We start from the raw sequence: 56,952 nt of genomic DNA, 5'->3' as shown, positions 1-56,952 counted from the left end.
CCTTGCGAGTCGGGCGCGGAGAAGCCGGCAAAGCCGGCGCTGACGCCGCACACCAGCGTGCCACGGCTCTTTACCGTATCGAGCGTCGCGGCGGATGCGACAACCGTCGATGCAGCGAACACGCTCGCTGCGATAACCACTTTCCTCATCATGCTACTCCCCTCAGTGATTGACACTACGCAATACGTTATCGACGGCCGTGCCGAGCTTGTCGACGATCAGGTCGATCTCCTCTGCGGAGGCGATATAGGGCGGCGCCAGCAACACGTGGTCGCCGCGCACGCCATCCACGGTGCCGCCGCCGGGATAGCAGCCGAGCCCATTGGCGAAGGCCTCCGCCTTGATCTTCTGATTGAGCTTGAGCGCGGGATCGAACGAGGCGCGGCTGGCGCGATCGGCGACGAGCTCGATCGCCCAGAACAGGCCACGGCCCCTGATATCGCCGACATGGCGGTGATTGCCGAAGCGCTCGGTTAGGCGCTGTTCGAGCTGCTTGCCGCGCTCCTTGACGCGCTCGAGCAGGCCGTCCTCGCGGATCACCTCTTGCACTGCCAGTGCGGCTGCGCAGGCGAGGGGATGTGCCAGATAAGTGTGGCCGTGCTGAAAGGCACCTGAGCCCGCGCGGATGGTGTCGATGATCCTGCCGCTAGCGAGCATCGCCCCAATCGGCTGGTAGCCGCCGCCGAGGCCCTTGGCGATCGCCTGGATGTCGGGCGCGATGCCTTCCTGCTCCCAGGCGTGCGTGGTGCCGGTGCGGCCCATGCCGCACATGACCTCGTCGAGGATGAGCAGTGCACCGTGGCGGTCGCAGATCTCACGCACCGCCCTGAAGTAGCCGTCCGGTGCGGTCACCGCGCCGGCGGTGGCGCCGACGACCGGTTCGGCGAGGAACGCCGCGACCGTGTTGGGACCGAGCCGCTGAAATTCCGCTTCGAGCTCCGCCGCCAGCCGCGCCAAGAACTGCGCATGGGATTCACCCTCGCGTTTCTCGTGATAGGCAAACGCCGGCGTCACATGGCTGAAGGCGGCCGAGAGCAGCGGCGCATAGGGCGCGCGCCGCCAGGCGTTGCCGCCGGCGGCGAGGGCGCCCAAGGTATTGCCGTGGTAGCTCTGCCGCCGCGCGATGAAATGTTGCCGCTGCGACTCGCCGCGCTCGATGAAATATTGCCGCGCGAGCTTGATGCTCGCTTCGATCGCCTCGGATCCGCCGCTGACGAAGTAGGCATAAGCGAGGCCGCCGGGCTCGTGGCCGACCAGCGTGTCGGCGAGGGCCTCGGCCGGCTCGGACGAGAAGAAAGCAGTATGCGCATAGGCCAGCGTGGAGGCCTGCTTTGCCATCGCCGCGATCACGCGTGGATGTTGATGGCCGAGACACGAGACGGCCGCGCCGCCGGAGGCATCGATGATGCGCCGTCCGTCCTCGGCAAAGAGATAGACGCCTTCGCCGCCGATCGCCTTGGGCGGCGTCTCGCGGAGCGAGCGGTGCAGCACGCGGCTGGTGCGAGCGGCCATGGGTCAACCTTTCTCTGAGACGTAGATGGAGGCAGCAGTGAGCCGCGTCTCGGTATTCTCCAGGCGCTTCTTCGCGGCCACGCCGCCGAGCGAGAACGTCACCGCAGCGAGCGACTGCGCGATCGCGATGGCGCCGGTGAGACTCGGGAAGAAGCCGGGAGAGGAGGCCGCCTCGAACAGCAGCAAATGGTCGGCGCCCTCGGCCATCGGCGCAGAGAGGCTGTCCGCGATGGCAATCAGCGTTGCGCCGCTGCGGTGGGCAGCTTGCGCGACGCGGACACTCGCGTGCGTGTACGGCAGGAAGCCGATGACGATGACGGCCTCGCCGGGGCGGAAGGCGCCGAGATCGAGATCGTCGGGGCCGGACACGCCGACGAGCTGCACCTGTTCGGGGCGGAACAGCCGCAGCTCGTAGTTCAGCAACTCAGCGACACTGCGGCAGCTGCGATAGCCTGCGATCCAGATCCGCTTGGCCTCATGCAGGGAGCGTGCGGCCTCCGCAATCGGCTGGGCCGGGATGCGCGGAAGGCCGGCGGCCTCGGCCTCGAGCTTGTCGGTGACGAGCGCGACATCGGCATTCGGGCCGGGCCGGCGGCTTCTGGCGCGGCCAGAGAAGGGCGAGGTCTGCGACGGACGCCGCGCCTCGGTCAGCGCCGCGCGCAATTCGTCCCAGCCCGAATAGCCGATCGCCTTGGCGAGGCGCGTGAACGCGGCGGGATCGGCGCCGGCTTCCGCCGCGAGGTCGCGCATCGAACGGGTGGTGGCGTCGTAATCGTTGGCGGCGACGAAGCGCCCGACTTCCTGCAGCCGCATCGGCAGCGATGGCAATGCAATGCGCAGTTCGCTCAGCGGCGAGGATTTCGCGGGCTCGGCCATGAAACATTTGTTGCACGAAATATAGATTGGTGCAACAGTTGACGTGCGTCGCCGGAAATCGCTGCCTCTCGAGAAGGGTTTTTGTGCCGTGACATCGGACACGCCGAGACCGCCACCGCGCCGCCGCCTGTTCGGGGCATGGGGACGCCGCGAGCTGCAGGGCCTGTTCTGGCAGGTGCTGGTGGTCGGGATCGCGGTCGCGGTCATCGCGTTTCTCTGGTCGAACACCGTCACCAACCTCTCGGCGCGCCGCATTACGACCGGCTTTGCCTTCCTCGGCCGCGAGGCCGGCATGCCCATCGCCGACAGCCTGCTCGCCTATAATCCGAGAGACACCTATCTCTGGGCCTTCGTCGTCGGCGTCGGCAACACCCTGCGCGTCGCCGTGATCGGCATCGTGCTCGCGACCATCCTGGGCACGCTGATCGGCATCTCGCGACTGTCGGCCAACTGGCTGCTGTCACGACTTGCCGCCGTCTATGTCGAAACGCTCCGCGACATCCCGCTGCTGCTTCAGCTCCTGTTCTGGTACGTGTTGATGCAGGCGTTGCCCGCCGCGCGCGCGGCATGGCGGCCGGTCGAGGGCGTGTTCCTGTCCAACCGCGGCCTGATCCTGCCGGCCATTCCGCTTGGCCCGCCCCAGCTTTGGGTGCTCGGCACGGCGGTGTTCGGCCTTGCCGTGGTCTATCTCATCCGGCGATGGCTGATCGTGCAGCAGATGCGCGACGGCAAACCGCGGCCGGTATGGCCCTTTGCGGTGAGCTTCATCCTCGCGTTGCCCGTGCTGGTGTCCGTACTGCTTCGCGTGTCCTGGAAGATCGAGTGGCCGGAGCTGCGCGGCTTCAACTTCGTCGGCGGGCTGACGCTTGCCCCGGAATATTTCGCACTGCTGATCGCACTCGTGACCTACACCTCGGCCTTCATTGCCGAAATCGTGCGCAGCGGCATCCAGTCGGTGCCACGCGGACAGTGGGATGCCGCCAACGCGCTCGGCCTGCGCCGCAGCTTCATGCTGCGACAGATCATCCTGCCGCAGGCGCTGCGCGTCATCGTGCCGCCGATGACGAGCCAGTATCTCAACCTCACCAAGAATTCCTCGCTCGCGGTCGCGATCGGCTACCAGGACGTGGTCTCGATCGCCAACACCACGCTGAACCAGACCGGGCAGGCGATCGAGGCGATCGCGCTGATCATGGCGGTGTTCCTGACCATCAGCCTTTCCATCAGCTTCTTCATGAACTGGTACAATTCGCGCATTGCGCTGGTGGAGCGCTGAGCATGACCGCGATCGCCGACATGCCGGAAGTGCCGCGCGCCGCCCGCCGCCCGCAGACGGGAAATCCGGCGCTGCGCTGGCTGCGCGCCAATCTGTTCTCGTCGATCCCGAACGGCATCCTCACCGTCGTGCTGCTGGGGATCCTCGCCAAAGGCATCTTCAGTTTCGTGCAGTGGGGCATCGCCAATGCCGTGTGGCTGACCCCGGCGAACGATTCCAGCGCCTGCCGCGCGGTGCGTGGCCTCGGCGCCTGCTGGGCGATCATTCCCGAAAAGTACCGCTTCATCCTGTTCGGCACCTATCCGTTCGACGAGCAGTGGCGGCCGGCACTGTCGGTCGTACTGTTCATCGCGCTGTACTTTCTCTCGACCCGCCGCGCCTTCTGGCGGCGCGAACTCATCTATCTCTGGATCAGCACGCTCGCGCTGATCAGCGTGCTGATGTGGGGCGGCGTGCTCGGGCTTTCCTTCGTCTCGCAGGATCGCTGGGGTGGTCTGCCGGTGACGCTGATACTGGCGACGTTTGGATTGGCCTTCGGCTTCCCGCTCGGCATCCTCGTCGCGCTCGGCCGGCGCTCAAAGCTGCCGGCGATCCGCTCGCTCAGCGTGCTCTATGTCGAGCTGATCCGCGGCGTGCCGCTGGTGAGCCTGCTGTTCATGGCGAGCGTGATGTTTCCGCTGTTCATGCCCAGTGGGTTCAACATCGACAAGCTCTTGCGCGCCCAGATCGCGATCATCCTGTTCGCGGGCGCCTATCTGGCCGAGGTCATCCGCGGCGGCCTTCAGGCCGTGCCGCGCGGGCAATACGAGGCTGCCGATGCGCTGGGGCTGTCCTATTGGCGCAAGAACCGGCTGATCGTCCTGCCGCAGGCGATCCGCCACGTCATCCCGCCGCTGGTCAACACCTTCATCGCGTTCTTCAAGGACACCAGCCTGGTGCTGATCATCGGCATCTTCGATCTGCTGACGACGGCAAAGACCGCGATCATCGATCCGGCCTGGCAGCAATTCTCGGTCGAAGTCTACATCTTCGTCGCAGCGATCTATTTCGTCTTCTGCTTCGCGATGTCGCGGTACAGCCGCAGCCTGGAAGCGACGAGCGGGAGGTAGGTGGCTCGTGTCCCGGACAAGGCGCAGCGCGCAAGCGATGCGCCGCAGAGCCGGGACCCAGGGATGCACGGGAAGTCTCGGCGACATGGGCCCCGGCTCAGCAGCGCACCGCCGAAGAGGCGCTGCGCTGCGTCCGGGGCACGTGGGATTACTTCTTCACCTTCGGATCGATCGGCGTCGTGCCGCGCAGGCCCAAAATATCCTCCAGCACCTTTGCGCCCGCGAGCACTTGTGCGTCCGCGCGCGGCGCGCCGACGACCTGCACGCCGACCGGCAGGCCCGACGCCGTGAAGCCGCACGGCAGCGACAGCGAGGGGCAGCAGGCGAGCGTGATGGCGTAGACGATGCCGAGCCACTCGACGTAATTGTCGAACCGCTTGCCGGCGCATTCGGCGACATAGCGGTGCTCGATCGGGAAGGGCGGCACGATCGTGGTCGGCGTCAGCAACAAATCGTAGGTCTTGAAGAACTCGACCGCCCGCGCAGTCATGCCGACGCGCTGGGCCTCGGCGCGTTCGAGCTGCTCGACCGTGAGCTTGAGGCCTTCCTCGATGTTCCAGATCACCTCGGGCTTGAGCAGGTCGCGCTTGGTGCGCAGCAGATTGGCCTTGGTGATCGCGAAATCGAAGGCGCGCAGCACGTGGAAGCATTCATGCGCCTCGCGCCAGTCCGGATGCGCCTCCTCGACGATGGCGCCGGCCTCGGCAAAGCGTTCCGCAGCCTTGCGCGTGATCGCCTTCACCTCGGGGTCGACGGGCGTGATGCCGAGATCGGGCGAATAGGCGATGCGCTTCGGTTTCTTGCCGGCCTGAGCCGCCGACAGGAACGAGGTCGTGGGCGCCGGCAGCGAAAGCGGATCGTCCGCGTAGTCGCCGCTCATCGCATCCAGCAGCAGCGCGAGATCCTCGACGTTACGCGCCATCGGGCCGACCACGCCGAGATTGCGATCGATGCCGGATTTGGGGGTATGCGCGACGCGGCCGATGCTCGGGCGCATGCCGACGACGCCGCAGAAAGCCGCGGGGCTGCGCAAGCTGCCGCCCATGTCGGAGCCCTGCGCCAGCCAGGCCATACCGGTGGCCAACGCCACGGCCGCGCCGCCGGAAGAGCCCGCCGCGGATTTTGAAGTATCCCAGGGATTGAGGGTCGCGCCGAACACCTCGTTGAAGGTGTTGGCGCCGGCGCCGAATTCAGGCGTGTTGGATTTGGCGTAGACCACTGCGCCGTTGGCTTCGAGGTTCTCGACCATGAGGTCGGACTTGGCGGGGATGTTGTCCTTGAAGATTGGCGAGCCCTGCGTGTTCAACACGCCTGCAACGTCGGTCAGATCCTTGATCGGCACTGGCAGGCCCGCGAGCAGCCCCCGCGCACCGGCCGGCTTCCGCATCAGCGCCTTGGCGCTGTCCCGCGCGCGCTGCAAACACAGGATCGGCAGCGCGTTCACCTTGCCGTCGACCTCGCTGATGCGCTTCTCCACGACATCCAGCAGCTCGAGCGGCGAGACATCGCCGGACCGCAGCTTGTCGACGACGGCGCAGGCAGTTTCACGGATCAGGTCTTGAGACAATTACTTTACTCCTGTGCTTATTGTGTTCGTCATTGCGACGAGCGACGCGACGATGCAATCCAGAGTCCGTCCGCGGCAACAGTCTGGATTGCTTCGCTTCGCTCGCAATGATGCGGATAGAGTTAGCCCCAGCCAGCGCTGATGCCGCCATCCACGGTGTAGATCACGCCCGACGTATACCCGGCGCGGTCCGACGCCAGGAACGCCATGAGATCGCCGATCTCGCGCGCATGTGCTGGACGGCCGAGCGGCAGGCTCTTCTGGAATTCCTTGTACCGGCTCTCGTCGCCGAACTGGTGCTTGGCCCGCGTCTTCAGCAGGGTGACGTGGCGATCGGTGCCGACGGGGCCGGGATTGATGCCGACCACGCGGATGTTGTCAGCGAGACTTTTTCCCCCGAGCGCGCGGGTGAAGGCCATCAGCGCGGCATTGCCGGCGCTGCCGCAGATGTAGTTGGCGTCGAACTTTTCGCCGGCCGCGCCGATATCGTTGACGATGACGCCGCCACCCTTTGCCTTCATCTGCGCGTAGATCTGCCGCGTCAGGTTGATATAGCCGAACACTTTCAATTCCCAGGCGTGACGCCAGGTCGCCTCGTCGATCTTGTCGATCGAGCCGCCGGGGATGTCCCCCGCATTGTTGACGAGCACGTCGATGTCGGCCGCTTCCTTCGCGAGCCGCGCCAGATCGTCGGCCTTGCGAAGATCGACGGTGCTCGTTGCGGCATCGATCTGGTGGGCGGAACGCAGGCGCTCGGCCAGCGCCTTGAGCTGGTCGCCGTTGCGGGCGGCGAGCAGGAGGTGCGCGCCTTCCTCGGCAAACGCTTCGGCGGCGGCGGCGCCAATGCCCTTGGACGCGCCCGTGATCAGGACGCGCTTGCCACGCAGATGCAGATCCATGAGGTTACTCGCAGGATAGGAACAGGATAAAATCAGTAGGCGCTTGGCCGCGCCATGGTCAACATTGCAGTGCAGCGTTGCACTGCCGCTGCGTTTGGTCCATTGCAATGCGGTCAAAAGGCGGCGGCTGCCGGACCAACCAAGGACGTTCTCGATGAGCAAGAAACAATACCGGATCGCGGTCATTCCCGGCGACGGCATCGGCAAGGAAGTGATGCCCGAGGGCCTGCGCGTCCTGGAGGCCGCGGCGAAGAAGCACGGGGTCTCCCTGCATTTCGACCATTTCGACTTCTCGTCCTGGGACTATTACGAGAAGCACGGCCAGATGATGCCCGATGACTGGAAGGACAAGATCGCCAAGCACGACGCGATCTATTTCGGGGCGGTCGGCTGGCCGGCCAAGATTCCGGACCACGTCTCGCTGTGGGGCTCGCTGATCAAATTCCGCAGGGAGTTCGACCAGTATGTGAACCTGCGCCCGGTGCGGCTGATGCCCGGCGTGCCGTCGCCGCTGGCGGGCCGCAAGCCCGGCGATATCGATTTCTGGGTGGTGCGCGAGAACACCGAAGGTGAATATTCCTCCGTTGGTGGCCGCATGTTCCCCGACACCGACCGCGAGTTCGTCACCCAGCAGACGGTGATGACCCGCACCGGCGTCGACCGCATCCTGAAGTTCGCCTTCGAGCTCGCGCAGTCGCGGCCGAAGAAGCATTTGACCTCGGCGACCAAGTCCAACGGCATCTCCATCACCATGCCCTATTGGGACGAGCGCGTGGAGGCGATGGCGAAGAAGTTTCCGGGCGTGAAGTGGGACAAGTACCACATCGACATTCTCACCGCGAACTTCGTGCTGCATCCGGATTGGTTCGACGTCGTGGTCGGCTCCAACTTGTTCGGCGACATCCTCTCCGACCTCGGTCCGGCCTGCACCGGCACGATCGGCATCGCGCCGTCAGGCAACATCAATCCCGAGGGCGATTTCCCCTCGGTGTTCGAGCCGGTGCACGGCTCGGCGCCTGATATCGCCGGCCAAGGCATCGCCAACCCGATCGGCGCGATCTGGTCGGGCGCGATGATGCTCGAGCATCTCGGCGAGAAGCAAGCCGGCCAATCGATCGTCGAGGCGATCGAGCGCACGCTGGCCGAGCGCACGCTTCGCACCAAGGACCTCGGCGGCAACGCCGACACCACGGCCTGCGGCAAGGCGGTCGCGGATATGGTGGATTGAGGCGGGGTTAGCGAAAGCTAATTCCGCCGCCGCAACAAGCTCTCTTGTCGTCCCTGCGAAAGCAGGGACCCATAACCCCAGGGAGAGGTTGTTGCCTTAACTGGTTGCCGCGAGTCTTCGCCAAACCACGTCCTGTGGTTATGGGTCCCGGATCGGCGCTTCGCTTGTCCGGGACGACAGCTGTGTTTTTGGCCTTGGCCTCAAACATACGACTTCCGCGCGGGATCGAAGATCGGCGGATAGTCGTTGTCGTCGAGCAGGTCGAGAAACGGATCGAGCCCCTCGGACTTGATCAACGCAAGCTCCCGATCCGAGATCAGGTTCACGGTCAAAATCTCCACGGGATCGCCGGCGATCTCCAGCGCCTCGGCGAGCTCCTTGTCCGGGCCGATGATCGGCGTCAGAAACAGGAACGTCTCGAAGTCCGTTCCGGCGACCGGCGGCATCGGCAGCGCGACGCGATGACCGAAGCCGAACCAGGTCTTGTCGATGAATGGCAGATTCGCGAGCCAGCGCAGATTGGCGCAGATCTCCTCGGTCGGCTCGCGGACGTACCACATCAGCTCGGCACGCGGCTTGGCGTCGCCATGTGACCCATGCATCCGCTGCTGGCTCATGCCGTTGGTCAGAAGCACATAGCCTTCGTCAGAACCTTCCTGACATACCGGCACGAAATCGCGGCCAAAGGCGTGGATATCGATGCGGCGCTCGGCGCTGTCCGTGAAGCTGTGCTCGGGCTCGCCAAGCTCGCTCTCATAGATCGCGAGCCGTTGTTGGTAGGAGTCAGCTGCAGGCGACGGCCCGTTTGAGCCGGACACGAGCTTTGCGAGGCGGGAGAACATTTGAACCTCTGGGGCGGATGTGGACCGGGATATCCGCGTTGTCGCGAGACGACACGGGCCGGTTCAAATCCGCTCCATGAATGCGCTTTAGTCCAGACCTGGGTGCGCGATAGTGCACTCAGCCGCGGCAAGTCCGAAGGATGCGCGTCCGGTTAGCTCACGATCTTCTCGATCGCCGCCTGGTCCAGCCCGAACTTCTGGCCGGCTGCGAGAATCTCCTGCCAGGTGGTCGGATCGACCGGAATGCCTTCGGCAAGGCGCTTCTTCTTGGTCTCGCGCTCAGGCTCGCCGGCGATCTTCACCTTCTCCACACCGGGGCCGGCAGGCGAGCCGGTGTGCCAGGCGACGAAGCTTTCGACTTCGCTCGCCAGGTTCTCGCCGGTGCCGAGCTTGTTCGGGTCGATGACGATAGAGAGCATGCCGTTGAGGACGTTGTACTTGCCGTCGGACGGCCCCTTGACCACCTGCCCGCCGGAGAGCGCGCCGCCGAGGATTTCGCACACCAGCGCGAGCCCCGAACCCTTGTGCTCGCCGAACGGCAGGATGGCGCCATGCGGCGGGATCACGGTGTAGCGCGGATTGACGGTGGGCTTGCCTTCGTTGTCGATGATGGTGCCGGGCTCGAGCTCGACGCCCTTGTTGTGGGCGACGCGGGTCTTGCCCTGCGCGATCCTGCTGGTGGCGAAGTCGAGCACGATGGGGTCCTTGCCGGCGCGCGGGATGCCGACGCAGAACGGGTTGGTGCCGTGGCGTGCATCGCTGCCGCCCCACGGCGCCACGATCGGGCGGGAAATGACGTTGACGAAGTGGATCGAGACCAATCCGTGGTCGATGCACTGCTCAGCCCAGTGGCCGATGCGACCGATGTGATGCGAATTGGAGAGGCCGACGAGGCATATGCCATTGTTCTTGGCGCGCTCGGCGGCCAACTCCATCGCCTCATGGCCAATCACCTGGCCGTAGCCGGTAAGGCCGTCGAGCGTAAGAAGCGGACCGGTGTCGAGCACGACCTTCACGTGCGCGTTCACTGCGAGGCCGCCATTGGTGACGCTCTGGACGTAGCGCGGGATCATGCCGACGCCGTGGGAGTCATGGCCCTTGAGGTTGGCTTCGACCAGATTGGTGGCCACGAGCTCGGCTTCGCGGTCCGAAGACCCGCCCGCCTTGACGATGGCACGAATGGCGTTGGTGAGCGGCTCTGCCTTGATGGTGCGATAGTCGGCCATTGTTATTGCTCTTATCCCTTCACAATATGGCGGGGAGCGTAGGGTGGGTTAGCCGAAGGCGTAACCCACCACGTCTGTCTCCGCGGAAACTAAAGAGGTGGGTTACGCCTCGCCGATGAGCTTCACGCACCTGCAAGGCTAACCCACCCTACGAATTCACGATCCGGCGGCAGTGCTCCCATGCCGCGCCAATCAGGTTCTCGCTCGCCTCCGGCGTGCGGAACGCCGAATGCGCCGACAGCGTCACGTTCGGCAGTTTCGTGAGCGGATGATCGCCGGGCAGCGGCTCGATGTTGAAAACGTCGAGGCCGGCATGGCGGATGTCGCCGGACTTCAGCGCATCGATCATGGCGGCCTCGTCGACAACAGCGGCGCGGGCAGTGTTGATGAGGATGACACCACGCTTCATTTTTGCGATCTTCTCGCGCGTGATCATGCCGCGCGTCTCGTCATTGAGTAGCAGATGCAGCGACACGACGTCGCTCCTTGCCAGCACGCTGTCGAGATCGGTGAATTCCACGCCCGGATGGCTCTTCGGCGAGCGATTCCAGGCGATCACCTTCATGCCGCTGCCGGACGCAATGCGCGCGACCTCGGCGGCGATGCCGCCGAAGCCGATCAGGCCGAGCGTCTTGCCGGTGAGCTGCATGCCGTCTTCGCGCAGCCAGTTGCCGCCGCGCATCTCGCGGTCCATCATCGCGATGACGCGAGCCGAGGCCCACATCAGCGCGATTGCGGATTCGGCGACCGCGGTGTCACCATAGCCCTTGATCAGATGCACGGAGATGCCGAGTTCAGCCAGCTCCTCGGGGTTCATGTAGCTGCGCGCGCCGGTGCCGAGGAACACGACGTGCTTGAGGCCGGTGCACTTCTTCGCGACGTCGGTCGGCAGCGCGGTGTGATCGACGATGGCGATCTCGGCGCCGTCGAGGATGTCAGGATATTGCTCGGGCTTGATGTCGGGATCCCGGTGGATCCGCACCTTGGGATCCCCGGGCTTCTCCAGCCGTTCCATGATCACGGCAAGCGCTTCATTGGCGTCGACGAAAACTCCGCGCATGGCTCTCTCCGGTCAGGACGCGACGCCGGCGATCGCCAGCACGGTATGCATGAGAACGTTGGTGCCGGCGGTGCAATCCGGCTGCGTGGCATCCTCCAGCTCGTTGTGGCTGATGCCGTCCTTGCAGGGCACGAACACCATCGCCGCCGGCATGATCGTGTTGAGGTTGCAGGCATCGTGACCGGCGCCGGAGGTGATGCGGCGCGAGGAATAGCCGAGTGTCTTAGCCGCGTTCTCGACCGCCGAGATCAGCTTGGGATCGAAATGCGTCGGCGGCTTGCGCCAGACTAGGTCGATCTTGACCTCGACCTTGCGGCGCGCGGCGATCTCGGCAATGGCGGCGCGCAGATCGCGATCGAGCGCATCCATGATGGCGCCGTCCGCGCTGCGGCAATCCATGGTGAAGGCGATCTCGCCGGGAATGACGTTGCGCGAGGGGTTTGCGATCACGGCTTCGCCGATGGTGCCGACCGCGTTTGGTCCGTGCTTCTTGGCGATGGACTCCATCGCCAGCACGATCTCCGACAGCGTCGCCAGCGCGTCGCGCCGCAGCGGCATCGGCGTCGATCCGGCATGGCTCTCGAAACCGGAAATCTTGCCGTCGTACCACAGCACGCCCTGGCCGGAATCGACCACGCCGATGGTCTTGCCCTCGGCCTCCAGGATCGGGCCTTGCTCGATGTGCAATTCGACGAAGCAGCCGAGCTTCTGGAAGCCGACCGGCTTGTCGCCGCGATAGCCGATGCTGTCCAGCGCCTGGCCGACGGTCGTGCCTTCGGCGTCCTTGCGCGACAAAATGTCGTCGGTGGTGAAGTCGCCGACATAGGCGGCGGAGGCCATCATCGCGGGGGCGAACCGCGAGCCTTCCTCGTTGGTCCAGTTGACGACGCAGATCGGCGCTTCGGTCTCGATGCCGGCATCGTTCAGCGTGCGGATCACCTCCAGCGCGCCGAGCGTGCCCAGGATGCCGTCGTACTTGCCGCCGGTTGGCTGCGTATCGAGATGCGAGCCGATGCCGACGGGCAGCTTCGACATGTCGCGGCCCTTACGCAGGCCGAACTGTGAGCCGAGCGCGTCGGTATGCACTTCAAGCCCGGCGTCTTCGCATGCCTTGCGGAACCAGTCGCGCACCTGCTTGTCTTCGCTGCTCAGTGTCAGCCGCCGCACGCCGCCTTTGGCCGTCGCGCCGAATTGCGCGGTCTCGTGGATGGAGCCCCAGAGTCGGGCGGAATCGATTTGCAGATTGGTGGCGGCTCGGCTCATGCGGTTGGTCTCTCGATTGTCCGGCGCCTTTTTCAATGACGCGCCAGCGCGGGCGCGTCAACTGCGAGGCTGCTCTGCGCAATTTGCCGTGCAAGCTCGGCGACGCGCTCCACGGCGACGACGTCGGGCGAGGCGAGCCAGCTCGCGGTGAACGTCAGCGGTGCGATCGCGAGATCGGTGTCGAGCAGTTGCAGCCGCCCGTCGGCGAGCTCGTTCTCGACGATCGCGTCGGGGATCACGGCGACGCCGAGGCCTTCGACCGCCATGTGGATAACGGTCGCGAGCGATGCGGATGCGTGCAGCCGGATCGGCGGCAGTTCCGGCCGGTCGAATACCTCGCGCACGACCTCGTAAGGCTTGGTCTTGCGCGGGAAGGTGATGATCGGAAACCGCGCAAGCTCCGCCGGTGTCACCCGGCCTTTGCCGAGGCCGAGCGAAGGGCTTGCGAGGAAGCCGATCGGGTAATCGGCGAGCACGCGATTATGCACGCCGGACGCCGACAGCGGTCCGACCACGAAGGCAAGCTCGATCTCCTGCGCGAGCAGGCGCGCGGTGAGATTGGGCGTGATGTCGACCTCGATCTCGAGCGACAGGTTCGGATAGACCTGGTTCACGCTCTTCACGAGGCGCGGCAGCCAGGTGTGCACGATGGTCTCGGCGACGCCGAGCCGCATCACGCCGCGCATCGCCGAGCGGTCGCCGATCTCGGCCATCATCTGGGCGCGCAGGCCGATCAGCTTCTCCGCATAGACCATCATCTGCCGGCCGCTCGGCGTCGGCGAGGCAACGCGGTGGTCGCGGTTGAGGAGCTTGACGCCCATCTCGCGCTCGAGCTGGGCAATGCGCTGGGAGATCGCCGGCTGGGTCGTGTTGAGTCGTGCTGCGGCGCCGCGGAAGCTGCCGAGCTTTACGACCCAGAGAAAAGTCTCGATCGACCTGAAGTCCAGCATTGGAAGGATTTTCCTCGTCGATAAAATGAATTTATCGATATCGATTAGAAAGGACGATTAGACTTTATAGCACGCTTGGTGTTGGCTGTCTTTGTCGAGTTTATAGGCAGGTCGATTACATGACTGTTTTGGTGGCAGTGCAGCAAACTGAAACGCCCGACGCCCTCCCGAGCCGCAAGGCGCGGCGTGCCTACCGGCAAGGGCTGGTCGCCTCCACCGCCGGCGTCGCCCCCGGCTTCGTCCAGGGCAATCTGGCGATCCTGCCGGCGGAATATGCCAGCGCCTTTCATCGCTTCTGCCAGCTCAATCCGAAGCCGTGCCCCATTATCGGCATGTCCGATGTCGGCAGCCCTTTCATCCCATCGCTCGGCGCCGATCTCGACATCCGCACCGACGTGCCGCGCTACCGGGTCTGGCGCGACGGCGAGGTCGTCGACGAGCCGATCGATGTGACGAAGCATTGGCGCGACGATCTCGTGACCTTCGTGCTCGGCTGCTCCTTCTCGTTCGAAGAAGCCTTGCTCGACGAGGGCATGCCGATCCGGCACATCGAGCGCAATGTGCGCGTGCCGATGTATCGTACCAACATCGCCTGCGGCGAGGCCGGTCCGTTCGCCGGTCCCATGGTGGTGTCGATGCGTCCGTTCAAGCCGGCGGATGCGATCCGCGCGGTGCAGATCACCTCGCGTTATCCCGCCGTGCACGGCGCGCCCGTCCATCTCGGCCATCCGCATCTGATCGGAATCAAGGACATCGCCAAGCCGGACTACGGCGATCCGGTGCCGGTCGCAGACGACGAGATCCCGGTGTTCTGGGCCTGCGGCGTGACGCCGCAATCGGTGATCAACGCCGCCAAGCTCCCGTTCGCGATCACGCATTCGCCCGGCCTGATGCTGGTGACGGATCTCAAGAACAGGACCATGGCCGTGATTTAGTGGGCAGCGCTTGCTGCTTCTTCGGGCTTTACCGCATCCATCAATCGCTTCATTCGATCAGCCGAAATTCAGTAACAGGGGACTTTGCCATGACGATCACTCGCCGCGACGTATTGTTGGGAGCCACCGCGACTGCCGCACTGATGCCGCTGGCGGCGCGCGCACAGACTTCGGAAGTCGTGATCGGCGTCATCTATCCGTTCTCCGGCGGCAGCGCGCAGCAGGGCGTCGATGCGCAGAAGGCCTATGAGACCGCGCTCGAGGTCATCAACAAGGACACCGATTTCGACCTGCCGCTGGCGAAGGGCGAGGGCCTGCCGGGCCTCGGCGGCGCCAAGGTCCGCCTCGTGTTCGCCGATCACCAGGCCGATCCGCAGAAGGGCCGCGCCGAAGCCGAGCGCCTGATCACACAGGAGAAGGTCTCCGCCATCATCGGTACCTATCAGAGCGCGGTCGCCGTCACCGTCAGCCAGATCTGCGAGCGCTACCAGGTCCCGTTCGTCTCCGCCGACAACTCCTCGCCGAGCCTGCATCGCCGCGGCCTGAAGTATTATTTCCGCGCCGCGCCGCATGACGAGATGTATTCGGCCGCGATGTTCGACTTCTTCGACGCCATGAAGAAGAAGGGCACCAAGATCGAGACGCTGTCGCTGTTCCACGAGGACACCATTTTCGGCACAGATTCCGGCAATGCCCAGGCCAAGATCGCCGGCGAGCGCGCCTACAAGATCGTCACCGACATCAAGTATCGCGCCAATTCGCCCTCGCTCTCGGCCGAGGTGCAGCAGCTCAAGTCTGCGAATGCCGACGTGCTGATGCCCTCGAGCTACACCACCGACGGCATCCTGCTGGTCAAGACCATGGCCGAGCTCGGCTACAAGCCGAATGCGATCGTGGCGCAGGACGCCGGCTTCTCCGAGAAGGCGCTCTATGATGCCGTCGGCGACAAGCTCGAAGGCGTGATTTCGCGCGGCACCTTCTCGCTCGATCTCGCGCAGAAGCGCCCGATGGTCGGCAAGATCAACGAGATGTTCAAGACGCGGTCGGGCAAGGACTTCAACGACCTCACCTCGCGCCAATTCATGGGCCTGATCATCCTTGCCGACGCCATCAGCCGCGCCAAGTCGACCGACGGCGAGAAGATCCGCGATGCGCTGGCCGCGACCGACATCCCGGGCGAGCAGACCATCATGCCATGGAAGCGCGTCAAGTTCGACGAGATGGGCCAGAATAACGATGCCGACCCGGTGCTGCTGCAGTATATCGGCGGCAAGTTCGTCACCATCTTCCCGCCGCAGGCCGCGATCGCCGAGGCGGTCTGGCCGATGAAGTAAGACTGGGACGCGGGAGCTCAGATGCAGCTCCCGCCCTCATCCTGAGACGCGGGCGCAGCCCGCGTCTCGAAGGACGAGGGCTGGGCCATCCTTCGAGACGCGCGCCTGTGCGCGCTCCTCGGGATGAGGATCTATTTCGGGGGACAGACTTTTGACAGCCCAAGCCATTATCCAAAGTCTCGCCAGCGGTCTCCTGATGGGGCTGCTGTACGGACTGATCGCGGTCGGCCTCGCGCTGATCTTCGGCCTGATGGACGTCACGAACTTCGCCCATGGTGAGTTCCTGATGATCGCGATGTACCTGTCCTTCTTCCTGTTCGCGTTCTTCGCGATCGACCCCTTGCTGTCGGCGCCGTTGGTCGCCGCGGCGCTCTTTATCTTCGGAGCGGTGGTCTACTTGCTCATTGTACGCTTCGCCATGCGGGCCAAGGCCAACGCCGGCATGGTGCAGATCTTCACCACCTTCGGCCTTGCCATCGTGATGCGGGGTCTGGCGCAGTTCTTCTTCACGCCTGATTATCGCAGCATTCCGCAATCCTGGCTCGGCGGCAAAACCATCTCGGTCGCCGGCATCTTCCTGCCGGAGCCGCAGCTGGTTGGCGCGCTGGTCTCGATCCTCGCCTTTGCCGGCCTCTACTTCTTCATCCATCGCACGGATTTCGGCCGCGCGCTGGAAGCCACCCGCGAAGATCCCGGAGCGGTCGCGCTGGTCGGCATCGACAAGAACCGCGTGTTTGCTTTCGGCTGGGGCCTTGGTGCCGCGCTGGTCGGCCTCGCCGGCGCGATCATGGCAAGCTTCTTCTATATCTATCCCGATGTCGGCGCGTCCTTTGCGCTGATCGCCTACGTCACGGTGGCGCTCGGCGGCTTCGGCAGCGTGTTCGGCGCCTTCGCCGGCGGCATCATCGTCGGCCTGGTCGAAGCGACCACCGCGCTGGTGCTGCCGCCCTCGCTAAAATCGGTCGGCATCTACGCGGTCTATCTGCTGGTCGTCTTCATCCGGCCGCGCGGCCTGTTCGGATCGATCTGATGGACAAGGATTTTGCAGCGCGGCGCCGCCGCGACCTCATCATCGCCGCGGTGCTCGCCGTGATTGCCGCGCTGACGCCATTGTTCGTGAAGGACGTCGTCGTCCAGAACATCCTGATCCTGACGCTGATGTATGCGGGCCTGTCGCAGAGCTGGAACATCCTGTCCGGCTATTGCGGGCAGATCTCGCTCGGGCACGCGCTGTATTTCGGCCTGGGTGCCTACACCACCGAGCTGCTGTTCACGAAGTTCGGCGTGCTGCCCTGGTTCGGCATGCTGGCGGGCGGCGTGGTGTCGGCGCTGATCGCGATGGGGCTCGGTTATCCCTTCTTCCGCCTGCGCGGCCATTACTTCGTGATCGCCACCATCGTCATCGCCGAGATCGGCTTGCTTCTGTTCCACAACTGGGAATGGGCCGGCGCCGCGATGGGCATCACCATTCCAATCCGCGGCGACAGCTGGCTGAAATTCCAGTTCCTGCGCACCAAGCTGCCATACTTCTATTTCGCGCTGGCGCTGTGCTGTCTTGCCTGGTTCGTCACCTGGTGGCTGGAGAACTCCAAATGGGGATTCTGGTGGCGTGCGGTGAAGGACAATCCGGACGCGGCCGAGAGCCTCGGTGTCGACGTGTTCAATTCCAAGATGGGCGCCGCCGCCGTCTCCGCCTTCCTGGTCGCCGTGGGTGGCAGCTTCTATGCCCAGTTCGTCTCCTACATCGATCCTGAAAGCGTCATGGGCTTCCAGTTCTCGCTCTTGATGGCGCTGCCCGCCGTGCTCGGCGGCATCGGCACCCTGTGGGGGCCGGTGCTCGGCGCCGCGATTCTGATCCCGCTGACGGAGCTGACCCGCTTCAAGTTCGGCGGTTCGGGGCGCGGCGTCGACCTCATCGTCTACGGCGCACTGATCGTCCTGATCTCGCTGGCCTTGCCGCGAGGACTGCTCAGCCTGTTCTCACGCCCGAAGAAGACGGGGGCCGCACGATGACCGCGCTTCTTGAAACCCGCGGCGTCTGGCAGCGGTTCGGCGGCCTCGTCGCCAACAGCGACGTCTCGATCTCGGTCGGCCGCGGTGAGATCGTCGGCCTGATCGGCCCCAACGGCGCCGGCAAGTCGACGCTGTTCAATCTCATCGCCGGCGTTCTGCCGCCGACGCAAGGCTCGATTCTGTTCGACGGCGAGGATGTCACCCACATGCCGGCGGCCGAACGCTGCCAGCGCGGTGTCGGCCGCACCTTTCAGGTGGTCAAGAGTTTTGAGACCATGACGGTCATCGACAACGTCATCGTCGGTGCGCTCGTGCGCAACACCGTGATGCGCGAAGCCCGTCGCAAGGCGCACGAGGTGCTGGAATTCACCGGCCTTGCCGCGCGCGCCGACGTGCTTGCCAGCGACCTCGTGCCGGCCGAGAAGCGCCGTCTCGAAGTCGCCCGTGCACTCGCGACCGAGCCGAAGCTGCTGCTGCTCGACGAAGTCCTCACCGGCCTGACGCCGACCGAGGCGCAGACCGGTGTCGCGCTGGTGCGCAAGGTGCGCGATGCCGGCATCACCGTGTTGATGGTCGAGCACGTCATGGAGATCGTGATGCCGTTGGTCGACCGCGCCATCGTGCTCGATCTCGGCAAGGTGCTGGTCGAGGGCAAGCCCGCCGATGTCGTCCGCGATCCCAAGGTGATCAGCGCATATCTGGGAGATCGTCATGCTGTCGGTGCGTGAAGTCACGACCGCCTATCAGGGCCTGGTCGCGATCTCCGCGATCTCGATCGAGGTTCAGAAGGGCGAGATCGTCTGTGTTGCCGGCGCCAATGGCGCGGGCAAGTCGACGCTGCTCAAATCCATCGCCGGCGCCGAGCGTCCGCGTTCGGGTACCGTGACGTTCGACGGCAAGCGCCTCGACGGCATGGCGCAGCACCACATCACGGCGACCGGCATTGCCTATGTGCCGGAGAATCGCCGCCTGTTCCCGCGCCTGTCGGTGCGCGACAATCTGCGTCTCGGCAGCTATCTCTACCGCGGTGAGGCGAACCGCGAGGGACCGCTCGATCTCGTCTTCCAGCTGTTTCCACGCCTGGCTGAACGCCTGGAGCAGCGCGCCGAAACGCTAAGCGGCGGCGAGCAGCAGATGCTGGCGATCGGCCGCGCGCTGATGACGCGCCCGCGTCTGTTGATGCTGGACGAGCCCTCGCAGGGCATCATGCCAAAGCTTGTCGACGAGATTTTTCAGGCCGTGAAGCGCATCCGCGACGCCGGCATGACCGTGCTGATCGTCGAGCAGCGCATGGCCGAGTGCCTGGAGATTGCCGACCGCGCCTACATCCTGCAAACCGGCCGCGTGCTGATGCAGGGGCCCGCGGCTGAGATCAGGGGCAATCCCGACGTCAGGAAGGCGTATCTCGGATTGTAGCCGCTCGCTACGATCCCTATCCTGATTGTTTCTTGTTCCGGTTCTTGCTTGCGCCGCGCAGCGTCGGCGCGGGTGCCGAGGGTTGCCCGAAGCCATTCATCTGAATGCAAGAGAGCAGGTCGACATAGCTTTCGATGCCACCGGCGGAGGCCTCGGTGTAGCATTGGATGCGAATTGTCTCCGGCGTTGTCGTCCAGATGGACCCGAGCTGTTGCTGTGCGGTCTGCTCGTCGCTCATGCAGGCCTCGTAGGACTGCGGCTCGGTCAGCGACTTGTCGATCTCCTGAGTTGCCTTGCAGTTGGCCTCGACCTTGAGATCGGGGACGCCGCCGCGCCCGGACGTCTGGGCGTTTGCGGAAAGTGACAAGACAATAAAGCAGGCGGCAGAGAGGAAGGCGCAGGATACTTTGAAATCCATGACAATTCTCCCAGCGATCGATGAAACAACTCCTTCAGTCAATTACAGGGGGATCATGTGCTCGCGATCCCGGCAATGCAAATCAATTCCGGTCCGCTGGTTCCCGCATATCGCTCCGCTCATGCGGGCTACTCCGTCGCCACACCCTGCGTCATTGCGAGCGTAGCAAAGCAATCCAGAGTCTTTCCGCGGAGGGATTCTTGCCTCGTTGCGCTATGACGAGGTTAGAGCGGGGCTCAATCGTCGTGCCCATGCTCCGGCAGCGTCACCCCGTACACCTTCACCAGATCCTTCACCTGCTCCGGCGACAGATAGCGAGGGTTCATCCCGCGCAGCAGCAGGTACAGCTTCGCCGTCTCCTCCAGCTCCTCCGTCGCAAACACCGCCGCTTCCAGCGTGTCGCCGGCAACGACCGGGCCGTGATTGGCGAGCAGCACCGATGAATATTTCCCCGCCAGGCCCTTGATCGCATCCGCAACCGCGGGATCGCCGGGGCGGTAATATGGCACGAGCGCGGTGGCGCCGCATTTCATCAGATAATACGCCGTCATCGGCGGCAGCGCCGCGCGCGGGTCGATCTCGGGCAGCATCGAGAGCGCGACCGAGTGTGTCGAATGCAGATGCACGATGGCGCGTGCACTGCCGCGCGTGTCATAGAGCGCGGTGTGCAGCGGAACTTCCTTGGTCGGGGCATCGCCCGACACCAGCCGGCCCTTCTCGTCGAGCCGCGACAGCCTCGCAGGATCAAGGAAACCGAGCGAGGCATTGGTCGGCGTCACCAGCCAGCCGCCGCCGTCCAGCCGAACGCTGATATTGCCGGAGGAGCCGGGCGTCAGCCCGCGCTCGAACAGGGACCGTCCGAAGCGGCAGATATCCTCGCGCAGCCTTGTCTCGTTGCTCGTTTCGGTTCTCATGGCCGTCATGCCCGCTTGTCTCACGCTTTGGCAGCGCGGCCAAGCCGTGTTATCGGTTCGCCGAGCCGCCGCAAAAGCCGGCCGCCCGGGAAACGTTCGCAAGGGTTAGTTGCATGTCCGCCTCCACGTCACAAAATCAGCGCATCGCGGTCATCGGGCTCGGCTCGATGGGGTTTGGCATGGCGACCTCGCTGAAGCGCGCCGGTCACGCCGTCACCGGTTGCGACGTTTCGGCCGAGGCGGTGGCGCGTTTCGTGAAGGATGGTGGCGCGGGTGCCAAAACGCCGGCCGAGGCGGCCAAGGGCGCGGACATCGTCGTCAGCGTCGTCGTCAATGCCGCGCAGACGGAAGCCGTCCTGTTCGGCAAGGATGGAGCCGCCGAGACCATGCCTGAAGGCAGCGTCTTCGTATCCTCCGCCACGATGGACCCTGACGTGGCGCGACGCCTTGCCAAGCAGCTGGAGGCGACCGGCCGGCATTATCTGGATGCACCGATTTCCGGCGGGGCGCAGCGCGCCGCGCAAGGCGAGCTGACGATTCTCGCCTCCGGCAGTCCCACAGCGTTTGCGAAGGCACGGCCTGCGCTCGATGCCATGGCCGCGAAGCTCTATGAGCTCGGCGATGCCGCAGGCCAAGGCGCCGCCTTCAAGATGATCAACCAGCTGCTCGCCGGCGTGCACATCGCCGCCGCCTCGGAGGCGATGGCATTTGCCGCCAAGCAGGGCCTCGACATCCGCAAGGTCTACGAGGTGATCACGGCCTCTGCCGGCAATTCCTGGATGTTCGAGAACCGCATGCCGCACGTGCTCGACGGCGATTACACGCCGCGCAGCGCGGTCGAGATTTTCGTGAAAGATCTCGGCATCATTCAGGACATGGCGCGCAGTGCCCGATTTCCCGTGCCGGTCTCCGCCGCCGCACTCCAGATGTTCCTGATGACATCAGCCGCCGGCATGGGCCGCGACGACGACGCCTCGGTGGCCCGGATGTATGCGCAGGTCACCGGCGTCAAGCTGCCCGGCGACAAATAACGAAGAGGACTCCAATGCCCCGTTTTGCCGCCAATCTCTCGATGATGTTCACCGAGGTGCCGTTCCTCGATCGCTTCGATGCCGCCGCTTCAGCCGGCTTCACCGCGGTCGAGTTTCTCTTTCCCTATGAGCATCCGGCCGAGGCGGTCGGCGAGCGCCTCAAGCGCAACGGCCTGACCCAGGCGCTGTTCAACCTGCCGCCGGGCGACTGGAACGCCGGCGAGAAGGGCTTTGCGGCGCTCCCCTCGCGCTTCTCCGATCTCAAGGCGGGCCTGGAGACGGCGCTGCCTTACGCCAAGGCGACCGGCGTCAAGCGCCTGCACCTGATGGCCGGCATTGCCAACCGTGGCGAGCGCGTCGCGATCGAGGCGTTCTACAAATCGGTGGCATGGGCTGCGGAGTTCTTCGCCCCGCACGGCATCGATATCGTGCTCGAGCCGATCAATGCGCGCAACGTGCCCGGCTACTTCCTCAACGATTTCGGCTTCGCGCGCGATCTGATCCAGGAGCTGAGGCTTCCGAACCTCAAGCTCCAGTTCGACATCTATCACTGCCAGATCATTCATGGCGACGTGACGATGCGGCTGCGCGAGATGATGCCGATCATCGGCCACATCCAGATCGCCAGCATCCCCTCGCGCAACGAGCCTGACGGCGAGGAGCTGAACTATCCGTTCCTGTTTGAAGAGCTCGACCGCCTCGGCTATGCCGGCTTCGTCGGTTGCGAGTACAATCCGCGCGGCAAGACCACGGATGGCCTTGCCTGGTTCAAGCCTTACGCTGGAGTGAAGCCGTGACACTTGCGTTGGGCTGCATCGCCGACGATTACACCGGCGCTTCCGATCTCGCCAACACGCTGACGCGCGCGGGCCTGCGCACCGTGCAGACCATCGGCGTGCCCGCGGACGATCTCGCACTGCCCGAGGTCGATGCCGTCGTGGTGTCGCTGAAGAGCCGCTCGATCGAGGCCGGCCTTGCCGTGTCGCGTTCGCGCGCGGCGGATCAGTGGCTGCGCGGCCGCGGCGCCGGCCACGTGCTGTTCAAGATCTGCTCGACCTTCGATTCCACCGTTTCAGGCAATATCGGCCCGGTGATGGACGCGCTGCGTGCCGATAGCGGCGAAGGTGCCGTGCTGGTGACGCCGGCCTTCCCGGAGACCGGCCGCACCGTCTACCAGGGCAACCTTTTCGTCGGCGCGGTGCCATTGAATGAGAGCCCGCTGAAGGACCATCCGCTCAACCCGATGCACGATTCCAACCTGGTGCGCGTGCTGGCGCGCCAGAGCAGGACGCAGATCGGTCTCGTCGACCTCGTCACCGTCACGCGCGGCGCAGATGCCGTGCGGGCACGGCTGGCCGAGCTGGCGGGCAAGGGCATCGGCGCTGCCATCATCGACGCCGTCTTCGACCGCGATCTCGAGACCATCGGCCTCGTCGCCGCCGAGCATCGGCTGTCGGTCGGCGCCTCCGGCATCGGCCTCGGGCTCGCGCGTGCGCTGGTGTCGACGGGTAAAGTCAAATCGGCCAGAGCGAACGGCGAGACCGGCATTGCCGTCGGCGGACCGGCGGCCTGCCTCGCCGGGAGCTGCTCTCAGGCGACGCTTCAGCAGATCGCCAACGCCGAACGCGTCATGCCGGTGCTTCACCTCGATCCAGACCGTATCATTACGGGTGCCGGCGAAGCACAGCGCGCGTTGGACTGGGCGAGGCCACGGCTTGCGGAAGGTCCGGTGCTGATCGCCTCGAGCGCGACGCCAGATCAGGTCGCCGCACTGCAGGCGCGCCACGGTCGCGACGCGGCCGGCCACGCGATCGAGCAGACCATGGCCGACATTGCAGAAAGCCTCGTAAAATCAGGCGTGCGGCGACTGATCGTCGCCGGCGGCGAGACGTCCGGTGCGGTGGTCGATCGGTTGAAGATTCCCGGATTTCTCGTCGGAGTGGAAATCGCAGCAGGTGTCCCGGTGCTCCACTCGGTGGGCGCGCAAGAAAACATGCTGCTCGCTCTGAAGTCCGGAAACTTCGGCGGCGCTGAATTTTTTTCCGACGCGCTTAGGCTCATGCGCTGAGCGCAGAGCATTTTTAGCGGCCTGTTCATCTCTTTCAGGCTCCGTACTCGTACGGAGTCGTAGTTAACATCTGCGCAGGTGCTCTGGTGTTGGATGTTGGTGCTGCTCCCTTTGGTTGATTCGTAATACCTCCGGACGCGCACCGCGCCAGCACAAAGAGACCCGATTATGCTCGCCACCATTTCCATCCGCGCCAAGATCATCAGTGTCGTGGCGTTCCTGCTTGTCGCAATGGCCGGCATGGGTCTCCTGGCCGTCACGAAAATGCGGTCGATGAACGCCAACACCATCGACATCACCACGAGCTGGATGCCCAGTGTGCGGGTGCTTGGCGAGCTTCGGGCGAGCGTGATCACCTATCGCAACGTGGTCCGCCAGCACATGCTTTCCGAAACGCTGGACGAGAAACTCGCCAACGAGAAGACGGCTGTGACAGTGATCGAGGCGCTCGCCAAGATCCGCGGCCGGTACGAGCCAATGATCACCTCGCCGGAGGAGCGGGCGCTCTACAACCAGTGGGCAAAACTCTGGGACGACTACAAGAAGGGCACCGAGGAGGTGATGGCGCTCTCGCGCAAGGAGGCCGGCAAGGTCCCGCACGAAGCGCAGGAGCTGAACACCAAGACGGTCAACAAGATCGGTCTTGCCTCGGATGAGGTCCTGATGAAGGACATCGAGCTCAACACCAAGGGTGGCGATCAGGCGGCTCAGGATGCGGCGGACAGTTATTCCTATGCTTTCATGCTGGTCTCGATCATTCTCGGCGCCGCCGTCATCATCGGCATCGGCGTCGGCTTCTATCTCGTCCAGGACGTCTCGAAGGGCATCAACTCGATCATCGAGCCGATGCAGGCGCTGGGCAAGGGCGATCTCTCCGCCGAAGTCCCGCACCGGGGCGAGAAGACCGAGATCGGCGCCATGGCTGACGTGCTCCAGATCTTCAAGGAGGCGCTGATCGCCAAGAAGGCCGCCGACGAGGCTGCTGCCACGGACGCCGAAGCCAAGATCGAGCGCGGCCGCCGCGTCGACAACATCACCCGCGAATTCGAAACCATGATCGGCGAGATCGTCCAGACCGTGTCGTCGGCTTCGACCCAGTTAGAGGCCTCCGCATCGACGCTGACCTCGACCGCCGACCGTTCCCAGAGACTGGCGACTACCGTTGCCAGCGCTTCGGAGGAAGCTTCGACCAACGTGCAGTCGGTGGCTTCGGCCACCGAGGAGATGGCCTCGTCGGTCGGCGAGATCAGCCGTCAGGTGCAGGAATCGGCGCGGATGGCGGGCGATGCCGTCGGCCAGGCGCGCGCCACCACCGAGCGCGTCAGTGAGCTGTCGAAGGCGGCGTCCCGCATCGGCGACGTCGTCGAGCTGATCAACACCATCGCCGGTCAGACCAACCTGCTGGCGCTGAACGCCACCATCGAAGCCGCACGTGCCGGCGAAGCCGGCCGCGGCTTCGCCGTTGTGGCCTCGGAGGTGAAGGCGCTCGCCGAGCAGACCGCGAAGGCCACCGGCGAAATCGGCCAGCAGATCTCCGGCATCCAGGCGGCGACCAACGACTCGGTCGGCGCCATCAAGGAAATCTCCTCGACCATCGAGCGTCTGTCGGAGATCTCGTCGGCGATTGCAGCGGCGGTGGAAGAGCAGGGCGCGGCGACGCAGGAGATCGCCCGCAACGTGCAGCAGGCCGCGCAAGGCACCCAGCAGGTCTCCTCCAACATCACCGACGTGCAGCGCGGCGCGACCGAGACCGGCACGGCCTCCTCACAGGTGCTGTCGGCGGCGCAAATGCTGTCGAACGACTCGGGCCGGCTGAAGAATGAGGTCAGCAAGTTCCTGACCAACGTCCGCGCCGCATAAATCCTCGTGCGACCTGTTTATCGACGACGAGCGGCGCCAAAGGCGCCGCTCGTTTTGTTTGACCTGTGGCATCATCGAAATCGGCATGTTCCTGAACTCCCGCATGGGCCCGGCCGCATGGCTGCGATGTCAATTTCGCAGTGCGGTAGCAGGGAAGTGAATGCAGGATAGTGCCTGGTAATTAGCGTTTCCGGTGGTGCTCGGGTAAAGGGGAATGAGGATCCCCATGGGGGCGGATTCTGTATTCTCGCTTGACCCGGATTTGCCTGGCGCATGATTGCTCTGGTCCGTATTGCCCTGAGCCGGCCCTATACGTTCGTCGTGCTGGCACTCTTGCTGCTGATCATCGGACCGCTCGCGGCGCTGCGGACCCCGACCGACATTTTCCCCGACATCCGCATTCCCGTGATCGGCGTGGTCTGGCAGTACACCGGCCTGCCGCCGGACCAGATGTCCGGCCGCATCACCACGCCGTTCCAGCGCGCGCTGACGACCACGGTCAACGACATCGAGCACATCACCGCCAATTCCTATAACGGCTTTGGCATCATCAAGATCTTCTTCCAGCCCAACGTCGACATCCGCACCGCCAACGCGCAGGTCACGGCGATCTCGCAGACGCTGATCAAGCAGATGCCGCCGGGCGCGACGCCGCCTCTGATCCTGAATTACTCCGCCTCGACCGTGCCGATCATTCAGGTGGCGCTGTCGGGCGACGGGCTCACCGAGCAGAACCTCGCCGATATCGGCATCAATCAGCTCCGCACACCGCTGGTCACCGTGCCCGGCGCGGCGATCCCGTACCCGTTCGGCGGCAAGCAGCGCCAGGTCCAGATCGACCTCGATCCCACCGCGCTGCAGGCTCGCGGCCTGTCCGGCCAGGACGTCGCCAACGCGCTCGCCGCCCAGAATCTGATCACCCCGGTCGGCACGCAGAAGATCGGCCAGTTCGAATACAACATCCAGCTCAACAACTCGCCGCTCAGGATCGACGAGCTCGGCAACCTTCCGATCAAGACGGTCAACGGCGCGATGGTCTATGTGCGCGACGTCGCCACCGTACGCGACGGCAATCCGCCGCAGACCAACATCGTCCATGTCGACGGCAACCGCTCGGTGCTGATGATGGTGCTGAAGGCGGGCGCGACCTCGACGCTCGATATTATTGCCGGCATCAAGCAGAAGGTCATCGACGTCAAGGACCAGCTCCCCGACGCGCTCAAGATCGGCTTCATCGGCGACCAGTCGGTGTTCGTCCGCGGCGCGATTCAAGGCGTCGCCGTCGAGGGCGTGATCGCGGCGCTGCTCACCAGCGTCATGATCCTGCTGTTCCTCGGCAGCTGGCGCTCGACCATCATCATCGCGGTCTCGATCCCGCTGTCGGTGCTGGGCGCCATCATCATGCTGTCGGCGATCGGCGAGACGCTCAACATCATGACGCTCGGCGGCCTTGCGCTCGCGGTCGGTATCCTCGTCGACGACGCCACCGTCACGATCGAGAACATCAACTACCATCTGGAGCAGGGCAAGCCGGTCGAGCAGTCGATCCTCGACGGCGCCAACCAGATCGTGACGCCGGCCTTCGTGTCGCTGCTCTGCATCTGCATCGTATTCGTGCCGATGTTCTTCCTCTCGGGCGTCGCGCGCTTCCTGTTCGTGCCGATGGCGGAAGCCGTGATGTTCGCGATGATCTGGTCGTTCATCCTGTCGCGCACGCTGGTGCCGACCATGGCCAACTATTTGTTGCAGGCGCATGTCCATCATGAAGGCGGGCCGCCGAAATCGCGCAACCCTCTTGTCTGGTTCCAGCGCGGCTTCGAGGCACGGTTCGAGCGCATCCGCGGCGGCTACCATGGCTTCCTCGGGCTGGCGCTGGCACACCGCGCGGTGTTCGTGATCGGCTTCCTCTGTGTGGTCGGCGCATCCTTCGCGCTGGTGCCGTTTCTCGGTCGCAATTTCTTTCCCGCGGTCGATGCCGGCAATATCCTGATGCATGTCCGCACCCAGGTCGGCACCCGCGTCGAGGAGACTGCCAACCAGCTCGCCGACGTGCAGAAGGCGGTCCGCAAGCTGATCCCGGGCGAGATCGAGACCATGACCGACAACATCGGCATGCCGATCTCCGGCATCAACATGACCTACAACAACACCGGCGTGATCGGTCCGCAGGACGGCGACATCCAGATCAAGCTGAGGGAAGGCCACAAGCCGACCGAGGAGCATGTGCGCGTGCTGCGCGAGCAGTTGCCGCGGCTATTCCCCGGCGTCAGCTTCGCGTTCCTCCCCGCAGACATCGTCAGCCAGATCCTGAACTTTGGCGCGCCCGCGCCGATCGATTTGCAGATCCGCGGCGCCAATCTTGCCGCCAACTTCGCGTATGCCAACAATCTGCTGGCCAAGGTCCGCCGGATTCCGGGCGTTGCCGATGCTCGCATCCAGCAATCGCCGAACGCTCCGACCTTCAACATCGATGTCGACCGCACCCGCGCGCAATATGTCGGCCTGACCGAGCGCGACGTTACCAACAGTCTCGTGGTCAATCTCGCCGGCTCCTCGCAGGTGGCGCCGACCTACTATCTCAACCCCGACAACGGCGTGTCCTACTCGATCGTGATGCAGACGCCGCAATACCAGATCGATTCGCTGAGCGCGCTGCAGACGCTGCCGATCACCGCGGCCGGCAATGCGCAGTCGCCGATCCTCGGCGGCATCGCAGACATCAAGCGCTCGGCCTCGAGCGCGGTTGTCTCGCAATACGACATCCAGTCGATGGTGCAGATTTTTGCGACCACCTCGGGCCGCGATCTCGGCGCGGTCTCCGCCGATATCCGCAAAGTGATCGCCGATACCGCCAAGGAGGTGCCGAAGGGCTCTTCCGTGGTGCTGCTCGGACAGGTGCAGACCATGAACAGCGCCTTCACCGGCCTGTTGTTCGGCCTGCTCGGTGCCGTCGTGCTGATCTACTTCCTGATCGTCGTGAACTTCCAGTCCTGGTCCGATCCGTTCGTGATCATCACGGCGCTGCCGGCGGCGCTTGCGGGCATCGTCTGGATGCTGTTCGCGACCGGGACCACGCTGTCGGTCCCCGCGCTCACCGGCGCCATCATGTGCATGGGCGTCGCGACCGCCAACAGCGTGCTCGTGATCTCCTTCGCGCGCGAACGCTACGAGGAGCTCGGCGATCCCGTCGCCGCGGCGCTGGAAGCCGGCTTCGTCCGGTTCCGTCCGGTGCTGATGACCGCGCTCGCCATGATCATCGGCATGGCGCCGATGGCGCTGGGGCTGGGCGAGGGCGGCGAGCAGAATGCGCCGCTCGGCCGCGCCGTGATCGGCGGCCTGATCTTTGCAACCTTCGCCACGCTGATGTTTGTTCCCGTGGTGTTCAGCATGGTACACAAGAAGCAAGGCGCCAAAGCCGCCGCCCCATTGGAGACCCCGCATGTCGCCCACTGAACCCCGCTCCCCGGTCTCGCACCGGAAACTGGGCATCTTCGGCGTGGTGGCGCTGATCGCGGCCGGCCTCGTCGTCGGCACCGGCATTCGCGCGCGCGAGGAGCAGGGCTCCAGGCTGAAGGAATGGACTGACGATCAGGCTGTTCCCAACGTCGCGGTGACCCAACCCAGCGCCAAGGCGCTCAACGCCACCATCGATCTGCCGGGCCGGCTGGAGGCTTATTATCGCGCCCCGATCTTCGCGCGCGTGTCGGGCTATCTCAAAAGCTGGAGCGCCGACATCGGCGCCCGCGTCAAGGCCGGGCAGGTGATCGCCGAGATCGAGGCGCCGGACCTCGATCAGCAACTGCTTCAGGCGAGAGCCGACCTCGCCAGCCAGCAGGCCAGTGCCCGGTTGTCGGAAGCAACGCTGAACCGGCGCAAGACGCTGGTCGCCTCCAACTTCGTCTCCGCGCAGGAGATCGACGAGCGCACCGCAGATCTCTCCAACAAGAATGCCGCCGTCAATTCGGGCAAAGCCAATGTCGAGCGGCTGGAAGCGCTGGCCGGCTACAAGAAGATCACGGCGCCGTTCGATGGCGTAGTGACTGCACGCGACACCGACGTCGGTGCGCTGATCAATGCCGGCGGCGGGTCGGGTCCGGCGATGTTCGTGATCTCCGACATCACCAAGCTGCGCGTCTATGTCAACGTGCCCCAGAACTACGTGCCGGCGATCAAGATCGGCGCCAAGGCCACCATCGCGCTGCCGGAGTACCCGAACCGGACTTTCCAGGCGACGGTGGAGGCCTCCTCACAGGCCGTCGACGTCGCCTCCGGCACCACGCGCATGCAGCTCGGGCTCGACAATTCCTCAGGCGAGCTGATGCCCGGCGGCTATGCCAGCGTGAAGCTCAACCTCCAGCGCGATTCCGCGCCGCTCAGCATCCCCGCCAGCGCGCTGATCTTCAACAGCGGCGGCCTGCGCGTTGCCACCGTCGGTGCGGACGACAAGGTTCTGTTCAAGCCCGTGACCATCGCCCGCGACCTCGGCCGCGAGATCGAGCTCGCCTCGGGCATAACAGCGGACGACCGCATCATCACCGCGCCGCCGGACGGTCTCTCGGATGGCGATGCGGTGCGCGTGGTCGGCACCAAGGCCAAGCCGGCGACGGCGTCGGAGAAGCAGGCGCCGAAGGGGTAGGGTGGTCTCGTGGGGTGGGTTAGCCGAAGGCGTAACCCACCACTGTTCGTCTCCTCGGAAGCCAAAGAGGTGGGTTACGCTTCGCTAACCCACCCTACGAGATCTTCGCACCGCGCCGCGTCCGGGACACGAGAGCTACGCCACCCGCCACTCCGGCACGCCATCCGCCGCCATCTTGATCTCGCCGAGCGATTCCACCGGCGTGCGTTCCATATCGAGCAGATGCGCCAACGTCGCGCTATCGCTCGCCGGCACCCGCGCCAGCGTGCGCCTATCATCTTCCGTCCGCAGCATCACCACACCGTGCTCGACGTCGCCGCCGCGGCCATAGAGCACCGTAAAGCTCTCGACCTTGCCCTTGCCCGACGCCTCCGCGACGAACTCCGGCACCGCGCGCTTGTTACGATCGGCTTCTCCTTGCACGCTCGTCTCCTGCGCCAGCGCCTCACGCGGCGGCGCCTTCGCCACGACCAGTGCGTGATGCTTGGTGACGAAGCCGCCTTGGCCGTAGAGCAGGCCGAGTTTTGCGCCGTCGCGCAGGCGCCGCACCATCGCGCAGGCGGCATGCGTCATGTAGGTGTTGAGCGGCGCGCCGAAGAAGGTGAGGCCGCCGGTCACGGTCGGCTGCACGTCGGCGCCGAGACCCAGCGTTCGCCGCGCCATCTTGGGCACGCAGGGGAAGCAGCTATAGAGCTCGATCGCGTCGAAGTGTTTGCCGTCGCCGCCGGCAAGATCCATCACCGCTTTCAGCACCGCGTTCTGCGGATGGCTCTCGTAGAACTGGTCGCGCAGCAGATAGTCGCGTGGCTCCTCCGCCGAGGCGCCGCCGAGCGGATAGGCCAATTTGTCCTCCGCGATGCCCGCCGCACGCGCCTTGGCGAGGCTGGTGAGCAGTAGCGCACCGCCCATGTTGACGCTGGGGTTGGCGACCATCAGCTTGTTATAGGGCCAGGCGATCAGCCGATTGTCCGCGGTCGGCGTCGTGATCTCGTCGGGCGCATAACGCCGCTTCAGCCAGGCATTGGGATTTTGCGCGGCGGCTTCCGAATAGCGCGACCACAGCGTTCCTGACTCCGCCATCGCCTCGCGCGGCGTCTGGCCCCAATGCGCGGAGAAGGCGGCCTCGTAGAACGGATAGACCGTGACGGGGCGGAACACGCCGAGCTTCACCGCCAGCGGCTTCTGGAACGCCGCGCCGCGCTTGGGCTCCTCGACATCATGGGCGAACGGCGTCCACGGCAATTTGGCGCCAGCGCGCTCCGCCTTGGTTGCAGTCGACTGCGCCTCGGCACCGCAGACCGCGGCTACGGTGCATTCGCCGCGTGCGATGCGCTTGGCGGCTTCGTGGATGTAGCGGATCGGGCTCTCGCCGCCGACCGGGCCGTAATAGCAATGCGGAGGCGTGATGCCGAGGCGCTGCGCCAACAGCTTCTCCGGATCGCGGTAGCGCCAGCTCAGGAAGTTGACGACGTCGAGCGACTGCACCTCGCTGAGCAGCTTTGCGCCAGCGTCCTGCTCGGCGCGCCGCAGCGCCTGCTCGAGCAGGTCGAGCGGCTCGAGGCCGTCGGTGATCTCCTTGGGACGGTCAACGATCTCGCCGATGCCGACGATGACGGGGATGCGGTCTTCGGGTAGGGCTGTCTTGTCGGTCATGGCCTCAATTCACCGTATCAAATGGCTTCGTCATTGCGAGGAGCGAAGCGACGAAGCAATCCAGAACATTTCCGCGGCGGCAGCCTGGATTGCTTCGCTGCGCTCGCAATGACGATGTGGATGCTACTCCGCCACCAGCGCATTCATGTGCTCGACGGCTTCGGCGAAATCTTCCTTGAACTCCTGCACCACCGCGCCCGCCGATTTCACGCTGTCGATGAGCCCGACGCCCTGGCCGACGAAATAGCTGACGAGGTCGCGCGCCTTGGCGTTACCGCCAGCCGCCGCGCGGTCGATCGAGTTGAAGGCATCGCGGCTGATGACGCTTTGCAGCGGCATCGGCAGTGCGCCAGGGCTGTCCGGCGCGCGGTCCCAGGCATCGGTCCAGACCGAGCGGAGCTGCCGCGCCGGCTTGCCGGTGCGGCCCTTGGAACGCACCGCGTCGCGCGAGGACGCGGCGATCATCTTCTCGCGAAAGATCTCGGTGGTCTCGGCTTCCACCGTCGCAAGCCACACCGAGCCGGTCCAGGCGCCGGCCGCGCCCATCGCCATGCACGCCGCCATCTGCCGTCCCGTCATGATGCCGCCGGCCGCCAGCACCGGCACGTCGCGGATGGGCTTGATCGCCTTGATCACCTCGGGCACCAGCACCATCGTCGAGACCTCGCCGCAATGGCCGCCGGCTTCGGTGCCCTGCACCACGAGAATGTCGACACCAGCCGCGACCTGGCGTAGCGCGTGCTCCTTGGCGCCGACCAGCGCTGCGACAGGCACGCCGTGCTTCTTGCCCATCTCGATCATCGCCTTCGGCGGCACGCCCAGCGCATTGGCGATCAGGCGGATCGGATGATTGAAGGACACCTCGAGCAATTGCAGTGCTGTCTTTCCGTCGAACGGCTGCGGCTGATCGGCTGCGACCTCCGTGGTCGTCAGCTCGATGTCGTACTTCTTCAGGAGCTCGCGCGTGTAGGTGCGGTGCTCCTGCGGCACGCGCGCTTCCAGGCTCTTCCAGGTGACGTCCTTCTCGCCCGCGGTCGAGATGTTTTCGGGGATCAGCACGTCGATGCCGTAGGGCTTGCCGTCGACGTGATCGTCGATCCATTTCAGCTCGCGTTCGAGCGTATCGGGCGTGTGGACGGTGGCGCCGAGCACACCGAAGCCGCCGGCGCGGCTGACGGCGGCGACGACATCGCGGCAATGGCTGAAGGCCAGCAGCGGGAATTCTATGCCCAGCATGTCGCAGATCGGCGATTTCATGGCTCTCTCTCCCGGCGGCAACCTTCGCGTTCTCGTTGCCTCGGCTCGCGAAGCAAGGTGACGCTAGCCGATCGTCACTCACGATGACATGCCGGATTCGGCAAGGCATCTTGTGTGTAGACGTCGCGCTCTACTCGCAGGCCGCGGCGTCCCAGGTGACGCCGTCATTCCTGGCTCGCCCTGCGGGCGCCCCGCAATGACGGGGAGGGAGCTTGCCATGACGAAACGGTGAGACGCCCCGCCCGGCAATGCATCTCAGAGGGCTTGCCATCGGCCAATCGGGGTCTAATTAATGCAGGCGCATCTTTCCGCCGGAGCCCCCGCATGACCGATACCCCCGCCTACGTGCCGCCCAAGGTCTGGACCTGGAACAAGGAGAATGGCGGGCAGTTCGCCAGCATCAACCGCCCGATCGCCGGCCCGACCCACGACAAGGAGCTCCCGGTCGGCAAGCATCCCTTCCAGCTCTATTCGCTGGCGACGCCGAACGGGGTGAAGGTCACGGTGATGCTGGAGGAACTTCTGGCGCTCGGTCACAAGGGGGCCGAATACGACGCCTGGCTGATCAGGATTGGCAACGGCGACCAGTTCGGCAGCGGCTTCGTCGACATCAACCCGAACTCGAAGATACCCGCGCTGATGGATCGCTCCGGTCCGGAGCCGATCCGGGTGTTCGAGTCCGGCTCGATCCTGCTTTATCTCGCGGAAAAGTTCGGTGCCTTCCTGCCGAAGGACATCAAGAGTCGCACCGAGGCGATGTCCTGGCTGTTCTGGCAGATGGGCAGCGCGCCCTATCTCGGTGGCGGCTTTGGCCATTTCTACGCCTATGCGCCGTTCAAGATCGAATACGCCATCGACCGTTTCGCGATGGAGACCAAGCGCCAGCTCGACGTGCTCGACCGGCGTCTTGCCGACAACGAATATCTCGCGGGCAAGGAATACACGATCGCCGACATGGCGGTGTGGCCCTGGTACGGCGCGCTCGCCAAGGGGCTGGTCTATGGCGCCGGCGAATTCCTCTCGGTGCAGGACTACAAGAACGTGCAGCGCTGGACCGACCAGATCGCGCAGCGCCCCGCGGTGAAGCGCGGCCGCATGGTCAACCGCGTCTCCGGCGATCCCGCCAGCCAGCTCCACGAGCGGCATGATGCGAGCGATTTCGAGACGAAGACGCAGGACAAGGTCGAGGCGGCGACGTAGGTCTCGTAGGGCGGATTAGCCGAAGGCGTAATCCGCCATCTCGCAAGAAAGACGGCGGATTACGCTTCGCTAATCCGCCCTACGATCTTCGTAGGGTGGGCAAAGCGAAGCGTGCCCACCACCTCTCGAGTAGGCCGCAATGGTGGGCACGGCGCGCGAAGAGCGCGCCTTTGCCCACCCTACGGCACCTCGCTTACGCCATGCTCAGCTCGTGGCGACCGACCACCATCCAGTGCACCTCGTCCGGGCCATCCGCAAAGCGCAGATGACGCACGTCCTGGTACATCTCGGCGAGCGGGGTCCAGTGCGAGATGCCGGTGGCTCCGTGCATTTGGATCGCCTGGTCGATGATCTTGCAGGCGCGCTCCGGCACCATGGCCTTGACCATGGAGACCCAGACGCGGGCCTCCTTGTTGCCGAGCACGTCCATCGCCTTGGCCGCCTTCAGCACCATCAGCCGCATCGCCTCGATCTCGCAGCGCGCCTGGGCGATGATCTGCATGTTGCCGCCGAGATGGGCGATCTTCTTGCCGAAGGCTTCGCGGGTGAGGCCACGCTGCACCATCAGATCGAGCGCCTTCTCGGCCTTGCCGATGGTGCGCATGCAGTGATGGATGCGGCCCGGCCCGAGGCGGAGCTGCGAGATCTCGAAGCCGCGGCCTTCGCCGAGCAGCATGTTCTCCTTCGGCACCCGCACATTGTTGAAGCGCATGTGCATATGGCCGCGCGGCGCATGGTCCTGCCCGAACACATACATGGGCCCGAGCACCTCGACGCCGGGCGTGTCGCGCGGCACCAGGATCTGCGACTGCTGCTTGCTCGGCGCCGCGTCCGGATTGGTCTTCACCATCACGATCAGGATCTTGCAGCGGGGATCGCCGACGCCGGAGATGTAATATTTCTCGCCGTTGATCACCCATTCGTCGCCGACGAGCTTGGCCGTCGTCGAGATGTTCTTGGCGTCGGAGGAAGCGACGTTCGGCTCGGTCATGACGTAGGCCGAGCGGATCTCGCCGTTCATCAGCGGCTTCAGCCACTTCTCCTTCTGCTCCTTGGTGCCGACGCGCTCCAGCACCTCCATGTTGCCGGTGTCCGGCGCCGAGCAGTTCATGCTCTCGGACGCCAGCGGGCTCTTGCCGAGCTCGGAGGCGATATAGGCGTAGTCGAGATTCTTCAGGCCCTGGCCGGTCTCGTCATCCGGCAGAAAGAAGTTCCAGAGGCCTTCCTGCTTGGCCTTGTTCTTGGCCTTTTCCAGCACCTCGAGCTGCTTCGGCGTGAAGCTCCAGCGATCCTCCTTGCCTTCGCCTGCCTTGGCGAACTCGATCGACATCGGCTCGACGGTGTCGCGGATGAATTTCTTGACGTGATCGTAGAGCGGCCGGACCTGGTCCGACATGCGCAAGTCGTTGAGCTCGTCGCCGGGATTGAGGGTGTAGTTGGTGGTGCGGGGAATATAGGTGTGTTTTGTCATTGTTCCTCCCGGGGACGCTGAGATCGTTCTGGGCGCAAGAATAGTCGCAGCGCCGCCAAAGCGCGAGCGCGTATTTTTCACGCGGAGCCATGCCACGCGATGGAATATCGCGAGGGCGTTTGAAATGTTGTTTGAATGGGGTGGAGTGAGGCGGCAGGCGCGAGCCTCACTCTCCGCCGTCATCGCCCGACTTGATCGGGCGATCCAGTATCCCAGAGGCGGCAGTGATTGAATCGAGAAGCCGCGGCGTACTGGATGCCCCGGTCAAGGCCGGGGCATGACAGTGCTGGCTGTGGTTACGTCAGCTCGGCATCCGATGCATCGCGCAGATCTTGTTGCCGTCGAGGTCGCGCAAATAGGCGAGATAGAGCTTGCCGCCCGGACCCTGGCGGATGCCCGGCGGATCCTCGATCGATTTTGCGCCGGCTGCGAGGCCGGCTGCGTGCCATTTGTCGACCTGCTCCGGCGAATTGCAGGCAAAGCCGATGGTGCTGCCATTCGCGCACGTCGCCGGCTCGCCGTTGATCGGCTTCGACACCGAGAACACGCCGGTCTTGGTGATGTAGAAGATGCGGTGGCCGTCGACCCTGGCCGGCCGCACTTCGAGCGTGCTCAGCAAATCGTCGTAGAACGTCTTGGCCTTGTCGAGATCGTTGGTGCCGATCATGATGTGTGAGAACATTTGCCCATTCCCTTCTGCGCTGACAAAACGAGAAGCCGTAGGGTGGGCAAAGCGCAGCGTGCCCACCACGACATTCGACAATACTAACGGTGGGCACGGCGCGAGAGCGCCTTTGCCTACCCTACGAGATTCAAAACGCCGTATAGCCGCCGTCGATCACGAAGGTGTCGGCGGTGTGATACGACGACGCCTTGCTCATCAGATACACCGCGATGCCGCCGAAATCGCTGGCCTCGCCGAAGCGCCGCACCGGAATCCGCGGCATCACGTTGGCGACGAACTTCTCGTTGGCCATGAGACCCGACGTCATGTCGCTCTTGATCCAGCCCGGGAGGATCGCATTCGCGGTCACGCCGTGGCGGGCGAGCTCGACGCCGAGCGCGCGGACCAGCGCGTTGATCGCGGCCTTGGTCGCGGCATAATGCTCGTTGCGCGCGGTGCCGAAGATCGAGGCGAGGCTCGAGGTCGCGACCAGCCGGCCGAAGGGATCGCCGGCGTTGGCGCGATCGGTCATGTGTCTCGCCGCGACCTGGAACGCGTGGAACACGCCGTCGAGATTGGTCGAAAACATCGTGCGCCATTCTTCCTCGGTGCGCTCGATGAAAGAACGCCGGCCGCCGCCGCCGATGCCGGCATTGGCGAAGCAGCCGTCGACCCGGCCGAACATGTCGAGCGTCGCCTTCATCGCGGCATTGACCGAAGCCGGATCGGTGACGTCGCAGACGCGGGCATCGACCTTGCCTGATAGCCCCGCCATGCTCGCGGCAGCCGCCTTGTTCTTGTCTGGATTGCGGCCCCAGATCGAGACGTTGCAGCCCTGGCCGGCCAGCGCCTGCGCGATGCCGAGGCCGATGCCGCCATTGCCTCCGGTGATCACGGCCACGCGGCCGGAGAGGTCGAAAATGTTCATGGCGCGTTTCCTGTTTTTGGGTATGCGGCGCATCAGCCGCTGCGCGCAAGATTGCTTGCTATGCTCTGATCACCATGGACAAGACCGCGCCAAAAATCAAATATGCGCCCCGGCAAAAGCAATTCCGGTCTGCGAAACTGACGCAGGCCGCAACTCACGAGGAAACCATGCAGTTCAAACACGTCACGCTCGATTTCGATGGCTCGGTCGCGATCCTCAGGCTCGACCATCAGGAGGTGATGAACGCGGTCTCCGTGGACATGCTGGGCGGCCTTGCCGAGGCGCTCGATACGATCGAGGAGAAGAAGGACGAGGTGCGCTGCGTGGTGCTGACCGGCGCGGGGCGGGCGTTCTGCACCGGTGCGAATCTCCAGGGCCGCAACAACCAGTCGAAGAAGACCAAGGCCGGCCTGACGCTGGAGACCGGCTTTCACCCCTTCCTGCGTCGCATTCGCAATCTGCATTGCCCGATTGTCACCGCGGTCAACGGTCCGGCGGCGGGCGCCGGCATGAGCTTCGCGCTGCTCGGCGACATGATTTTGTGCGCACGGTCCTCCTACTTCCTGCAGGCCTTCCGCCGCATCGGCCTCGTGCCGGATTGCGGCTCGACCTGGCTGTTGCCGCGCCTCGTCGGTCGGGCGCGCTCGATCGAATTGTCGTTGATGGGCGAGCGGCTGCCGGCCGAGAAGGCGTTGGAATGGGGCCTCGTCAACCGCGTCTATGATGACGGCGTGCTGATGGAGGAGGCGATGAAGCTTGCGCGCGACCTCGCCAGCGGCCCGACGGTGGCGCTGTCGCTGATCCGCAAGCTCTATTGGGACAGCCCGGAAAATTCCTTCGAGGATCAGCTCAACCTCGAATTCCAGTGCCAGCTCCGCGCCGGCGACACCCAGGATTTCCGCGAGGGCGTCGGTGCGTTCCTGGAGAAGCGGCCCGCGCAGTTCAAAGGCAAATGATCGAGGGCGAGCTTTCACGCAGTGTCCGGCGCTGGTGCAAGGGCGCGACCGGCGCGACCTCTGCGGCCAAATTGTCGGGCGGCGCCAGTCAGGAGACCTGGCGCTTCGACATCACGCATCCCGATGGTGTGATCGGCGCGATCCTGCGCCGCTCGCCGAAGGGTTATGGCGCAGCGCCCACGCGCGCGGCCGGCCTTGCCGCAGAAGCGCAGCTGATGCAGCTCGCTTATGAGGCCGGCGTGCCGTCGCCGCGCGTGATGCATGTGCTTGTGCCGGCGGATGATCTCGGCACCGGCTTCATCATGCAAAGGATCGAGGGCGAGACCATCGCGCGCAAGATTCTTCGCGATGACGAATATGCGGCGGCGCGGCCGCATCTGGCGAGGCAGATCGGCGGCATTCTCGCTGGTCTCCATCGACTGCCAAAGGACAAGCTGCCGGAGCTTCGCAGCAGGTCGGCGACCCAGGAGATTTCCGAGTTCGAGCGCGATTATCGCAGCCTGAACTGGCCCAAGCCGGTGTTCGAGCTGGCGCTGCGCTGGCTGCGCGACAACGATCCGGGTCCGTCGGCCGAGGAGACGCTGGTGCACGGCGATTTCCGCAACGGCAATCTCATCATCGGCCGCGACGGCGTGCGGGCGGTGCTCGACTGGGAGCTCGCCCATCTCGGCGATCCCATGGAGGATCTCGGCTGGGTCTGCGTCAACTCCTGGCGGTTCGGCGAAATCGACAAGCCCGTCGGCGGCTTTGGCTCGCGCGAGGAGCTGTTCGCGGGTTATGAGGCCGCGGGCCGCCAGGTCGATCCCGCGCGCGTGAAATTCTGGGAAGTCATGGGCACGCTGCGCTGGGGCATCATGTGCGGCGGCATGATGCAGCGCTTTCGCGAGGGCCCTGACCATTCCATGGAACGCGCGATGATTGGCCGCCGCGCGAGCGAGACCGAGATCGATCTGTTGCGGCTCTTGGCGCCGCGCGGGAGCTGACGCATGCAGGACGAACCGACCCCGATCGAGTTGACCAAATCGGTCGCCGATTTCTTGCGCAACGACATCACGCCGTTGATCAGCGGTCACCAGGCCTTCAAGCTGCGCGTCGCCATCAACATCCTCGACCTCGTGACGCGGCAGCTGACGCGGGAGGAGGGGGGTGATGCTGCGGAAGTGGTGCGCCTGCGCGCGCTGCTCGGCATGGACGGATCGGTGACCGAGCTCAACCACGCGCTCGCCGAGCGCATTGCCAACGGCGAGGTCGACCTCGCAACGCCGGGCCTCGCCGAGCACCTGTGGGCGACCACCATGGACAAGCTCGCCGTCGATCAGCCGAATTACGCGTCATACAAGCGGGAGCTGGGGCGAGGCGGGTAGGCAGCGCCACATTCTCCGCTGTCATCGCCCGGCTTGACCGGGCGATCCAGTATTCCAGAGACGGCAGCGATATACTGAGAGGCCGCGGCGTACTGGATGCCCCGGTCAAGCCGGGGCATGACAGCGGTTATGTTGGCGAAACCGTTGTCGTGACGGGAGGGACGGTCCTACTTCCCCACCCATTTCGGCGGCCGCTTCTCCGAGAACGCCTTCGGGCCCTCGATGTAATCCTGTGAGGCCGCCATCGCCTTCACCGCCGGATAGTCCCGCTGCTCCTCGATCGCCTGTTCCAGCGAGACGCCGAGTCCCTTCTGGATCGCCTGCTTGGAGGCCCGGATCGACATCGGCGAGTTCTTGGTGATCATCTCCGCCCAGCGCAGCGCGCCCGATAGCGCTTCGCCCTGCGGCACCACCTCGTTGACGAAGCCGAGCTCATGGCCTTCCTTGGCGCTGACATGGCGTGCGGTGAGGATCATGCCCATGGCGCGCTTCAGGCCGATCTGCCGCGGCAACCGGTGCAGGCCGCCGGCGAGCGCGGCGAGGCCCACGCGCGGCTCGGGCAGGGCGAAGGTCGCGTTCTCCGAGGCAATGATGAGGTCGCACGCCAGCGCGATCTCGAAGCCGCCGCCCATGGCGACACCGTTCACCGCCGCGATGATCGGCTTGTCGCAGTCGAAGCGCGCGGTGAGGCCGGCAAAGCCGCCCTTGTCCCAGCCGCGCTTGCCGCCGGCCGCCTGCCACTTCAGATCGTTGCCGGCGCAGAACGCCTTGTCGCCGGCGCCGGTGACGATCGCGACCCACTGCTCGGCATCTGCCGAGAAATCGTCGAACACCCTCTGCAGCTCGAAATGCGCGTCGGTGTGCAGCGCGTTGTAGACCTCGGGACGCGACAGCGTGACGATCGTGATCGGCCCCTTGCGTTCCACCTTTGAGAATTTCAGCTCCATCGCGCGCTCCCGCATTTTCTTCCGAAGGAATATTGGCGTCATACTACCGCGCGTCGGCGCTGGAGCACCATCGAATTGCGCTGGTGCGCCTTGCGCGCGTCACACGCCTCGCTTTGCTTGACTTGCGCGCGCTCTTCTCAGCTTAATCGCACGAAGCAGAAACGCGCCTAGCGCCTTAACGCAAAACGACAAAATCAATCCGGGAGAGAACCTGTGGATTTCTCATTGCCTGCCGATCTCGTCGCCTATCTCGGAGAGCTCGATCGTTTCATCGCACGCGAAATCAAGCCGCTGGAAGACGCCGACGACAACATCCGCTTCTTCGATCATCGCCGCGAATGGGCGCGCACCGATTTCGAGAATGGCGGCCTGCCGCGGCATGAATGGGAAGCGTTGCTGCGCAAGGCCAAGGATCTCGCCGACGCCGCCGGCCATCTGCGCTTTCCGGTGCCGAAGCAGTATGGCGGCAAGGATGGCTCCAACCTCTGGATGGCCGTGATCCGCGAGCACTTTGCCGCGAAGGGTCTCGGCCTGCACAACGATCTCCAGAACGAGCATTCCATCGTCGGAAATTTCCCTGTCGTCACCATGCTCGATCGCTATGGTCGCGATGACCAGAAGGCGATGATCGACGGCTCGATCAAGGGCAAGTACCGCATCACCTTCGGTCTCACCGAGCCGCATCACGGCTCGGACGCCACCCACATGGAGACGCGCGCGGTGCCGGCCACCCGCGACAACGTCAAGGGCTGGATCATCAACGGCGAGAAGATGTGGACCACCGGCATGCACGTCGCCACCCACTGCGCGCTGTTTGCGCGCACTGGCGGCAATGACGGCGATGCCCGCGGCATCACCTGCTTCCTGGTTCCGGCCAAGAGCCACGGCGTCAAGGTCGAGGAGTACATGTGGACCTTCAACATGCCGACCGACCATCCACGCGTCAGCTTCACCGACGTGTTCGTGCCGGAGGATGCGCAGTTCGGTGAGGTCGGCCGCGGCCTGTCGCTGGCGCAGTGCTTTGTCCATCAGAACCGCATCCGTCAGGCTGCGAGCTCGCTCGGCGCGGCGGTCTATTGCATCAACGAGAGTGTGAAGTACGCGCGCGAGCGAAAACCGTTCGGCCGGGCGCTGGCCGAGAACCAGGCGATCCAGTTCCCGCTGGTCGAGCTTGCGACGCAGGCCGAGATGCTGCGCCTTCTGATCCGCAAGACCGCCTGGGAGATGGACCAGCTCACCGAGGAGCAGATCGAGCGCACGCTCTCCGACCGCGTCTCGATGTGCAATTACTGGGCAAACCGCCTCGCTTGCGAATCCGCCGACCGCGCCATGCAGGTCCATGGCGGCATGGGCTATTCACGCCACAAGCCGTTCGAGCACATCTACCGCCATCACCGCCGTTATAGGATCACCGAAGGCAGTGAGGAGATCCAGATGCGCAAGGTGGCAGGATTCCTGTTCGGGTATATGGGCCCGGGGAAGCACTAACGGCCTGCACCGCTACCGTAGGGTAGGCAAAGCGAAGCGTGCCCACGACTTCGCTCGCGACTGTTGAAGAATGGTGGGCACGGCGCTTCGCGCCTTTGCCCACCCTACGGCACCGCGGGATCAATTCACCCGCCGGTCCTTCCCCGCCCAATACGGCTCCCGCAATTGCCGCCGCAATATCTTGCCGCTCGGATTCCGCGGCAGCGCCGGCAGGAACTCCACGCTCTTCGGCGTCTTGTACCCGGCGATGCGCGTCCGGGTGAAGTTGATGATGTCGGTGGCGCTCGCCTGTTTGCCGGGCTTCATCACGACAACCGCTTTCACCGCCTCGCCCCATTTGTCGTCGGGCACGCCGATCACCGCGGCTTCGGCGACGTCAGGGTGATCGCACAGCGCGCTCTCGACTTCGGCGGGGTAGATGTTCTCGCCGCCCGAGATGATCATGTCCTTGATGCGGTCGTGGATGTAGAGATAGCCGTCCTCGTCCATATAGCCGGCATCACCGGTGCGCAGCCAGCCGTCGCTGCGCAGCGTCGACGCCGTCGCCTCCGGCAAATTCCAGTAGCCCGCCATGTTGGAGCCCGAGCGCGTCGCGATCTCGCCGACCTCTCGTGGCGGCAACGGCTTGCCGTCGACGTCGAGGATTGCGATCTCGATGCCCGGCAGCGCCTTGCCGGCCGAGCGCATCCGCTCCAGCCCCTCGACGTGATCCTCCGGCGGCAGCGCGACGATGGTGCCCGTCGTTTCGGTCATCCCATACAGCTGCACGAAGCCGCATTTGAAAACCTCGATGCACTCCTTCAGCAGCGCCGCCGGTATCGGTGAGGCGCCATAGAGCATGTATTTCAATCGTGAAAAGTCCACCGTCCTGGCGCGCGGCTGCCGCACCACGAACTGCATCGCCGCCGGCACCATGAACAGTTTTGTGATGCCTGATAGCTCGAAGAAATCCAGCACCTTGGTCGGATCGAATTCGCGAGCGATCACGCCGCGGGCGCCGTGATAGAGGCCCATCACGCCCCAGCCGGAGCCGCCGATGTGGAAGACCGGCATCGCCACCAGCGAGACGTCGTCGGTCGACCACCGGTTCCACTCCGGCTTGTCCTCGGCATTGCCTGATTGCACGAGGTTGAGGAAGTTGGCGTGGCTCAGCATCGCGCCCTTCGGCTTGCCCGTGGTGCCGGACGTGTAGAGCTGGATCGCGATGTCTTTCGTGTCGATCGGCACCCCGGGATCGTCACCGCTCTGCGCATCCCGCCACGCCGCAAAATCCTGCCATTCCGGCGCGCCGCCTTCCGTGGTGATAACCGTGCGCACGCCCGGCAGCTGATCCCTGATCTGGCGGACCTGCGTGATGAACTCCGGCCCGACGAACAGCACCGCGGCTTTGCAATCTTCGACGATGAAGGCGACCTCGGGCCCCGCGAGCCGCCAGTTCACCGGCGCCGTCACGACGCCGGCCTTCATCGCGCCCATCAGCAGCTCGAAATAGAGGTCGCTGTTCTTGCCGAGATAGGCGATGCGGTCTCCCTTCTTCACGCCCATCGCGATCAGGGCGTTCGCGACCTTGTTGGTCCTCGCATCGAATTCGGCAAAGCTGGTGAGGCGGCCCTCAAACTCATAGGCGATGGCGTTGCCGCGGTTCTTGGCGCGCTCGCGCACCATCTCGGCGAGAGTTGCCAATGGCTGTGTGGACATGTTTCTCCCGTGGCGTCTTGTTCTTATGCCCGGCAGTGTGGAGTCAATTGCGGGCGAAGACAAGGTGGGAGAGAGAGGAGCGCGTTCGTGTCCCGGACGCGCTGCAGCGCAGAGCCGGGACCCAGCATGCTGCGACATGGGCCCCGGCTCAGCAGCGCACCACGCTTCGCATCGCCGGGGGCGCGCTGCGCTGCGTCCGGGGCACGAGAAAGCTTACCCCCGCTTCGCGCGATCCCTCTCATTCTGCGCCATGATGCTCTCGCGCGCGGTTTTCCAGTCGTCGTCGCTCCAGTCGCGGAGCTGGTAGAAATTGCCGCCCATAGCCAGCGCCTGCGCGCCGTCCATGGCGATGGTCTCGCCGTTGATCCAGTCGCAGCCGCCGGAGATCAGGAACACGGCGACGTTCTGCAGTTCCTCCATGGTGCCGACGCGGCCCATAGGGTTCATCGCCTTGGTGCGAGCGCCGGCCTCGTCACCGGGCTTGATGCGCTTGCTCATGCCTTCGGTCGGGATTTCGCCGGGCGCGATGGTGTTGAGGCGGATGCCATAGCGGCCCCATTCGGCCGCGAGCGACATCGTCATGGCATGGATCGCCGACTTGCTCATCGCCGACGGCACGACGTAGGGCGAGCCGTTGCGTACCCACGTCGTGGTGATCGAGACCACGTTGCCGGGCTGCCTGGCCGCGATCCAGCGCTTGCCGATCGCCTGCGTCACGTAGAACGTGCCGTGCATGACGATGTTGGCGACGGCATCGAAGCCGCGCGGCGACAGCTCCTCGCTGCGCGAGATGAAATTGCCGGCGGCGTTGTTAATGAGGTCGGTCAGCGGCGCGTCGCGGAAGATGGTCTCCACCATCTCCTCGACCGCGAGCGCGTTGCGGATGTCGACACCATGGCTGGTGACGCGGCCGCCATACTCGGCCATCAGCTCGGTCGCGGTCTCGTCGCAGACGATCTTGCGCCGGCCGCAGATATGCAACTCGGCGCCGAGCTGGAGGAAGCACGCCGCCATCGACTTGCCGAGCCCAGTACCGCCGCCGGTCACGAGAATGCGCCGTCCGGCCAGAAGATTTTCCTTGAACATGGCTGTTTCTCCCGTACGGATTGTCAGTTAATTGGTCGATTGACTAAATCCGGCCGCCGGCTTCCTGTAAAGCGGCACTGAACAAGAACAGGCAAGAACTAGGGGAGAATTCATCCATGGAAGAGCGCGTCTCGATCTCGATCTCGGAAGGTGTCGCCGACGTGCGCCTGGTGCGCGCGGACAAGATGAACGCGCTGGATCAGGCGATGTTCGAGGCCCTTGTCGCCGCAACCGACCGGCTTTCGAAGGACAAGAGCGTGCGCGTCGTCGTGCTGTCCGGCGAAGGCCGCGCCTTCTGCGCCGGTCTCGACATGGGGCGTTTTGCCGCCATGAAGGAGAAGGGCGGCAATGGAATTCCGGGTGGCGAAAATCGCGATCTCACCAAGCGGACCCACGGCCAGGCGAACTTCCCGCAACAGGCGGTGTGGGGCTGGCGCCAGCTTCCGGTTCCCGTGATTGCGGCCGTGCACGGTGTCGCCTTCGGCGGCGGCTTCCAGCTCTCGCTCGGCGCCGACATGCGCTTCCTCTCCGCGGATGCGCGGATGTCGATCATGGAGATCAAATGGGGCCTTGTGCCCGACATGGCGGGCACGCCGATCCTTGCGAGCCTCGTGCGCGACGACATTTTGCGCGATCTCACCTATACCGGCCGCATCTTCTCCGCGCAGGAGGCGATGACTTACGGCCTCGCCACGCGCATCTGCGACGACCCGCGCGCCGCGGCGCTCGAAGTCGCGCGCGAGATCGCCGGCAAGAGCCCCGATGCGATCCGCGCGGCAAAACGACTGCTCAACAATCTCTCGGTCGATCCAGGTCCGGCACTGCTGGCGGAGTCGGTCGAGCAGCAGAAGCTGATCGGCAGCGCGAACCAGACCGAGGCGGTGCGCTCCAACCTGGAGAAGCGCGCGGCGAAATATGCGGATTAGCCCGCTGTCGTTCCGGGATGGACCGAAGGACCAGACCTCAGGTGCGCGATTGCGCACCGGGGAACCTCGAGATTCTCAGGTGCGCCATAGTTCGATGCTTCGCATCGCCCCGGAATGACGGCCAGCAATGACAACAAAGAAAAACAACAATGAGCGAAACGTCTGACTTCCTCGGCATCGTCTCCGGCGACCGCCGCCGCACCCACACTGAGGTCGCAGCCCGCGCCGATCGCATCGCCTCAGGCCTCGCCAACATCGGCGTCCGCCAAGGCGATTGCGTCTGCATGCTGATGCGCAACGACATCGCCTTCCTGGAGGCCGCCTACGCCGCGATGCGCCTCGGGGCTTATGGCGTTCCCATCAACTGGCACTTCAAGCCGGAAGAGATCACCTATATCCTGAACGACACCGGCACGTCCGTGCTGATCGGACATGCCGACATGCTGCACGCCTTGCGCGATGCGATTCCTGAGGGCGTCACCGTGCTCAGCGTGCCGACGCCGTCGGAGATCCTGTCCAGCTACAAGATCGATCCCGATCATCTGAAGACGCCGGACTTCGCCATCGATTTCGAATCCTGGCTCGCGCAGCACCAGCCCTATGACGGCCCGGTTGTGCCGCAGCCGATGAACATGATCTACACCTCGGGCACCACGGGCCACCCCAAGGGCGTACGCCGCAACGCACCGACGCCGGAGCAGCAGGCGGCCGGCGAGCGCATGCGCGCGATGATCTATGGCCTCAAGCCCGGCGCCCGCGCGATCCTGCCGGGTCCGCTCTATCACTCCGCGCCGAACTCGTTCGGCATCCGCGCAGGCAAGCTCGGCGGCGCGCTGGTGCTGATGCCGCGCTTCGAGGCCGAAGAATTCCTGGAACTGATCGAGCACTACAAAATCGACACCATCTTCATGGTGCCGACCATGTTCATCCGCCTGATGAAGCTGCCGGAGGCGGTGCGGAGGAAGTACGACGTCTCCTCGCTGCGCCACGTCATTCACGCCGCCGCCCCCTGTCCGGCCGACGTCAAGCGCGCCATGATCGAATGGTGGGGGCCGGTGATCTACGAATTCTACGGCTCGACCGAATCCAGCGCGGTGACGTTCGCGATCTCCGAGGACGCGCTGAAGAAGCCCGGCACCGTCGGCAAGATCTCGCCCGGTGCGGAGCTGCGCTTCCTCGGTGAGGACGGCCGCGTGCTTGGCGTCGGCGAGATCGGCGAGATCTATTCCCGCATGGCCGCGCTTGCCGATTTCACCTACCACAACAAACCGGAGAAGCGCTTGGAGATCGACCGCGACGGCTTCATCACCTCCGGCGATGTCGGCTACATCGACGATGACGGTTACGTCTTCATCTGCGACCGCAAGCGCGACATGGTGATTTCTGGCGGCGTCAACATCTACCCGGCCGAGATCGAGTCCGTGCTGCACGCCGTATCAGGCGTGCATGATTGCGCCGTGTTCGGCATCCCCGATTCCGAGTTCGGCGAGGCGCTGATGGCGGTGGTGGAGCCGCAAGCCGGCGTCGAGCTCGACGCCGCAGGTGTTCGCGCCGCGCTGAAGGCGCATCTGGCGGATTACAAAGTGCCCAAGCACATCGAGATCCGCACCGGCCTGCCGCGCGAGGACTCCGGCAAAATCTTCAAGCGCCGCCTGCGCGATCCCTATTGGGAGCAGGCGGGGCGGAAGATCTGAGGAGGTGCCGTAGGGTGGGCAAAGCGAAGCGTGCCCACGAATACTCGTTTACGGAGACAGATCGTGGGCACGGCGCAAACGCGCCTTTGCCCACCCTACGAGACAACGGACGGGGAAACATTTGTCATGAGCGACGCCGCGAACGAAGTCCTCTACACAGTCGCCGATCACATCGCGACCATCACGCTGAACGCGCCGGAGCGGATGAACACGATCTCCGGCCCGATGCTCAACGATCTGGCGCGGATCCTGACCGAAGCCAACGAGGACAAGGACGTCCGCGTCGTGATCCTCACCGGCAAGGGCAGGGCGTTCTGCGCCGGCCTCGACTTGCGCAAGGAGCGCGACGGCAACGGCCTCAGCGCCGCGTCCTCGCCGACCACGATTAATCTGCGCAACACGCCGCCGACGGTGTTGCAGGCAATGGACAAGCCGACCATCTGCGCCGTCAACGGCGGTGCCGCCGGCTACGGCATGGACACCGTGCTCGGCTGCGACATCCGCATCATGGCGGAAACCGCAAAGCTCGCCGCCGCCTTCGTCAAGCGCGGCGTGGTGCCGGAATCCGGCGGCACCTGGCTGTTGCCGCGCATGCTCGGCTGGGCCAAGGCTTCAGAGCTGATCTTCACCGGCCGCACGCTCAGTGCGCGCGAGTGCCTGGAATGGGGCCTTGCCAACGAGGTCGTGCCGGACGCCGAGTTGATGAGCCGCGCCACGGCGGTCGCCCGCGAGATCGCCGCCAACGCGCCGCTGGCGGTGCAGGCCTCCAAGCGCATGATGCGGATGGGCCTCAATGAGAATTTCCACGACCATGTCCACCACGTCTATCTCCAGCTCCTGCCGCTGTTCAAAACCCAGGACATGGCCGAGGGCATGAAGGCCTTCATGGAAAAGCGCGAGCCGAAATTCGAGGGGCGGTAGCCGGTAGCCCGGGTGAGCGCAGCGATACCCGGGACGGTGAGAGTTAAGTCCCGGATGTCGCTTCGCTCATCCGGGCTACCTTGCCGTCTTAGCAGAGACAGATTTCGTGCCTATATAAACGGGATCATCCACCTCTGGATTGTCCCATGGCCCCCGTATCCATCCTGCTCAACCTGCTCTGGATCCTCTTCGGCGGCGCCTGGATGGCGTTCGGCTGGGTGATCGCCGCGGTCATCATGGCCATCACCATCGTCGGCCTGCCCTGGGCGCGGGCGGGGTTCAACATCGCCGTGTACACGCTGCTGCCGTTCGGCTCGCGTGCGGTCAACCGCTACGACGTCACCGGTATTGAGGACATCGGCACCGGCCCGCTCGGAGTGATCGGCAACATCATCTGGTTCGTGCTCGCCGGCTGGTGGCTGGCGCTCGGCCACCTATTGACCGCACTGGCCCTCGCGATCACCATCATCGGCATCCCCTTCGCCTGGGCCCATCTCAAGCTCGCAGGCATCGCGCTCTGGCCGATCGGCAAGGTGATCGTGCCGGCTTGAGGCCAACTCGTGGCTCGTAGGATGGGTTTCGCAAGTGCACCCCATCCTACGCGCTGGGGACATCAATGAGCATGCTCCCTCAGGGACGAACGCGAATGATCGTATTTCCCTTGCGTCGCCCGGTCGGATTTAAGGCGGCGACCGCATCGTCGAAGGTCGAGACCTTGCCGATGTTCGTCCGCAGTCGTCCATCCCGCACCCGCTGGACGATCTCACTGAGTTGGGCGCGATCCGCCTCGACGACGAAGTCGACCGCCAATCCATCGGAGGGCCGCGCCTCGGCCGGCGCGACGATGGTCACCAATGTTCCTCCGGCTCGAATGCGTTCTACTGACCGCTTCTGTATGTCACCGCCGATGACATCGAACACCAGATCGACCTTGCCGACGTCTTGCAGCGAGTCTTTGTCGAGGTCGACGAACTCGTTTGCGCCGAAGTCGAGCACCGTCTGACGGTCAGCGGCGCGTCCGGTGCCGATGACGTAGGCGCCGGCCTCTCGTGCGAGTTGCGTCACCATCGACCCGACTGCGCCGGCCGCGCCGTGTGCCAGGATGCTCTGCCCCGATTTGAGACGGCCATGCTGGAACAGCCCTTGCCATGCGGTCAGCCCCGAGATCGGCAGGCTCGCCCCCACTGTGAAGTCGACGTCGCCCGGCAGTGGCGCAAGATTGCGTGCCTCGATCGCCACATACTCGGCCAGCGTGCCGTCGCGATACCAGTCCGCTAGGCCGAACACCCGCTGTCCTAACACCAGCCCTGTCGTTCCATAGCCAAGAGCAGTGACCACTCCGGCCAGCTCGTGCCCAGGGATCGACGGTGTTCGGTCACGGTCGCGGCGATCGGTCCAGGTCGAGGGCCACGCCAGTTCAGTCGGGACGAATCCCGACGCATGAACCTGAACCACGACATCGTTTATCGCTGCCTGCGGCTCGGGCCGGTCCACCAGCTTCATCCCCGCCGTTCCCGCGGCCTGGTCCGTCACAACGATTGCCTTCATTGGATCATCTCCTCAGTCATTGTCTCTTGATGCAACGATTGCAGTCAGCGTGAGCGCGACGGCTATCCACAAACTGCCAGACAGTGTGGAAGTGTCCGCGATCTGCGTTGACCGGGGCTCCACTGAGACTGCCGATCGGGATCGCTTCGTTCGCGGTACTAGCAGTTAGATGCGTCACGCCCGGTCATGAGACCAGTACCAAGATTGCAAAATTCGGCTGTACCAAGGGCCATTGAGGCGGCGAACAGATTGAGCTCGCAGGATGGTAAAGCGCGAGCGAAACCCATCAACCCGACCGTTGACGAGGCATGATGGGTTTCGCAAGGGCTCATCCTACGCGCTGATCGGCAACATCATCTGGTTCGTGCTCGCCGGCTGGTGGCTGGCGCTCGCGCCTCGTCCTCCTCGCCAGGGAGGTTCCATATAGGAACGCGGGCAGCAACGTTTGGAAACAAAATCTTCACCAATAATGACGATAGCGCCAGTCATGGGAGGCAACCGGAAAGTGTGGGCGCTACAATTCTGGGAGAACCGCCCGAGATTGCACGTGGGCTGGAATGGGGTTTGGAATGTTCAGCGCGCCGCCTTTTGCGAGAGCAAATTGTGCTGTCAAGGAGGAGCTGCGCTTGGTCGCTCGCACCGAACGGCGGATTGCGAACAGATTACAACTGGTCAACTGGAGCCTTGTGGTTGGGTGGGCGCTGGCGCTCTGCGTCGGGCTTGCCGTAACAACCTTCACGCTGGAAGGTTTGATGACGACGGAGGTCGTCACAGCGCCGGCGCTGGCGGTTGCCGGGTTGTGGCTCATGCGGTGGGGCTGGGGCGAGCGACCGGCGTTCACCATGCTCGCATTTGCGCAGATGGGTTTTGTCGCGATCTGCGCGGCGCCGCTGTCGTATATCGGCTTGGGCGCCGCGATGCCGCTGCAGGACGCGAGATTCGCCGAGCTTGACCGATTGCTCGGCCTGGATTGGCCTGCATATTTCCATTTCGCGATGGCCCGCCCGGAATTGCTGCTGTACGCCAAGTTCTTTTACGCAATGATCCTCGTGCCGGCCTTCTGCGTTCCGGTCGTGCTGGGGCTGACGGGTCAATATATCCGTCTGCAGCAGTTCGTGATGGCGTCAACATTGGCGTTGTGCGTGGTGATTGTCGTCTCCTCCCTGCTTCCGGCGATCGGCACCTATTTCGAGTTCGGACTGCCCTCCGACACCGAGCTGTTCAAGGCGAACGGATATGGAGGACAGGCGAGCGACATACCCATGCTGCGCGATGGTACGTTGCGAGCTCTCAACATCGTGAAGCTCGGCGGCATCCTCACTTTCCCGAGCTTTCACGCTGCCACGGCGCTTCTCAGCATCTGGAGCTTATGGAGCATTTGGTGGCTGCGTCCCGCCCTGCTGGTGCTGAATGGGGGAATGCTCGTCGCGACCCCGCTGGTCGGAGGACATTACTTCGTGGATGTGATCGCGGGCGTGGCGGTGGCTGCGCTGACGATCCAGGCGTCGAAAGGCCTGACGGCGGTCGTCGTTGCAAGTCCGCTGGCGGTCTCGACGCAGCCGAACTCGGCGACCCCGGGTCGGCTGGTCGCTCTTGTCTTCGCCGCCATGTTCGTGCGGCCGTTCCGGCGGAACATGTCCCGGCATGCGATACGCCTATGAACGTGGGCTCCTGGCCCAAGGGAGACCTGCGCGGCCGTTTGTGATCACGAGCGTATCGTCGCCACATTGCGCAATGCAGACGGTCTCAGTCGCCTGCACACACAATCCCTCGCGTTGCCCGACGGGCAAAACACGCCCCATGCAGGTCAAGGGAGGGGGTCCGAAAAATATTCTGATTGACCGAATTGTCAGTTTCGGCTAAACCGCATTCCATCCCGGCCCGTCAAAGGGACGTTTCGCGATCGTCACGATACGTAGGCTGGGATGCGATGGACGCGGCAGCGCCGGCGCGTGACGGGGTGGCAGGGCGGGCTACGCCCGTGAGCCATCGTGATCCGCGGTACGACACGGCGCGGTCACAGCGTTTCTTTTCGGCGTTGGGGGCGAGCACGCGCGAGCTTCCGACTGTCCGGGGAGGGACGTCCGCGGACGGCAAAAGCGTGTGGTCCTGACGCCCGGGGTCTGTGCGTCAAGGCTTGCGGTGATGAAGCGGCCCGACCGGGCGCGCACATCAGTCATCTGCAAGACGACGGGGGCAATAGTGCATCGCTCCCCGGGGAGAGCACGCCATAAGCCGTAAAACCATTGCGCAGGGAAGGCCGGGAGCCCGGCATCACCTGTGGTCAACCCCGCGTGCGTCTTGTCGCGTGCGGACCTTCGGGTGCCAGCCGGCCTCCGGCCTTCCCTGCGCCCTTTCTCTTCGATGAGGGCGAAACGGATAGCAAAGCTCGGGCGGAATACGCCGCGAGAAGGCGAAGGCGTGTCTATAGAGATAAATGGGAGAGCTCTCGTGCCCCGGACGCAGCGCAGCGCTCTCCCGGCGATGCGAAGCATCGTCCGGTTCAGCGGTGCGCTGCAGAGCCGGGGCCCAGATTGCGGCAACGTGCTCGACGGCTGCTGGGTCCCGGCTCTGCGCAGCAACTCAAGGGCGTTGCAGCGCGTCCGGGACACGAGCGTGGCCGGCAGTTTGCACCGCCTCCAACTTCGTCTTGCACTGCGGTAGAAAAATATCGCACACTCCTCTGGGCCGAGGAGCCCAAGGAAGCTCTTCAAGGGAGCTCTTGAAGAGGAGCGAGCCATGTCCCTCCAGACCATACCATCCGACGCCACTGAGCATCGCCCCAACCGTCCCGAGGACGTTCAGGTGACGGAAGCGGAAGCCCGCCTGCGGGACGATATCCGCCTGCTCGGACGCATCCTCGGCGACACCGTGCGCGATCAGGAGGGCGCCGACGTGTTCGACCTGGTCGAGCGCATCCGGCAGACTTCGATCCGGTTCCACCGCGACGAGGACCGGCTCGCCCGCCGCGAGCTCGAGCAGATCCTCGACAGTATGTCGACGTCGGAAACCGTGCGGATCGTCCGCGCCTTCAGCTATTTCTCCCACCTCGCCAACATCGCCGAGGACCAGAACAACATCCGCCAGATGCGCGCCGGCAAAGGCGGCGGCTCCGGCGTGCTGGCGGAGACGCTGGCCCATGCCAAGGCGGCGGGCATCGGTGCCGATGCCTTGCGCAGCTTCTTCAAGTCCGCGCTGGTCAGCCCGGTCCTGACCGCGCACCCGACCGAAGTCCGCCGCAAGAGCACGATGGACCGCGAGATGGAGGTCGCCGGCCTGCTCGACCGCCGCGAGCGCGTCGCGCTCACCGCGGAGGAGGCCGATGCCAGCGACGAGCAGCTTCGCCGCGAGGTGCTGACGCTGTGGCAAACCAATCTGCTCCGCCGCACCAAGCTCACCGTGTTAGATGAGGTCGCCAACGGCCTGTCGTTCTACGATTACACCTTCCTGCGCGAGGTGCCGCGGCTGGTCAACGCGCTCGAAGACCGGCTGGAGGAGGGCGGCGAGCAGGCGGCCTCCGAGCTGGCCTCGTTCCTGCGCATGGGCAGCTGGATCGGCGGCGACCGCGACGGCAATCCCTTCGTTACCGCCGACGTGATGCGCGGCACGCTGCGGCTGCAGTCGAGCCGGGTGATGCAGTTCTATCTGAACGAGCTGCACGTGCTCGGCTCGGAATTGTCGATCGCGGCGCATCTCGCCGACGTCTCAGAAGAGCTGCGCAATTTGGCGGAACGCTCGCCGGATACCTCGCCGCACCGGAGCGGCGAGCCTTATCGTCTGGCGGTCTCCGGCATCTACGCGCGCCTGACCGCGACGGCCGAAAAGCTCGCGGTCGAGATCACGCGCCGGCCGGTCGGCAAGGGTGCGCCATATGCGAGCGTGAAGGAGCTGCAGGCCGATCTCGATGTGCTGCACCGCTCGCTGATCTCCAACAATGCCCGCGTCATCGCCCGCGGCCGGCTGCGGCTGCTCCGGCGCGCGGTGGATTGCTTCGGCTTCCATCTCGCCCGGCTCGACATCCGTCAGAACTCGGCGGTGCACGAACGCACCATCGCCGAGCTGATGGATGCCGCCAATCCCGGCATGTCCTATCTCGCGCTCGGCGAAGAGGCGCGCATCTCGCTGCTCACCAACGAGCTGCGCTCGACGCGCGCGCTGGTCTCGCCCTTCGTCAAGTACAGCGACGAGACCATGGGCGAGCTCAACGTCTTCCATGCGGCCGCGGAAGCGCATGCGATGTTCGGCTCGGACGCCATTCCCCAATGCATCATCTCGATGTGCAAGGGCATGTCCGACATGCTCGAGGTCGCGGTGCTGCTGAAGGAGGTCGGCCTCGTCCATCCCTCCGGCCGCAGCGCCATCAACATCGTGCCGCTGTTCGAGACCATTGAGGATCTGCAGGCCTCCAGCGGCATCATGGATCGCTTGCTGTCGCTGCACGATTACCGGCGTCTGGTCGACAGCCGCGGCAGCGTGCAGGAGGTCATGCTCGGCTATTCCGACAGCAACAAGGATGGCGGCTTCGTCACCTCGGGCTGGGAGCTCTACAAGGCCGAGATCGGTCTCGTCGACGTGTTCGAGCGCCATCACGTGCGGCTGCGCCTGTTCCACGGCCGCGGCGGCTCGGTCGGCCGCGGTGGCGGGCCGAGCTATGACGCCATCATCGCCCAGCCCGGCGGCGCGGTGAACGGCCAGATCCGCATCACCGAGCAGGGCGAGATCATCTCGTCGAAATATTCCAACGCCGAAGTCGGCCGCAACAATCTGGAGATCCTCGCCGCGGCGACGCTGGAGGCGAGCCTGCTTAATCCGCGCCAGAGCGCGCCGCGCCGCGAATATCTGACCGCGATGGATGAGCTGTCGAACCTCGCCTTCAAAGCCTATCGCGGCCTCGTCTACGAGACCGACGGCTTCGTCGATTATTTCTGGTCCTCGACCGTCATCAACGAGATTGCGACGCTGAACATCGGCAGCCGTCCGGCCTCGCGCAAGAAGACCCGCGCGATCGAGGATCTGCGCGCGATCCCCTGGGTGTTTTCATGGGCGCAATGCCGCCTGATGTTGCCGGGCTGGTACGGATTTGGCAGCGCGGTCGAGCAGTGGATCGCGGAACATCCCGACAAGGGCATGCCGTTCCTGAAAGAGCTCTACAGGGAATGGCCGTTCTTCCGCATGCTGCTCTCGAACATGGACATGGTGCTCGCCAAAAGCTCGATCGCGATCGCCTCGCGCTATGCCGAACTGGTGCCGGACGAAGCCTTGCGGGAGAAGATTTTCGGCCGCATCCGCCGCGAATGGCATTCCTGCATCGAGACGCTGCTCGACATCATGGGGCAGGACCGCTTGCTGCAGGGCAATCCGCTGCTGGAGCGCTCGGTGCGCCACCGCTTCCCCTATCTCGATCCGCTCAACCACGTGCAGGTCGAGCTCTTGAAGGAGCACCGCGCGCAGAACCCGGACGAGCAAGTGCTGCGCGGGATTCAGCTGACGATCAACGGGATTTCGGCGGGGCTGAGGAATACGGGGTAGGGGCGAATAGCGAATGGCGAGTAGCGAGTAGCGAATAAGCCCTATTCGCCATTCGCCACTCACCACTCGCTTCGCTCAACAGAAATGCGCGCCCTGCGTCTCCACATAGACCGCGTAGAGCGACTGGCTCGCGGTCATGAACAGGCGGTTGCGCTTCTTGCCGCCGAAGCAGACATTGGCGCAGGTCTCGGGCAGCAGGATCTGTCCGATGCGCGCGCCGTCGTTCGGCGCGAAGACCTGCACGCCGTCATAGCCGGGACCGACCCAGCCGGCGCCGACCCAGATGTTGCCCTCGGTATCGACGCGCAAGCCATCAGGGAAGCCCGACTTGCCGTCGAGCGTCATGTCGATCAGCTTCTTCGGGTTCGACAGCTTGGCGCCGTCGATGTCGTAGGACCACACCACGTTCTTGGCTTCAGGGTAATGCGTGATGCCGGTGTCGCAGACATAGAGCTTCTTGTAGTCGTGGCTGAAGGCGATGCCGTTCGGCTTGAACGGCTCGTCCGCGACCTTCGCCACCTGTCCGGTCTGGGCGTCCAGGCGATAGACGGATTCCTTCTGGTGCGGCTGCAGCGAGCCGGTATTGGCGAGCTTGCCCTCGTAGATGCTGATCGCCCCGTAGCCGGGGTCGGTGAACCAGATCGCCTTGTCGTTGGGATGCACCACCATATCGTTCGGGCCGTTGAGCGGCTTGCCACCGGCCTGCTCGGCCAGCGCCGTCACCGAGCCGTCGTGCTCATAGCGGACGAGACGGGTGCGCTCGGCGCTGAGCTGGCGCCCCTCGGTGTCGAACGAATTGCCGTTGGCCTCGTTCGACGGCTTGTGGAACTGCTCGGAGATATGGCCGTCATCGTCGAGATAACGCAGCTGCCGGTTGGCGGGGATGTCGCTCCAGACGAGATATTGTCCCTGCGCATTCCAGGCCGGTCCCTCCGCCCACAGGCAGCCGGTATAGAGCCGCTTGATCGCGGTGTTGCCGACCTTGGCCTTGAAGCGCTTGGGGTCGATGGCGATGATGTCGGGGTCGGGATAGCGCTGCGGCTCGGCATTGGCGCCGAAGTCGCGGGCGTCGGCTCGCGAGGCGAGGACAGTGGATGCGGCGAGAGCCGCCGTGCCTTTGAGCAGAGTGCGGCGGCCGAGGCCGCCCGTTACAGAGGTATCGTCGGAGTTGGTCAGTGTTCTTGTCATG

At 64.6% G+C, this 56,952-nt stretch carries 48 protein-coding genes (1 of these 48 cut by a window edge); 26 read left to right on the top strand and 22 right to left on the bottom strand.

Annotated elements, in window-relative coordinates; genetic code table 11:
* The 3 genes in view from RAD10_RS09425 to RAD10_RS09415 are tightly spaced (at most 10 nt apart) and all read right to left on the bottom strand, a layout consistent with a single transcriptional unit that may run on beyond the window.
* Positions 1-152 carry the start of an amino acid ABC transporter substrate-binding protein gene (locus tag RAD10_RS09425; RefSeq protein WP_461617231.1) on the bottom strand. Its footprint begins 862 nt before the window's first position, so 152 of the gene's 1,014 nt are visible here — the first part of the coding sequence; it begins with the start codon at positions 150-152; its stop codon lies off the left edge, out of view.
* 10 nt (positions 153-162) lie between these two features.
* Entirely contained in the window at positions 163-1,512 is a 1,350-nt protein-coding gene (locus RAD10_RS09420; protein WP_461617230.1) for an aspartate aminotransferase family protein, read from the bottom strand.
* A 3-nt stretch (positions 1,513-1,515) separates the two neighbouring features.
* On the bottom strand, positions 1,516-2,388 hold the full coding sequence (locus tag RAD10_RS09415; protein WP_461617229.1) for a MurR/RpiR family transcriptional regulator: 873 nt from the start codon (positions 2,386-2,388) through the stop codon (positions 1,516-1,518).
* A gap of 88 nt (positions 2,389-2,476) precedes the next feature.
* On the opposite strand from RAD10_RS09415, the gene RAD10_RS09410 reads away from it, so the two are divergent.
* Together RAD10_RS09410 and RAD10_RS09405 are read left to right on the top strand one after the other, a co-directional pair.
* Positions 2,477-3,664: an amino acid ABC transporter permease gene (locus tag RAD10_RS09410; RefSeq protein WP_461617228.1), complete on the top strand. Its 1,188-nt coding sequence runs from the start codon at positions 2,477-2,479 to the stop codon at positions 3,662-3,664.
* Positions 3,665-3,666: 2 nt separating this feature from the next.
* On the top strand, positions 3,667-4,773 hold the full coding sequence (locus RAD10_RS09405) for an amino acid ABC transporter permease (protein ID WP_461617227.1): 1,107 nt from the start codon (positions 3,667-3,669) through the stop codon (positions 4,771-4,773).
* 148 nt (positions 4,774-4,921) lie between these two features.
* Here RAD10_RS09405 and RAD10_RS09400 read toward each other — a convergent pair whose 3' ends face one another.
* The gene (locus RAD10_RS09400; protein WP_461617226.1) at positions 4,922-6,340 is read right to left on the bottom strand and encodes an amidase; all 1,419 of its coding nucleotides are present in this window, start codon (positions 6,338-6,340) and stop codon (positions 4,922-4,924) included.
* Positions 6,341-6,462: 122 nt separating this feature from the next.
* Entirely contained in the window at positions 6,463-7,239 is a 777-nt protein-coding gene (locus tag RAD10_RS09395; protein ID WP_461617225.1) for an SDR family oxidoreductase, read from the bottom strand.
* 154 nt (positions 7,240-7,393) lie between these two features.
* Between RAD10_RS09395 and RAD10_RS09390 the strand changes: the two genes are divergently transcribed.
* Positions 7,394-8,467, top strand: coding sequence for a tartrate dehydrogenase (locus RAD10_RS09390; protein ID WP_461617224.1), 1,074 nt, complete (start codon positions 7,394-7,396; stop codon positions 8,465-8,467).
* 200 nt (positions 8,468-8,667) lie between these two features.
* Here the strand turns inward: RAD10_RS09390 and RAD10_RS09385 are convergent, their stop codons facing one another.
* From RAD10_RS09385 to RAD10_RS09365, 5 genes are all read right to left on the bottom strand, one after another.
* Positions 8,668-9,309 (bottom strand): suppressor of fused domain protein, encoded by a 642-nt coding sequence (locus RAD10_RS09385; RefSeq protein ID WP_461617223.1) that lies wholly within the window; start codon positions 9,307-9,309, stop codon positions 8,668-8,670.
* A 152-nt stretch (positions 9,310-9,461) separates the two neighbouring features.
* Positions 9,462-10,535, bottom strand: a complete 1,074-nt coding sequence (locus RAD10_RS09380) for a malate/lactate/ureidoglycolate dehydrogenase (RefSeq protein ID WP_461617222.1) — start codon at positions 10,533-10,535, stop codon at positions 9,462-9,464.
* A gap of 148 nt (positions 10,536-10,683) precedes the next feature.
* A complete protein-coding gene (locus RAD10_RS09375) occupies positions 10,684-11,595 on the bottom strand; it encodes an NAD(P)-dependent oxidoreductase (protein ID WP_461617221.1) in 912 nt (303 codons plus the stop codon).
* Between the two features lie 12 nt (positions 11,596-11,607).
* A complete protein-coding gene (locus RAD10_RS09370) occupies positions 11,608-12,858 on the bottom strand; it encodes an allantoate amidohydrolase (RefSeq protein ID WP_461617220.1) in 1,251 nt (416 codons plus the stop codon).
* Positions 12,859-12,890: 32 nt separating this feature from the next.
* Positions 12,891-13,808: a LysR family transcriptional regulator gene (locus RAD10_RS09365; RefSeq protein WP_018315615.1), complete on the bottom strand. Its 918-nt coding sequence runs from the start codon at positions 13,806-13,808 to the stop codon at positions 12,891-12,893.
* 119 nt (positions 13,809-13,927) lie between these two features.
* Between RAD10_RS09365 and RAD10_RS09360 the strand changes: the two genes are divergently transcribed.
* From RAD10_RS09360 to RAD10_RS09335, 6 genes are all read left to right on the top strand, one after another.
* Positions 13,928-14,743, top strand: a complete 816-nt coding sequence (locus tag RAD10_RS09360; protein ID WP_461617219.1) for a putative hydro-lyase — start codon at positions 13,928-13,930, stop codon at positions 14,741-14,743.
* Positions 14,744-14,832: 89 nt separating this feature from the next.
* Entirely contained in the window at positions 14,833-16,077 is a 1,245-nt protein-coding gene (locus tag RAD10_RS09355) for an ABC transporter substrate-binding protein (protein WP_461617218.1), read from the top strand.
* Between the two features lie 196 nt (positions 16,078-16,273).
* A complete protein-coding gene (locus tag RAD10_RS09350) occupies positions 16,274-17,107 on the top strand; it encodes a branched-chain amino acid ABC transporter permease (protein WP_240536472.1) in 834 nt (277 codons plus the stop codon).
* Entirely contained in the window at positions 17,107-18,090 is a 984-nt protein-coding gene (locus RAD10_RS09345; RefSeq protein ID WP_461617217.1) for a branched-chain amino acid ABC transporter permease, read from the top strand. The genes RAD10_RS09350 and RAD10_RS09345 overlap by 1 nt, the downstream gene beginning before the upstream one ends.
* Complete coding sequence (locus RAD10_RS09340) at positions 18,087-18,818, top strand: ABC transporter ATP-binding protein (RefSeq protein WP_018315620.1); 732 nt, start codon at positions 18,087-18,089, stop codon at positions 18,816-18,818. Before RAD10_RS09345 ends, RAD10_RS09340 begins: the two co-directional genes overlap by 4 nt.
* Complete coding sequence (locus RAD10_RS09335; protein WP_461617216.1) at positions 18,802-19,506, top strand: ABC transporter ATP-binding protein; 705 nt, start codon at positions 18,802-18,804, stop codon at positions 19,504-19,506. Before RAD10_RS09340 ends, RAD10_RS09335 begins: the two co-directional genes overlap by 17 nt.
* A gap of 16 nt (positions 19,507-19,522) precedes the next feature.
* Here the strand turns inward: RAD10_RS09335 and RAD10_RS09330 are convergent, their stop codons facing one another.
* Together RAD10_RS09330 and otnC are read right to left on the bottom strand one after the other, a co-directional pair.
* Positions 19,523-19,924 (bottom strand): hypothetical protein, encoded by a 402-nt coding sequence (locus tag RAD10_RS09330; RefSeq protein WP_018315622.1) that lies wholly within the window; start codon positions 19,922-19,924, stop codon positions 19,523-19,525.
* A 236-nt stretch (positions 19,925-20,160) separates the two neighbouring features.
* Positions 20,161-20,847, bottom strand: a complete 687-nt coding sequence (gene otnC / locus RAD10_RS09325) for a 3-oxo-tetronate 4-phosphate decarboxylase (RefSeq protein ID WP_461617215.1) — start codon at positions 20,845-20,847, stop codon at positions 20,161-20,163.
* A 104-nt stretch (positions 20,848-20,951) separates the two neighbouring features.
* On the opposite strand from otnC, the gene ltnD reads away from it, so the two are divergent.
* The 6 genes from ltnD to RAD10_RS09295 all read left to right on the top strand — a co-directional run bounded on the left by ltnD (position 20,952) and on the right by RAD10_RS09295 (position 30,433).
* Positions 20,952-21,869 carry an L-threonate dehydrogenase gene (gene ltnD, locus RAD10_RS09320; protein ID WP_018315624.1) on the top strand — a complete coding sequence of 306 codons (918 nt, stop codon included), beginning with the start codon at positions 20,952-20,954 and terminating at the stop codon, positions 21,867-21,869.
* Positions 21,870-21,883: 14 nt separating this feature from the next.
* Positions 21,884-22,666, top strand: a complete 783-nt coding sequence (otnI, locus tag RAD10_RS09315) for a 2-oxo-tetronate isomerase (protein WP_091953525.1) — start codon at positions 21,884-21,886, stop codon at positions 22,664-22,666.
* Positions 22,663-23,937 (top strand): 3-oxo-tetronate kinase, encoded by a 1,275-nt coding sequence (otnK, locus tag RAD10_RS09310; RefSeq protein WP_461617214.1) that lies wholly within the window; start codon positions 22,663-22,665, stop codon positions 23,935-23,937. Before otnI ends, otnK begins: the two co-directional genes overlap by 4 nt.
* Before the next feature lie 168 nt (positions 23,938-24,105).
* On the top strand, positions 24,106-25,797 hold the full coding sequence (locus RAD10_RS09305) for a methyl-accepting chemotaxis protein (protein WP_461617213.1): 1,692 nt from the start codon (positions 24,106-24,108) through the stop codon (positions 25,795-25,797).
* A gap of 273 nt (positions 25,798-26,070) precedes the next feature.
* Positions 26,071-29,250, top strand: coding sequence for an efflux RND transporter permease subunit (locus RAD10_RS09300; RefSeq protein WP_461617212.1), 3,180 nt, complete (start codon positions 26,071-26,073; stop codon positions 29,248-29,250).
* On the top strand, positions 29,237-30,433 hold the full coding sequence (locus RAD10_RS09295) for an efflux RND transporter periplasmic adaptor subunit (RefSeq protein WP_461617211.1): 1,197 nt from the start codon (positions 29,237-29,239) through the stop codon (positions 30,431-30,433). Before RAD10_RS09300 ends, RAD10_RS09295 begins: the two co-directional genes overlap by 14 nt.
* A 135-nt stretch (positions 30,434-30,568) precedes the next feature.
* On the opposite strand, the gene RAD10_RS09290 is transcribed toward RAD10_RS09295, so the two are convergent.
* Together RAD10_RS09290 and RAD10_RS09285 are read right to left on the bottom strand one after the other, a co-directional pair.
* Positions 30,569-32,086 (bottom strand): acetyl-CoA acetyltransferase, encoded by a 1,518-nt coding sequence (locus RAD10_RS09290; RefSeq protein ID WP_461617210.1) that lies wholly within the window; start codon positions 32,084-32,086, stop codon positions 30,569-30,571.
* A gap of 123 nt (positions 32,087-32,209) precedes the next feature.
* A complete protein-coding gene (locus RAD10_RS09285) occupies positions 32,210-33,343 on the bottom strand; it encodes a nitronate monooxygenase (RefSeq protein ID WP_461617209.1) in 1,134 nt (377 codons plus the stop codon).
* Between the two features lie 324 nt (positions 33,344-33,667).
* Here RAD10_RS09285 and yghU point away from each other — a divergent pair, with 324 nt between their 5' ends.
* Positions 33,668-34,543, top strand: coding sequence for a glutathione-dependent disulfide-bond oxidoreductase (yghU, locus tag RAD10_RS09280; RefSeq protein ID WP_018315633.1), 876 nt, complete (start codon positions 33,668-33,670; stop codon positions 34,541-34,543).
* 193 nt (positions 34,544-34,736) lie between these two features.
* Here yghU and RAD10_RS09275 read toward each other — a convergent pair whose 3' ends face one another.
* The 3 genes from RAD10_RS09275 to RAD10_RS09265 form a co-directional block, all read right to left on the bottom strand.
* Positions 34,737-36,014, bottom strand: a complete 1,278-nt coding sequence (locus RAD10_RS09275) for an acyl-CoA dehydrogenase family protein (RefSeq protein WP_091953501.1) — start codon at positions 36,012-36,014, stop codon at positions 34,737-34,739.
* Positions 36,015-36,315: 301 nt separating this feature from the next.
* Positions 36,316-36,696, bottom strand: a complete 381-nt coding sequence (locus RAD10_RS09270) for a VOC family protein (RefSeq protein ID WP_461617208.1) — start codon at positions 36,694-36,696, stop codon at positions 36,316-36,318.
* A gap of 130 nt (positions 36,697-36,826) precedes the next feature.
* The gene (locus tag RAD10_RS09265; RefSeq protein ID WP_461617207.1) at positions 36,827-37,606 is read right to left on the bottom strand and encodes an SDR family NAD(P)-dependent oxidoreductase; all 780 of its coding nucleotides are present in this window, start codon (positions 37,604-37,606) and stop codon (positions 36,827-36,829) included.
* A gap of 167 nt (positions 37,607-37,773) precedes the next feature.
* Between RAD10_RS09265 and RAD10_RS09260 the strand changes: the two genes are divergently transcribed.
* From RAD10_RS09260 to RAD10_RS09250, 3 genes are read left to right on the top strand one after another with little or no spacing between them, the layout of a single operon-like run.
* Positions 37,774-38,562, top strand: coding sequence for an enoyl-CoA hydratase/isomerase (locus RAD10_RS09260; RefSeq protein ID WP_104462367.1), 789 nt, complete (start codon positions 37,774-37,776; stop codon positions 38,560-38,562).
* Complete coding sequence (locus RAD10_RS09255; protein ID WP_461617206.1) at positions 38,559-39,545, top strand: phosphotransferase family protein; 987 nt, start codon at positions 38,559-38,561, stop codon at positions 39,543-39,545. Before RAD10_RS09260 ends, RAD10_RS09255 begins: the two co-directional genes overlap by 4 nt.
* A gap of 3 nt (positions 39,546-39,548) precedes the next feature.
* A complete protein-coding gene (locus RAD10_RS09250) occupies positions 39,549-39,926 on the top strand; it encodes a DUF6285 domain-containing protein (protein WP_461617205.1) in 378 nt (125 codons plus the stop codon).
* A gap of 167 nt (positions 39,927-40,093) precedes the next feature.
* Here RAD10_RS09250 and RAD10_RS09245 read toward each other — a convergent pair whose 3' ends face one another.
* Positions 40,094-40,873 (bottom strand): enoyl-CoA hydratase-related protein, encoded by a 780-nt coding sequence (locus RAD10_RS09245; protein ID WP_461617204.1) that lies wholly within the window; start codon positions 40,871-40,873, stop codon positions 40,094-40,096.
* A gap of 213 nt (positions 40,874-41,086) precedes the next feature.
* Between RAD10_RS09245 and RAD10_RS09240 the strand changes: the two genes are divergently transcribed.
* A complete protein-coding gene (locus tag RAD10_RS09240) occupies positions 41,087-42,361 on the top strand; it encodes an acyl-CoA dehydrogenase family protein (RefSeq protein WP_461617203.1) in 1,275 nt (424 codons plus the stop codon).
* Positions 42,362-42,481: 120 nt separating this feature from the next.
* Here the strand turns inward: RAD10_RS09240 and RAD10_RS09235 are convergent, their stop codons facing one another.
* On the bottom strand, positions 42,482-44,059 hold the full coding sequence (locus RAD10_RS09235) for a fatty acid--CoA ligase (protein ID WP_461617202.1): 1,578 nt from the start codon (positions 44,057-44,059) through the stop codon (positions 42,482-42,484).
* 213 nt (positions 44,060-44,272) lie between these two features.
* Positions 44,273-45,145 (bottom strand): SDR family oxidoreductase, encoded by an 873-nt coding sequence (locus RAD10_RS09230; protein WP_461617201.1) that lies wholly within the window; start codon positions 45,143-45,145, stop codon positions 44,273-44,275.
* 116 nt (positions 45,146-45,261) lie between these two features.
* Between RAD10_RS09230 and RAD10_RS09225 the strand changes: the two genes are divergently transcribed.
* From RAD10_RS09225 to RAD10_RS09210, 4 genes are all read left to right on the top strand, one after another.
* Positions 45,262-46,071: a crotonase/enoyl-CoA hydratase family protein gene (locus tag RAD10_RS09225; RefSeq protein ID WP_461617200.1), complete on the top strand. Its 810-nt coding sequence runs from the start codon at positions 45,262-45,264 to the stop codon at positions 46,069-46,071.
* Positions 46,072-46,220: 149 nt separating this feature from the next.
* Positions 46,221-47,765 (top strand): acyl-CoA synthetase, encoded by a 1,545-nt coding sequence (locus RAD10_RS09220; RefSeq protein WP_461617199.1) that lies wholly within the window; start codon positions 46,221-46,223, stop codon positions 47,763-47,765.
* Between the two features lie 126 nt (positions 47,766-47,891).
* Positions 47,892-48,686, top strand: coding sequence for an enoyl-CoA hydratase/isomerase family protein (locus tag RAD10_RS09215; RefSeq protein ID WP_461617198.1), 795 nt, complete (start codon positions 47,892-47,894; stop codon positions 48,684-48,686).
* Between the two features lie 146 nt (positions 48,687-48,832).
* Complete coding sequence (locus RAD10_RS09210) at positions 48,833-49,237, top strand: YccF domain-containing protein (protein WP_461617197.1); 405 nt, start codon at positions 48,833-48,835, stop codon at positions 49,235-49,237.
* Between the two features lie 79 nt (positions 49,238-49,316).
* Here the strand turns inward: RAD10_RS09210 and RAD10_RS09205 are convergent, their stop codons facing one another.
* Positions 49,317-50,234, bottom strand: coding sequence for an NADP-dependent oxidoreductase (locus RAD10_RS09205; protein ID WP_461617196.1), 918 nt, complete (start codon positions 50,232-50,234; stop codon positions 49,317-49,319).
* A gap of 569 nt (positions 50,235-50,803) precedes the next feature.
* On the opposite strand from RAD10_RS09205, the gene RAD10_RS09200 reads away from it, so the two are divergent.
* Together RAD10_RS09200 and ppc are read left to right on the top strand one after the other, a co-directional pair.
* Entirely contained in the window at positions 50,804-51,895 is a 1,092-nt protein-coding gene (locus RAD10_RS09200; protein WP_461617195.1) for a phosphatase PAP2 family protein, read from the top strand.
* 1,078 nt (positions 51,896-52,973) lie between these two features.
* Positions 52,974-55,763 (top strand): phosphoenolpyruvate carboxylase, encoded by a 2,790-nt coding sequence (gene ppc / locus RAD10_RS09195; protein WP_461617194.1) that lies wholly within the window; start codon positions 52,974-52,976, stop codon positions 55,761-55,763.
* 75 nt (positions 55,764-55,838) lie between these two features.
* Here ppc and RAD10_RS09190 read toward each other — a convergent pair whose 3' ends face one another.
* Positions 55,839-56,951, bottom strand: a complete 1,113-nt coding sequence (locus RAD10_RS09190) for an SMP-30/gluconolactonase/LRE family protein (protein ID WP_461617193.1) — start codon at positions 56,949-56,951, stop codon at positions 55,839-55,841.
* Between the last annotated feature and the right edge of the window lies 1 nt (position 56,952).

Source organism: Bradyrhizobium sp. 23AC (assembly GCF_054863025.1).
This window is presented reverse-complemented; position numbering and strand designations above follow the sequence as displayed.

What these genes read in the sequence shown, in the direction of transcription:
- RAD10_RS09420 (WP_461617230.1), bottom strand. Translation starts at nt 1,512, where the DNA reads ATGGCCGCTCGCACCAGCCGCGTGCTGCACCGCTCGCTCCGCGAGACG.
- RAD10_RS09415 (WP_461617229.1), bottom strand. Translation starts at nt 2,388, where the DNA reads ATGGCCGAGCCCGCGAAATCCTCGCCGCTGAGCGAACTGCGCATTGCA.
- RAD10_RS09405 (WP_461617227.1), top strand. Translation starts at nt 3,667, where the DNA reads ATGACCGCGATCGCCGACATGCCGGAAGTGCCGCGCGCCGCCCGCCGC.
- RAD10_RS09395 (WP_461617225.1), bottom strand. Translation starts at nt 7,239, where the DNA reads ATGGATCTGCATCTGCGTGGCAAGCGCGTCCTGATCACGGGCGCGTCC.
- RAD10_RS09390 (WP_461617224.1), top strand. Translation starts at nt 7,394, where the DNA reads ATGAGCAAGAAACAATACCGGATCGCGGTCATTCCCGGCGACGGCATC.
- RAD10_RS09385 (WP_461617223.1), bottom strand. Translation starts at nt 9,309, where the DNA reads ATGTTCTCCCGCCTCGCAAAGCTCGTGTCCGGCTCAAACGGGCCGTCG.
- RAD10_RS09380 (WP_461617222.1), bottom strand. Translation starts at nt 10,535, where the DNA reads ATGGCCGACTATCGCACCATCAAGGCAGAGCCGCTCACCAACGCCATT.
- RAD10_RS09375 (WP_461617221.1), bottom strand. Translation starts at nt 11,595, where the DNA reads ATGCGCGGAGTTTTCGTCGACGCCAATGAAGCGCTTGCCGTGATCATG.
- RAD10_RS09370 (WP_461617220.1), bottom strand. Translation starts at nt 12,858, where the DNA reads ATGAGCCGAGCCGCCACCAATCTGCAAATCGATTCCGCCCGACTCTGG.
- RAD10_RS09365 (WP_018315615.1), bottom strand. Translation starts at nt 13,808, where the DNA reads ATGCTGGACTTCAGGTCGATCGAGACTTTTCTCTGGGTCGTAAAGCTC.
- RAD10_RS09360 (WP_461617219.1), top strand. Translation starts at nt 13,928, where the DNA reads ATGACTGTTTTGGTGGCAGTGCAGCAAACTGAAACGCCCGACGCCCTC.
- RAD10_RS09355 (WP_461617218.1), top strand. Translation starts at nt 14,833, where the DNA reads ATGACGATCACTCGCCGCGACGTATTGTTGGGAGCCACCGCGACTGCC.
- RAD10_RS09350 (WP_240536472.1), top strand. Translation starts at nt 16,274, where the DNA reads ATGGGGCTGCTGTACGGACTGATCGCGGTCGGCCTCGCGCTGATCTTC.
- RAD10_RS09345 (WP_461617217.1), top strand. Translation starts at nt 17,107, where the DNA reads ATGGACAAGGATTTTGCAGCGCGGCGCCGCCGCGACCTCATCATCGCC.
- RAD10_RS09340 (WP_018315620.1), top strand. Translation starts at nt 18,087, where the DNA reads ATGACCGCGCTTCTTGAAACCCGCGGCGTCTGGCAGCGGTTCGGCGGC.
- RAD10_RS09335 (WP_461617216.1), top strand. Translation starts at nt 18,802, where the DNA reads ATGCTGTCGGTGCGTGAAGTCACGACCGCCTATCAGGGCCTGGTCGCG.
- RAD10_RS09330 (WP_018315622.1), bottom strand. Translation starts at nt 19,924, where the DNA reads ATGGATTTCAAAGTATCCTGCGCCTTCCTCTCTGCCGCCTGCTTTATT.
- otnC (WP_461617215.1), bottom strand. Translation starts at nt 20,847, where the DNA reads ATGACGGCCATGAGAACCGAAACGAGCAACGAGACAAGGCTGCGCGAG.
- ltnD (WP_018315624.1), top strand. Translation starts at nt 20,952, where the DNA reads ATGTCCGCCTCCACGTCACAAAATCAGCGCATCGCGGTCATCGGGCTC.
- otnI (WP_091953525.1), top strand. Translation starts at nt 21,884, where the DNA reads ATGCCCCGTTTTGCCGCCAATCTCTCGATGATGTTCACCGAGGTGCCG.
- RAD10_RS09305 (WP_461617213.1), top strand. Translation starts at nt 24,106, where the DNA reads ATGCTCGCCACCATTTCCATCCGCGCCAAGATCATCAGTGTCGTGGCG.
- RAD10_RS09300 (WP_461617212.1), top strand. Translation starts at nt 26,071, where the DNA reads ATGATTGCTCTGGTCCGTATTGCCCTGAGCCGGCCCTATACGTTCGTC.
- RAD10_RS09295 (WP_461617211.1), top strand. Translation starts at nt 29,237, where the DNA reads ATGTCGCCCACTGAACCCCGCTCCCCGGTCTCGCACCGGAAACTGGGC.
- RAD10_RS09290 (WP_461617210.1), bottom strand. Translation starts at nt 32,086, where the DNA reads ATGACCGACAAGACAGCCCTACCCGAAGACCGCATCCCCGTCATCGTC.
- RAD10_RS09285 (WP_461617209.1), bottom strand. Translation starts at nt 33,343, where the DNA reads ATGAAATCGCCGATCTGCGACATGCTGGGCATAGAATTCCCGCTGCTG.
- yghU (WP_018315633.1), top strand. Translation starts at nt 33,668, where the DNA reads ATGACCGATACCCCCGCCTACGTGCCGCCCAAGGTCTGGACCTGGAAC.
- RAD10_RS09275 (WP_091953501.1), bottom strand. Translation starts at nt 36,014, where the DNA reads ATGACAAAACACACCTATATTCCCCGCACCACCAACTACACCCTCAAT.
- RAD10_RS09270 (WP_461617208.1), bottom strand. Translation starts at nt 36,696, where the DNA reads ATGTTCTCACACATCATGATCGGCACCAACGATCTCGACAAGGCCAAG.
- RAD10_RS09265 (WP_461617207.1), bottom strand. Translation starts at nt 37,606, where the DNA reads ATGAACATTTTCGACCTCTCCGGCCGCGTGGCCGTGATCACCGGAGGC.
- RAD10_RS09260 (WP_104462367.1), top strand. Translation starts at nt 37,774, where the DNA reads ATGCAGTTCAAACACGTCACGCTCGATTTCGATGGCTCGGTCGCGATC.
- RAD10_RS09255 (WP_461617206.1), top strand. Translation starts at nt 38,559, where the DNA reads ATGATCGAGGGCGAGCTTTCACGCAGTGTCCGGCGCTGGTGCAAGGGC.
- RAD10_RS09250 (WP_461617205.1), top strand. Translation starts at nt 39,549, where the DNA reads ATGCAGGACGAACCGACCCCGATCGAGTTGACCAAATCGGTCGCCGAT.
- RAD10_RS09245 (WP_461617204.1), bottom strand. Translation starts at nt 40,873, where the DNA reads ATGGAGCTGAAATTCTCAAAGGTGGAACGCAAGGGGCCGATCACGATC.
- RAD10_RS09235 (WP_461617202.1), bottom strand. Translation starts at nt 44,059, where the DNA reads ATGTCCACACAGCCATTGGCAACTCTCGCCGAGATGGTGCGCGAGCGC.
- RAD10_RS09230 (WP_461617201.1), bottom strand. Translation starts at nt 45,145, where the DNA reads ATGTTCAAGGAAAATCTTCTGGCCGGACGGCGCATTCTCGTGACCGGC.
- RAD10_RS09225 (WP_461617200.1), top strand. Translation starts at nt 45,262, where the DNA reads ATGGAAGAGCGCGTCTCGATCTCGATCTCGGAAGGTGTCGCCGACGTG.
- RAD10_RS09220 (WP_461617199.1), top strand. Translation starts at nt 46,221, where the DNA reads ATGAGCGAAACGTCTGACTTCCTCGGCATCGTCTCCGGCGACCGCCGC.
- RAD10_RS09215 (WP_461617198.1), top strand. Translation starts at nt 47,892, where the DNA reads ATGAGCGACGCCGCGAACGAAGTCCTCTACACAGTCGCCGATCACATC.
- RAD10_RS09210 (WP_461617197.1), top strand. Translation starts at nt 48,833, where the DNA reads ATGGCCCCCGTATCCATCCTGCTCAACCTGCTCTGGATCCTCTTCGGC.
- RAD10_RS09205 (WP_461617196.1), bottom strand. Translation starts at nt 50,234, where the DNA reads ATGAAGGCAATCGTTGTGACGGACCAGGCCGCGGGAACGGCGGGGATG.
- RAD10_RS09200 (WP_461617195.1), top strand. Translation starts at nt 50,804, where the DNA reads ATGTTCAGCGCGCCGCCTTTTGCGAGAGCAAATTGTGCTGTCAAGGAG.
- ppc (WP_461617194.1), top strand. Translation starts at nt 52,974, where the DNA reads ATGTCCCTCCAGACCATACCATCCGACGCCACTGAGCATCGCCCCAAC.
- RAD10_RS09190 (WP_461617193.1), bottom strand. Translation starts at nt 56,951, where the DNA reads ATGACAAGAACACTGACCAACTCCGACGATACCTCTGTAACGGGCGGC.